Below are 48,474 nucleotides of genomic sequence, written 5' to 3'. Positions count from 1 at the left end.
GCCGACCAGTTCCTGAAGGTCGCGGGCATGTGTTCTCGTGATACGCGCATCGCTGCGCGACAATTCCAGTCGAACAACACCTGACGCCTGACGCCTCGCGCGGATCACCCGCAATTGCTGCGCCATCTGCTCGGCGTCATGCACGGGCGTCAGTATCTTCAGGAAGATTTCGCCCTGGTGATAGTCCAGTTCGTCCCGGATCAGGTTCACGGCGTCTTGCAGCGGCACACCGACCGTCGCCACATAAGCCTCGAACAGGTCGAGCAGGGCGTCGAACGATACGGCATTCGGCGAAGGCATCGAATGAGCAGCACTCATGCGTCCGCCCTCCGCATACCTGTCACCCTGGCGCGGGCGAAGACTTCACCCACAGCCTGAAATGCCGAAATCGCGCCGGCATCGCCCGAGGCTTCAACGAACCGTTCAAGGACCGCCATCGCCCGCAGAACGCCCTCGCGTTCGACGGGCAAATGAGGAATCACGAACAGATCGGCACCCTTGAAATGGGGGATATCAGCCTCGGCCAGTCGCAGCTGGATGGTCAGGTTTACAGTGGTCATGCCCGATCCTCCCGCGACAGCAGGTTCAGATCTTCCAGCGCCGCCATGATGAAGGCCGGCGCGGGGATATTGTCGCCAGACAGAAGACGCGCATGAGAGATTGCGCTATCCACATCACCCAGACCACCGCCACGGCGGGCAACGCGATAGAGCACCTCGGTTATCGGGGCGTCGGTAATTCCCCGATGAACGGCAAGCGCAGCCACATCTGCTTTGGAGACGGATTTGATCACGACGCGGCGGCGCATCCGACGCCACAATTGCGGCAGGCGCGAGGCTGTATCAAGAAGGGCAAGATCACCGCAGAACGCCAGCGAGAACCCGCCTTCTTCCGCCATCGCCCGCAGCCATTCGAGAGAGTCCCAGGTATCCTTGCCACGCGGGTTGCGCTGAACCAGATACTGCGCCTCGTCTACGAGCAGCAGACCACCCCGACCGACGCAGGCACCGATCATTTGGCGACTTTCCATCAGATTGCGGCTATTCGGCGCGCCAAGGTTCCACAGTTGCATGAGCTGGCAGGCCACACCCCATGGCGTTCCTTCACCCGCAACCGCCGTGTGCAAGATGACCTCTGAGCCTTGGCCGACTGCAAACTGCCGCAGCGCCTCGGTCTTGCCGGTCCCTGGGGCCGCGGCGATCAAGGTGATCGCATCGCCAGCGGTGCGGACCAGTTGCAGGGATCGCAGCATGTCCTGCGCGCTTTCCGTCATCACAAAGCCTTGCGTCACCGGGGCTGTCGCGCCCGGCTTGGCAAGTTGAACCACTTCTGCCATTCTTACCTCCGTTCAGGAATGCGGGCTTGGCCGGCATGAGCCCCTTCAAATTCCGGCCGGTCATCAATGTCTCGGGACAGCGTGGCAAAGGTGCGTTCGGCGATCTTGGCTTGCGCATTCTTCGGGACCGTAAAAATTGGTTCGATGCCAAGATGATAGCAGACGCCAAGCGGCTTGACGCCGGGCTGCCCCTTGCCCTTCCCGCGCCATTTGAACTTGGCCCCGCCCGCGACCAGGTGTCCAGCGAAAGCCGCACCGTTATCGGTATAGAGCCGGTCGAAAATCCCATGGATCTGGCAGACGTTGCGGATCAGCCGCGCCGTCGCGACAGCGTTTTCCGACCGCTCCAGCTCATAGCCAAGGACATAGTGCGAGGCGCTGTCGACCAACGCGATCATGACAGGCCGCACGGGCTTTCCGTCGCCGAAATCGACCCAGAAACCCAGTGTCCGACCGTCCAGCGATACCCATTCCAGGGGACGGATCGAGGTCAGATCACGCTTGACCGGCATGTTCAGGGAGCTCACCGCATTATCTCGACCAAAGCGGGCCGCGCGTTTCTGGGCCTCTGACAGCGCATCCCAACGCCGCAGGACGGTCTTATATGGTGGCCATGCCCAGCCTTGGCTTTCAGCCAGGTCGCGCACGTCTTTCCAGGCCGAACGCAATGGCCAAGTTGGCGCGGCTTTTTTGATTGCGGTCATGAAGAAGGACCAGGCTTCCGGCGAAATCTCAGCCTTCGGCCTGCCGCCACGGTCATATTCCGGCAGCAGCGCGGGCGCAAAATTGATCGGATCGACCCCAGCCACCGCCTTCAGGATGCGCTTGAGCGTCATCTTGTCCGTGCCCTTGCTGCCGAACTCGGACCGGACAGCCGCGACCAGTTCGCCAGTCAGCGGCACATCAGCCGAACCGCCGCGCAGAACCAGAAACCGGGCGATCTTCGCCTTGCGCAACGCCGCCGTCTGCATCGCTGGCGTCGCGGCCACGAGCCGATCATGCGCGGCATCGTCATACTCGCCAGCAGGCAGGCCAGATGCCTCGATTTGCCGAAGTTCATAGGCGCGGCGGACTGCAAGGGGAAGATCGGCAATTTCAAATGTAAAGCGGTTCCGGTCGAAGTCGACTGTGACCTGGTGTGCCTTGAGCCAATCCCGGACCCCTCGTTTGGTTGTCGGGACGCCGGGCAACCCGACGATATCAGCGACCCGCAGCGTCATAGACTGTCCAGTTCAACCGCCGCTTCAATGCGAGCCTTCAGCGCATCTGCTGCCGGGCCTCTCCATTTTTCGAAGTACGCGCTTCTCACGTTTTGAATGTGCACTCCATTAAGGCGGCACCACTCGTTCAATGTCGTGCCTCTAACGATGAAGCCCGCACGGACGCGCTGATAACGCTCTTTGCCCGCATCGTCCTGTATGTTAGATAATGACATTGTCACCCAAGCTGCCAGAGAATACTTACAATACGAGGCTAAGCATACAATGCGGTGTTGTCAATGATTGATGTAGCGCGTCCGAGCGAGCTTGTTCACCGACTGCATCGTCTACGTGTAGACAATGGGTTGACGATCCAAGAAATGGCGGAGAGATGCGGCATTCCCAAAAGCTCGCTGGAAAGCTACATGCGGACTGAAGGCGCGCGAAAACCAGGCTTGGACGCGCTCGTTGCCATCAGCGACGGGATGAGGGTTTCGCTTGATTGGTTGGTCGGCAGGGCTGCGGACAACTTCGATGCCGAAGCGACGAAGAAAGACTTTGCGCTGGCATGTTTCAACGTGGTGCAATCACTCATCGACTGGATGAGGGCGCAGCAATCCGAGCACGATACGTCGATCTTTGATGCCGGAACTGTCGCGGGCATCCCCGATCCAGAGATTGCAGCCAAGTCGATGTTAATCTTCGTAGCGATGACCGAGCGATTCAAGCGAAACAGCCGTGCGTATGGAGCGGATCGCGCGGCGCTATATGACGATCTGCAAGCCCACCTTGATCGGGAAAAGGGAACAAAGTAGTTCCCGAAAGGTGTGCGGTGTGCGGTTTATCCGCACACTTCGCGACATGCCACTATTGAAAACATTGACATTTTTTCTGCAAGAATTGCTGTCAAACGCGCCTTCACCCGCAAAGCACGCCGCAAAGCATCAAACCTTTTGGGATTTCCGCCCTCTAACCCCTTGAAATCAAAGCCGCAGATTTTCGCGGGGTCTCAAACCTTTTGGGAGCCGTCACCTGCCCCCCCGGACCCCCCGGGATATTTGCGCCAGGGCAAGGGGGCGGTCGGCTGGGTGGGCATCAGTGGCCCTCGCGCGTGCGGTGGCGGTCGTCATGGAAGATCAGCGGACGCTCGTCGTCGGTGAAGACATCGACGCTGCGGCTGTCGGGGTCGTCATGCAGGTCGCGGCCGCCCAGCACGAAATGGCGCAGCACGCCGCCGAAGGCGCGGCGCAGATTGGCCGGGGTGAAGGTGGTCTCGGTGGGGCCCGAGGCGAGGACCGTGCCCTTGACCATCACCACCCGGTCGCAATATTCGGGCACCGATCCGAGGTCATGGGTCGAGACCAGCATCACCCGGCCCTCGGCGCGCATCTCGCGCAGCAGCGCGATGATCGCCTCTTCGGTCTGCACGTCGACGCCGGTGAAGGGCTCGTCGAACAGGATCACCCGCGCGTCCTGGGCCAGCGCGCGGGCCAGGACCACGCGCTTTTTCTGGCCGCCCGCCAATTCGCCGATCTGGCGGGTGCGGACCCCTGTCATGTTCATCCTTGCGAGGGCGCGGGACACCGCCTCGCGGTCGGCCGGGCGCGGGCGGCGCAGGAAGCCCATATGGCCGTAGCGGCCCATCATCACCACATCCTCGACCAGCACCGGGAAGGTCCAGTCGACCTCTTCGGCCTGCGCGACATGGGCGACCAGATTGGCGGCCAGCGCCGCGTCGACCTCGTGGCCGAGGATGCGGACATGGCCCCGCGCACCGGGGATGCAGCCCATCAGCGCCTTGAAGAGCGTGGACTTGCCCGCGCCGTTGACGCCGACCAGCGCCGTGACCAAGCGTTGCGGCACCGTCAGGCTTGCGTCGCGCAGGGCGGTGCGGCCGCTGCGATAGGTGACGGTCAGGCCGCTGACGGCGATGCCGTCGGGCGGGGCGGGCGGCGACGTGGCGGCCTCGGTCACGGGCGAGTTCCTTCACGATGGTCTGGCAGATCACGCGCGGCAGGTCGAGACAGGTGGGCACCGGGCCGTCTGCCTCGGAGAGGCTGTCCACATGCAGCTGCCCGCCATAGCGGATGCCGGTTTCGGCGGCGATGCGCCGGGCCGGGCGGTCCGAGACCGTGCTTTCCGAGAACAGCACCGGCGCCCCGGTGGCGCGGATCATGTCGATGACGTGGCGGACCTGTTGCGGTGTCCCTGCGCGTCGGCGTTGATCGGCCACAGATGCGGTTCGTTCAGGCCGAAATCGCGCGCGAGGTAGGAAAAGGCGCCCTCCGAGGTGACCAGCCACCGGCGGTTGTCGGGGAGGGCGCGGCGGCGTCGGGCAGCGGGCCGATGGTGGCCGCGATGCGCGCCTTGTAGCCCCGGGCATTGGCGCGGTAGCCGGTCGCGTTCGCCGGATCCGCGGCGATGTTGTCCACATAGTCCAACGCCGAATCCAGCGCCATCCAGCCATGCGGGTTCGGCTTGCCGGCATAGTCGCCGCCGCGGATCGGCATCGGCGTCACGCCCGCGCTGACCACCGCGGTGGGGATGGCGTCGCCCAGCTTGTCCAGAAACGGCTGGAACCACAATTCAGGGTTCAGCCCGTTCGCGAGGATCAGCCCGGCGCCCGTGGCGCGCACAAGGTCGCCAGGCGTCGGCTGATAGCTGCGGATGTCGGCGCCGGGACGGGTGATCGAGACGATTTCGGCCATGCCGCCCGCGACCTGCCGCGCCTTGTCGGCGATGATCGTGACGGGCGTCGCCACGCGCCGCGGTGCGCCATCCGAGGCCCGCGCCCGACCGGCCAGCAGGGCCGGCGACAGGCACAGGCTTGCAAGGAGGGCGCGTCGGTTCATGGGCGGTGGATCGGCAAACCGTTCGCAACTGTCGACAGGTGGGAACCAGTTGCAACTGAGCACGTTCCTGGGCAGGCTCGGCCCATGTCGGAACGACAGGCACGGCAACTGGAGGCGGCGCTGCGGCCAGCGAGGATCATCCCGACGCCTCGGAGCTGCACGCCCGCGCGGAGGCCGCGGGGGCAGGGGTGTCGCTGGCCACCGTCTATCGCACGCTGATCACGCTGCAGACCCGGGGCGTGATCGCCAAGCTGGAATTCCGCGACCAGCCGGCCCGGTGGGAGGCTGCCGACCAGCGCCACCACGACCACATGATCGATGTCGAGGCCGGCGAGGTCACGGAGTTCACCCATGAGCGGATCGAGCGCCTGCAGGCCGAGATCGCCGCCGAGATGGGCAATGAGATCGCCCATCACCGGCTGGAGCTGTATGTGCGCCGCCGCACGCCGTGACGGCGGGTGGACAGACGGCTCCGAGCCGTGTTCGATGGGCGCTCACCATCAGGGAAAGCCCGATGCGCCGCATGATCGTGATCGCAGCCTTGCGGACCGGCCCCGCCGCCGCCTGCGAGCCGCTGGTCGCGGGTCAGGCGGTCACGCTGAACGGTCCGGCCGTCCGCGGCGGCGCAGCGATCCCCCGAACGCGTCTGGGATGTGCGCCCTGCCGCATCCCGAGCAAGGCCAGCCACGGCGCCCTCCTGATCCTGTATGTCGGCATCCGTACCACCCATGCGACGGGACGACCCGCGCCGAAGCACGCGGCGGCCGGCCATCGGGACGCGACCATGCGCCCGGCCCGCGCCGCAGCCGGCGTCGTCGCGCCTGAGGGCGGGCGCGGGCAGCTGGACGGGGTGATGAACATCGCCCGGGCGTGCAGGCGCATCCGTGCCGCCCTCGCGGCCGACGAGGCCGCGCGGCATGGGCCGGGGGCGACCGGCCCCCGACGCGAGGGGATCGGAATGGGATTGCAGGTCTTTGACAGGATCATCAGCGACCGCGGCTCGCGCTATGCGGTCTCGGGCGGGGCCGCGCGCAGCAGGGCCGAGGCCGCGGCGCTGCTGGCCGAATTGCGGCGCGGCAAGCGGTTTGCACGGGCCACCCACAACAGCTGGGCCGCGATTCTCGGGGACGAGCCGGTTCGTGACGATGACGGCGAGGCGGGGGCCGGGGCGCAGATCCTGCAGATGCTGGACCGCGCCGGGCTGCGCGATCACATGGTGATCGTTACCCGCTGGTATGGCGGCAGGCCGCTGGGCGGCGACCGCTTTCGCCATGTCGCGGCGGCGGTGCGCCACTACCTGCGCGAAACCGGGCTGGGGGATCGCGGCGCCGGCTGACGGCGCCGGGCGGTGCCTCAGCCCAGATAGGTCGCGATGGCGGCGCGCACGCCCTGGTCCTGGACCAGTTTCAGCTTGCGGGCAAAGGCCTCCTGGAAGCGCGGGTCGTCGGCCAGCCCGCCGAAGACCGTGCGGTTCTGCAGGAAGGCCAGCGGGTCCCCGCGCGAGGCCAGCGCATGCTCGCGCAGCGACTCGCTGTTGTCGTCATTCGGGGCGATGGCGTTGCCGGCCTCGTCGGTGCGTTCGCAATAGCGGCACCAGAAGGCCACCTCCTGCGCCAGACCGTCGATGTCGCGGCCCTCCTTCAGCGCATCGGCCAGCGTCGGCAGGATAAATTTCGGCTGCCGGTTCGAGCCGTCGAGGCAGAGCCGCTGGATGGTGTCGCCGATCTCGGGATTGGCGAAGCGGCTGACGATCAGTTCCAGGTAATCGGCATAGTCCACGCCCTCGATGGGCTTCAGGGTCGGGATCACCTCGCGCGTCTCCAGCGCCCGCAGCCAGGCCTCGATCTGCGGATCGGCCATCGCGTCATGGACGAAATGATGGCCCAGCAGCGCCGAGGGATAGGCGATCGCCGCGTGGCCGCCATTGAGGATGCGCAGCTTCATCAGTTCGTACTTGCCGACATCGGTCACGAATTGCGCGCCGACCTTTTCCAGCGGCGGGCGGCCCTGCGGGAAATTGTCCTCGAGCACCCATTGCCGGTAGGGCTCGCAGACGACAGGGGCGGCGTCCGTGATGCCGAAGCGGTCGGCCACCAGCGCGCGTTCGCGATCCGAGGTGGCGGGGGTGATGCAGTCCACCATCGAATTGGGGAAGGCCACGGTGGCGGCGATCCACTCGGCCAGGTCGGGATCGGCGATCCGGGCCAGCCCGATCACGGTGCGCGCGCAGACATGGCCGTTTTCGGGCAGGTTGTCGCAGGACATCACGGTAAAGGGCGCATGGCCGGCCGCGCGGCGCTGGCGCAGCGCGGCCAGGATCATGCCGAAGACGCCGTGCGGCGCGTCGGGATTCGCGGCGTCATGGGCCATGTCGGGATGCGCCGCGTCGAAGCCGTCGGTCTTGGCATCGACGTAATAGCCACCCTCGGTGATCGTCAGCGACACGATGCGGATCGCCGGATCGGCCATCGCCGCGATCACCGCCGCGGGATCGACGGGCACGAAATCGACCATTGCGCCGATGACCCGCGCCGACAGGCCCTCGGGGTCCAGTTCGACCACCGTGGTCAGCCAGTCCTGCGCGGCCAGCCGGTCGCGCATCGCGGCGTCGCCGGGGCGGACGCCCGCGCCGATCAGCGCCCAGTCATGGCCGGCGCCCTGTTCGAACAGCTGGTCCAGATACCAGCCCATATGGGCGCGGTGGAAATTGCCGATGCCGACATGCAGGATGCCGGGACGCAGCGCCGCCCGGTCATAGGTCGGCACGCCGACCTCGCCGGGCATCTGGTCGAGGGCGGATTGAGACAGGGTGATCGCCATGGCTTTGACCTTTCAGATTGTGCGCAGCATGCCGCCATCGACGTGATAGGCCGATCCGACGCTGTAGGAGGCGCGTTCCGAACACAGGAAGACGCAGAAATCCGCCAGCTCCTCGACCGTGCCAAAGCGGCGGATCGGGGCGTGTTCGTCGGCGACCTGTTGCAGATAGCCTTCCCACTCCGCGCCCGAGAGTTCGCGCGCGGTGTTTTCCCAGTCGGGGGTGCGGATCAGGCCGGGATTGACCGTGTTCACGCGGATGTTGCGCGCGATCATCTCGGTCGACAGGCACTTGCCCAGCATCAGCAGCGCCGCCTTGGTGGTGTTGTAGATCGGCTCGTACCACAGCGGCTGGACCGCGCAGATCGAGGCGTTCATCAGCATCGCGCCGCCGCCCTTGGCAGCCATCTGGTCGGCCAGCCCGCGCGACAGCCGCACGGCGGCCATCACATGCAGGTCCCAGAAGAACTGCCACTTCTCGTCCGGGGCCTCGGCCACGGTCTCGTTCGATCCGGTGCCGGCATTCGACACGAAGATGTCGGCGCCGCCCAGTTCCGCGGCGGCGTCGATGATCGCCCGGCAGCCCTCGGCGGTGGCCACGTCCGAGGCGACGGGCCGCGCGGTGACGCCGAACGCGGCGGCGACCGCTTCGGCGGCCTCGCGCAGCGCGTCGCCCCCGCGCGCGGTCATCACCACATGCGCCCCCTCGCGGGCGAAGGCGCGGGCGATGCCCAGGCCAATGCCCTTGCTGGCGCCGGTGATGACGGCGACCTTGTCGGTCAGACCCAGATCCATCAGCTCATCCAGTTCCCGCCATCGACATTGTAGGTCTGGGCGACGATGTAGTCGGCCTCGGAGGAGGCCAGGAAGATCGCCATGCCGGTCAGGTCGGCGGCGGTGCCCATGCGGCCGAAGGGCACGGCCTCGCCGACCTCGCGCTTTTTCTGGCCGGGCGCCTTGCCTTCGTATTTCGCAAAGAATGCATCGACGCCGTCCCAGTGCTCGCCATCGACCACGCCGGGCGCGATGGCGTTGACGTTGATGCCGTGCGGGATCAGGTTCAGCCCGGCCGACTGGGTCAGGCTGATCACGGCGGCCTTGCTGGCGCAGTAGACGGCGACCAGCGATTCGCCGCGACGGCCGGCCTGGCTGGCCATGTTGATGATCCGTCCGCCGGTGCCGCGCGCGATCATCCCGCGCGCGACGGCCTGCATCATGAACAGCGTGCCCGAGACATTGACCGCGAAGATGCGGTCGTAATCGGCGCGGGTGATCTCGACCAGCGGGGCCGCGGTGAACAGCGCCGCGTTGTTGATGAGGATGTCGATGCCGCCAAGGGCGGCCTCGACCTCGGCCACGCAGGCATCGATCGAGGCCTGGTCGGTGACATCCAGCCGCACCGCGATGGCACCCTGGCCAAGTCCTTCGGCGGCGGACCGGGCGGCATCGATGTTGATGTCGCCGATCGCCACCTGTGCGCCCTCGGCCAGATAGGCGCGGGCCAGTTCCAGCCCGATGCCCCGTGCCGAGCCGGTGATCAGGGCGCGCTTGCCGGAAAGCCGTGTCATTGGATGCGGTCCCCGTTTGCGTCGAACTTGTGGATCTTGTCCTCGGTGGGGGTCAGCCAGACGGTATCGCCGTGATGCATGTTCACCTCGCCGTCCGAGCGGACGGTGATGGTTTCGGCCAGCCCGGTATCCTCGACATAGAAGAAGCTGTCCGAGCCCAGATGCTCGCTGACGCCGACGCGACCCTGCCACTTGCCGGCGGTGGGCGAGATGGCGATGTGTTCGGGGCGCACGCCGATGGTGGTGGCGCCGTATTCGGCCGCCGCCGCGCCGGTGAACAGGTTCATCTTGGGGCTGCCGATGAAGGCGGCGACAAAGGCGTTCTTCGGGCGCAGATACAGTTCCAGCGGCGATCCGACCTGTTCGATCCGGCCGGCATGCAGCACCACGATCTTGTCGGCCATGGTCATCGCCTCGACCTGGTCATGGGTCACATAGATCATCGTGGTCTTCAGCCGGTTGTGCAGTTCGCTGATCTCCAGCCGCATCCCCACCCGCAGCGCCGCGTCCAGATTCGACAGCGGCTCGTCAAAAAGGAACGCCGACGGCTCGCGCACGATGGCCCGGCCGATGGCGACCCGCTGACGCTGGCCGCCCGACAACTGACCCGGCTTGCGGTCGAGGTAGTTGGTCAGGTTCAGCGCCTTGGCCGCCGCCTCGATGCGGCGATCCTGTTCGGCCTGGTCCATGCCCGCCATCTTCATCGGGAATGCGATGTTCTTCCTGACCGACATGTGCGGATACAGCGCGTAGGACTGGAACACCATCGCCAGCCCGCGCTTGGCCGGGGATTCGTCGGTGGCGTCCTTGCCGTCGATGAGGATGCGCCCGTCGCTGACATCCTCCAATCCCGCGATCAGCCGCAGCAGGGTGGATTTACCGCAGCCCGACGGGCCCACGAAGACGACGAACTCGCCGTCCTCGATATCCAGGTTCAGGGGCGGGATGACTTCGACATCGCCGAAACGCTTGGCCACGCCTTCAAGGGTAATGCGTCCCATCGTGGTTCTCCTTATTTCACCGCGCCGAAGGTCAGGCCGCGGACAAGTTGCTTCTGGCTGAACCAGCCAAGGATCAGGATCGGGGCGATGGCCATGGTCGAGGCCGCCGACAGCTTGGCCCAGAACAGGCCCTGCGGGCTGCTGAAGGACGCGATGAAGGCCGACAGCGGCGCCGCGTTGGTGGTGGTCAGCTGGATCGTCCAGAACGCCTCGTTCCAGGCCAGGATGATGTTCAGCAGCATCGTCGAGGCAATGCCGGGAACCGCCATCGGCGTCAGGATATACAGGATCTCGTCGCGCAGGGTGGCGCCGTCCATCCGCGCGGCTTCCAGGATCTCGCCCGGGATCTCGCGGAAATAGGTGTAGAGCATCCAGATCACGATCGGCAGGTTGATCAGCATCAGCAGGACGGTCAGCCCGATGCGCGTGTCCATCAGCCCGGTGCGCAGGAAGATCAGGTAGATCGGCACCAGCACCGCGACCGCGGGCATCATCTTGGTGCTGAGCATCCACATCAGGATGTCCTTGGTCCGCCTGGTCGGCGAGAAGGCCATCGCCCAGGCCGCCGGAATGGCCACGATCAGCGCCAGCAGGGTCGAGCCGACCGCCAGGATGACCGAGTTCATGAAGGGCCGGAAGTAGTTGTTCTGGCTCTGCACCGTCTCATAGCTTTGCAGCGTGAAGGACGGGATCAGGTTGAAGCCCGAGATCGCCTCCTGTTCGGATTTCAGGCTGGTGATGATGGTGTAGAGTATCGGGAAGAAGATGATCAGCGCCACGACCCATGCGGCGATGGTCCAGCCGATCCTGGTGTTGCGGGAAACTGCGCGTGCCATGTCGTTCCTCTCAATCCAGGTTCTTGCCGACGGCGCGCATCAGGAAGACGGCGACGATATTGGTGAGGATGACCGCGATGATGCCGCCTGCCGCTGCGCCGCCGATGTCGAAGTTCAGGCGCGCGGCGCGGTAGATCAGGAAGGTCAGGTTGGTCGATGCCGTGCCCGGACCGCCATTGGTCGTCACCAGGATCTCGGCATAGATGCCCAGAAGGAAGATCGTCTGGATCAGGATCACCACGGTGATCGCGCGGGCCATGTGCGGCAGCACCAGGTAGAGAAAGCGGCTGTAGGCGGGCGCGCCGTCCATTTCGGCAGCCTCCATCTGCTCGCCGTCCAGCGATTGCAGCGAGGTCAGCAGGATCAGTGTCGCGAAGGGCAGCCATTGCCAGGCCACGATCAGGATGATCGAGAACAGCGGATACTGCGCGAACCAGTCCACGGGCGCTGCGCCGAAGAACTTGGCAATGTCGGCGAACACCCCGTAGCTGGGATGCATGATCATGTTCTTCCAGATCAGCGCCGCAACCGGCGGCATCACGAAGAACGGGCTGATCACCAGGATCCGCACGATGCCCTGCCCGAAGATCGGCTTGTCGATCAGGATGGCGATGGCGATGCCGCCGACCACGGTGATGAACAGCACGCCCAGCACCAGGACCAGCGTGTTCCAGATCGAGGCGAAGAAGGCCGGATCGGTGTAGAAATACTGGTAGTTGAACCATCCGGCCCAGCTGGTGCCGGCGGGGTTCAGAAGGTTGTAGTTCAGGAAGGAATAGTAAAGCGTCATCGCCAGCGGCACGGCCATCCAGATCAGCAGCAGGATGATGGCGGGGGCGCGCATGAGGCGGGCGAGGCTTGCGGTCTGGCGTGTGGCCATGGCGGGACTCCTCGGTCGGCGCGGGGCCGGCATCGTGCCGGTCCTCGGGCGAGGCGCCGCCCGGACGAGGCCGGGCGGCACGGTGAGGTTCGAGGCTGTTACTTGATGTAGCCGGCGCGGGTCATCTCGCGGGTGACGTTGCTCTGTGCCGATGCCAGGGCGTCGTCAGCCGACATCTGACCGGCAAGCGCCGCCGAGAACTGCTGGCCGACCGAGGTGCCGATGCCCTGGAATTCCGGGATCGCGACGAACTGCCCGCCGGTGTAGGGAATGTCCTGTACCGAGGATTTCGCGGTGTTCGCGGCATTCATCGATGTCAGCGTCATCGCGGCGAAGGGCGCGGCTTCCTGGTATTCGGCGTTCTCGTAAAGCGAGGTCCGCGTGCCCGGAGGCGCCGCGCGCCAGCCCTGCTTCTCGGCGATCAGCGAGGTATAGCCCTTGCCGGTCGCCCAGGCGATGAAGGTCTTGGCCGCGTCGGGCGATTTCGACGAGGCCGGCACCGCAAGGCTCCATGCCCACAGCCAGTTGCCGTGGTTGTCGACCCCCTCGCGGTTCGGGAACTGTGCGAATCCGACACTGTCGGCCACAGTCGAGGTGTCGGGGTCGGTCACGAAGCCGGCAGCGACTGTCGCATCGATCCAGATCGCACACTTGCCTTGCTGAAACAGCGACAGGTTCTCGTTGAAGCCGTTCGACGACGCGCCCGGAGGACCGTATTCGGTCATCATCGTCAGGTAGTCGGTCATCGTCGCCTTCCATTCCTCGCTGTCGAACTGGGGCTTCCAGTCCATGTCGAACCAGCGCGCGCCATAGCTGTTCGCCATCGCGGTGATGAAGCCCATGTTCTCGCCCCAGCCCGGCTTGCCGCGCAGGCAGATGCCATAGACTTCATTGGCCTTGTCGGTCATCGCCTCTGCCGCGGCCTTGATGTCCGTCCAGGTCGGGCTTTCGGGGATGGTCACGCCGGCGGCCTCGGCCAGATCGGTGCGATACATGACCATCGCGGATTCGCCGTAGAAGGGCGCCGCATAGAGGGTGCCGTCGACCGACAGCGCCTCGCGCACGGCGGGCAGCAGGTCGTCGGCGTCGTAATCGGCGGGCATGTCGTCCAGCGGCACCAGCCAGTTCTGCTTGGCCCAGATCGGCACCTCGTAGGTGCCGATGGTCAGCACGTCATACTGGCCGCCCTGGGTGGCGATGTCGGTGGTGACGCGCTCGCGCAGGATGTTCTCCTCCAGCGTCACCCATTCGACCGAGATCGTCGGGTTCGCGGCGGTGAATTCGCCGGTCAGCTCCTGCATGCGGATCATGTCGCCATTGTTCACGGTGGCGACGGTCAGCGTCACATTGTCCTGCGCGGCCGCGATGCCGGCAATGGCGCACAGCGCCGTCGCGCCCGTCAGGGCGCGGATTGTCGTGTTCATGATGTCCTCCCTTGGCAGTGTGGGCAATTGCCACCCTGATGGGCAAATACTCACAAACTTGTGCCCTCCTGTCAATTCCCCTCTGCGACATCGCCCCGCAGGCGCGGGCGCATGATGCGCAAGGGACTGACGTTCAATCGAATTACCCCTCCCATGCGCTCAGTCGGACAGCAGCCTTTCGGCGGTCGCCTCAGAGGTCATCAGCCCGTTGACCAGCTTGCCGGTCAGCGCGGCGCGAATCGCCACCAGCTTGCTTTCGCCCGTCGCCACCGCGATCACCGGCCTTTCGCAGGCCCGCGGCAGCGGCGCCGAGGCGACGCGGGCGTTGAATGCGCAGTCGATCAGCCGGCCCTCCCGGTCATAGACCCAGCTGGTGATCTCGCCCACGGCGCCGGCGGCATCCAGCTCGTCCATCTCGCGGCTGGTGACGAAGCCGTCCACCTGCAGGGGCGCGCGGTGGCTGATCTGGCCGATGCCGACCAGCGACAGATCGGCCGACTGGCACAGCGCGATGGTGTTCTGCACCGCCTCCTGGCGCTGCAGTGCGGCCAGCTCGGCCGGATCGCGGGCGAGGACGGGCAGCGGATAGGGGTAATGCGGCGCGCCGATCCGTTCGGCCAGGTGGATGGTGGCGTTGTAGGGCGAGGCCGATCCGTCCTGCATCATGTTGCCCAGCCGCGAGACGACGACATGCTGTGGGCAGGCCATGCGCGGCAACTGCTCGACCGTGGCCTTCAGCGCCCGGCCGGTGCCGAGGCTGATGATCCGCCGCTCGGGCGATTTCAGCGTGCGCTCCAGCTCGGCCGCGGCGGCGATGGCGATGCCGGTCAGCAGGTCCGGGGCGTCGGGGTCCGAGGGCACGACCTCGCAGATCATCAGCCCGTATCGCCGCGACAGCGCGCCCGCCAGATCCATGCAGCGCGCGATGGGATGATCCACGCGCACCTTGATCAGCCGTTCGCTGACAGCCATCGCGACCAGCCGCTGTGCCGATTGCCGGCTGACGCCCAGCTTGCGCGCGATCTCGTCCTGGGTATTTCCCGCGACATAATACAGCCAGCCTGCGCGGGCCGCATCGTCGAGGCGCGTGGCCTCGGGGCTGAAACGTCCGGCGTTCACGGGGCGGCGGCTCCTTGCGGGGTTTCGGACAAGAATTGCGGGAATTCGGCCCAGTTGTCAAAGCCGCGCACCGGGCCGGGCGTGGCGGGCAGGCCGCGCAGATGCGCGCCGCCGCGATAATGCAGGACCTGCATCCCCGCCGCCAGCCCCGCCGCGATGCCCGGCGGGCTGTCCTCGACCACCAGGCAGCGGGCGGGGGCGATGCCCATCCGCCTGGCTGCCAGCAGGAACAGGTCCGGCGCGGGTTTGCCGTTGGCAACCTCGCTTGCGGTGAAGACATGCGGGCCGAACCGCGCCGTCAGACCCAGCACCGCCAGCGTGGTCGCAACCCGCGGCGGGCTGGACGAGGTCGCCACGCAGGCCGGATGGGTCAGACCGGCCAGCATTTCGGTGAGGCCGGGCGTTGGGCGCAGTTCGGTGGCAAAGCGGTCCAGCAGGCGGCGGCGGTAGCTGGCCTCGAAATCCCCGGGCAGGGGCTGGCCGAAGCGGTCGCGCAGCAGCCGGGCGACGGTCGGAAAGCTGCGGCCCAGAAAGTCGCGCCGCACCTCGTCCAGCGTGACCGGCAGGCCCAGTTCGGCCAACTGTGCGATCAGCACCGTGGCCGAGATGATCTCGCTGTCGGCAATCACGCCGTCGCAATCGAAGATGATCAGGTCCGGACCCACCGCGCCCCTCCGCCGCCGCCTCGTCCGCAGCATAGGCCCGCGCGGGCCGCGCGCAAATGCCCGGAGGACATGTGAACGGGATCGGATCGGGACCGGGGATCAGTCCCGGCTGTCGTCGCCGGGCAGGACCTGCGCGGCCGCAATGCCCAGCAGCCGCGCCGTGCCATAGAGATACAGCAGCACGCCGGCGATCCAGATGTCGAGGCGCAGCAGATGGTCCAGCACCTGCCGCACCGCACCCGGCGCATCGCCGCCGCGCAGATAGCGCGAATCGTCCGGCGGGCCAGCCTGCATCCCCAGCAGGCTGCCGATCTCGTGCGGATGGCCGGCCCGCGCCAGGTCGCCGTGGTTGTGGAAACTTTGCCAGAACACCATTGCAAGACCCAGGGTCACCCATCCGGTCGCGATGACCAGCCGCCCGGCCGGGCGCAGCATGTGCGGCGCGGCAGGGCGCGCCTCCGCCGGGGCGCCCGAAATCAGCCGCGGGATCAGGAACAGCATCAGCGCGATGTTGCCCGCCACCCAATAGGCGACCAGCGCCTGAACCCAGCCGAAATCGGCGATCAGGCTGATCGCCGCGGCGACGGTGCCGGACAGGATCGCCAGGATCAGCGCGGGAACGATCATGGGCGAATGGGTCCTGTGCCCGGCGGCCGGCAGGGCGATCTCTGGTCACGCACAGGCAGGCCCTGCGGACGCACGCGCGGTGCGGCAGGTCCGGCCAGCCAAAGCAGGCCGATGGCGTGATCGGGCTGAACGCGACTCATGTGTTCAAATTAGGCTAGAAGCGGCAGTCTGTATAGGGTCTTTTGATGCCTATGATTGAGGCAATTCAGACAAAATTCTACCCGTGGTTGCGATTTGCAATTCTAGCATATCAGATAGAGGCACCCGCTGCCTTGCGGCCGCGCCCCGCTTGACCGAAGCGCCCGGCAGGTCTAGGCAGATCGCGCGGCGCGGGCCTGTAGCTCAATTGGTCAGAGCAGGGCGCTCATAACGCCTTGGTTGGGGGTTCAAGTCCCTCCGGGCCTACCACGCCGCGCCGCCGGGGCGGCCGTCTTGGCCGTTGCCCCCATGGGCGGGTTCCGATATCGGGGGCGCGAATCCAGCCGGGGGCCGCCATGACGAAGAACGGGATCAGCTATCGCGATGCGGGCGTCGACATCGACGCGGGAAATGCGCTGGTCGAGCGGATCAAGCCCGCCGCCGCCGCGACCGCGCGGCCCGGCGTCATGGATGCGCTTGGCGGCTTTGGCGCCCTGTTCGATCCGCGCGCGGCGGGCTATGACGATCCGGTGCTGGTCGCCGCGACCGACGGGGTGGGCACCAAGCTGCGCATCGCCATCGACACCGGCCATCTGGACGGCATCGGCCAGGACCTGGTCGCCATGTGCGTCAACGACCTCGTGTGCCAGGGTGCCGAGCCGCTGTTCTTCCTGGATTATTTCGCCACCGGCAAGCTGTCGGTCGATGAGGGCGCGCGGGTTGTCGAAAGCATTGCGCGGGGCTGCAAATCGGCCGGATGCGCGCTGATCGGCGGCGAGACGGCCGAGATGCCGGGCATGTATCACGACGGCGATTTCGACCTGGCGGGCTTTGCAGTCGGGGCGATGCAGCGCGGCACGGCGCTGCCGCAGGGGGTGCAGAACGGCGATGTGCTGCTGGGCCTTGCCTCGGACGGGGTGCATTCCAACGGCTATTCGCTGGTGCGCAAGGTCGCCGAGCGTGCCGGCCTGGGCTGGGCCGACGCCGCGCCTTTCGCCGATGCGACGCTGGGGCAGGCGCTGCTGGTGCCGACGCGGCTTTATGTGCGCCCGGCGCTGGCGGCGATCCGGGCGGGCGGCGTTCATGCGCTGGCCCATATCACCGGCGGCGGGCTGACCGAGAACCTGCCGCGTGTCCTGCCCGGCGATCTGGGTGCCGAGATCGACCTGTCGTCCTGGCCGCTGCCGCCGGTCTTTGCCTGGCTGGCCGAGGCGGGCGGGATCGCCGCGGCCGAGATGCTGAAGACCTTCAACAGCGGCCTCGGCATGATCCTCGTGGTCGCGCCCGACCGGGCCGAGGCGTTGGCCGGGCTGCTGGCGGAGGCGGGCGAGACGGTGCACCGCATCGGCCATGTCGGCGCCGGCGCGGGCATCCGCTATTCCGGGACCCTTGGGTGAAGCGCGTCGCCCTGCTGATCTCCGGCGGCGGCTCGAACATGCTGCGGCTGGTTCAGGACATGACCGGCGATCACCCCGCCCGACCGGTGCTGGTGGCCTCGAACGATCCCGGGGCCGCGGGGCTTGCGCGGGCCGCGGCGCTGGGCATTCCGACCGCCGCGGTCGATCATCGCGCCTTTCCCCGCGACCGCGCAGGCTTCGAGGCCGCGCTGATCGAGCCGCTGCTGGCGGCAGAGCCAGACATCATCTGCCTTGCCGGCTTCATGCGCATCCTGACGCCGGCTTTCGTGACCCGGTTTGCCGGGCGAATGCTGAACATCCACCCCTCGCTGCTGCCGAAATATCCGGGGCTGGACACCCATGCCCGCGCCCTCGCGGCGGGCGACGCCGAGGCCGGGGCGACGGTGCATCTGGTCACGCCCGAACTGGATGCCGGTCCGATCCTTGGCCAGGCGCGGGTGCCGGTGCTGCCCGGCGACACGCCGGCCATGCTGGCGGCGCGGGTGCTGGTGCAGGAACACCGCCTGTATCCGGCGGTGCTGCGCCGCTTTGCGGCGGGCGACCGGACGCCGGTGACGCTGTGCTAGGGCGCTGACCGGCGACTGCCGTCATCGCCGGGTGCCGGACTGCGGTCGGCGGGATCGGCCAGCAATTCCTCCATGAAGACGCTGAACAGCTGCGCCCGCCCGTCGATGCCGGCCTTGGCGTAGATGCGGGCCGTCTGTGCGCGCACGGTGCCCACGGCCACGCCGCGCAGCCCCGCGATCGCCTCGTTGTCAAAGCCCTTCAGCACCAGCGTTGCCACCTCGCGTTCCGACGGGGTCAGCGCCCAGGCGGCGAAGAACGCCTCGATCAGGTCGCTCATGTCGCCGCGGGCGGCGCGGATGCCGCGATCCATGCTGTCGATGCGCGCCAGCATGTCGCGCAACTCGTAAAGCAGGATCACCACGCCGGCGCACAGGCCCAGCACGGCCAGCACCTCAAGCTCGACATGCAGCCGGCCGTCATCGGGCTCGAGGAAATCCTCGATCACGTCGATCAAAAAGAAGGTCGCGCAGATCGCCTGCAGGACGATGACCACGCTGAGCATCGCGGCGCGCTGCCGGCGCAGGTGACCGATCAGCGGGGTCAGCCTCATTCGATCGGCGCGTCGGCCGGGATGCGCTTGCGCCCGTCGATCATCGCGCGGACCAGCGGCACGCCCGAGCGGCGGCTGTCGAAGATCACGCCGCCGACATGCAGCACCACCGACAGCAGCAGCCAGTCGAACATCGCCTCATGCACCTCTTCGACCCAGTCCACGCCGAAGAACCGGCGCGTCCCCATCATGATTCCCGTGGCGATGATGATGCCGAGGCTGCCCCAGATGTTCCAGACCATCAGCGCTCCCAGCGGGTTGTGCGTCAGATGCACCGTCCGGTCGCCCGTCAGCACCGCGCGCAGGTGGTGCAGCGCGCGCAGCGGATAGGGCGGAAAGCTGGCCAGCCGCGCCGGGCGCGGCCCGATCAGGCCCCAGCCGAGGCGCAGCACCAGCAGCCCCAGCGCCACATAGCCCAGGGTCTCGTGCAGGTCCGATTCCGGGTCGCTCAGCAGCCCGTTCACGAGGATGGTCGCGGCCAGCAGCCAGTGGACCGCCCGCACGAGGGGGTCCCAGACCGGCACGATGCGGACGCTGTCGCGTCCGCAGGCGGCCTTCGGCGACGCGGGGTCGCTGTGGCGGGTCATCGGATCACGCGCCTTCGCAGCTCATCTTGGTGATCGCGCCGGTCTCGGGCGAGACATAGACCTCGCCCATCTCGGCGCCCTTGACGAAATAGATCTCGATCTTGCCGTCCTCGGTCTCGGCCTTGCGGATCTCGTAGCCCATCGCCTTCAGGCTTTCGGTCGCCTCGGCCTGGGTCTTGCCCAGCACGGTGTCCGTGGCCAGCCCCTCGCATCCGGCGGCCTGCGCGGCGCCGAGGGACAGAATGGTGCCGCCTAGGGCGGTCAGGATCAGAAGTCGCATGTGGATGTCCTTTGCTCGATGGGGCGCGATGCCCCGCCCGTCGGGAATGTCCGACCGGGATCGAGCTACAGCCGTCGGCGACGGGCCGGCCATTGGGCAGGCGCTTAAAGCGCGCGCCGTAAGCCCGCGCTTATGCGCAGGATCAGCCCCACAGCGCGCCCAGGGCAAGGCCGGGATCGTCGGCGCCCCAGATCTCGGGGCCGATGGCAATGAAATCGGTGATGGGCGAGAGCCGGGCGATCAGGTCGCGGGTGATCGCGCCCTCGGCCACCACCGGCACCTCGATCATCTCGGACCACCATTCGAACAGCTCCAGCGGGGCCGGCGCGCCCCGGCCCAGCACGCTGTCGCCAACCGGGCCGAAGCTGACGTAATCAGCGCCCGCCTCGCCCGCGGTCATGCCCTCGTGTCGCGAGGCGCCGCAGAAGGCGCCCACGATCGCATCGGCGCCCAGTTCCTTGCGGGCATAGCGCACCGTGCGCGCGCCATCGGTCAGATGCACCCCGTCAAGCCCGTGCCGCTGCGCCAGCTTCACATGGTCGTCGATCACCACGGCCACGTCGCGGGCATGGGCGATCTCGCGCGCGAGGTCGGCGATGCGGGCCAGTTCCTCTTCCTCGGCGCCGCCGCGAATGCGCAGGCAGGCCGGGGGATGGCGGTCCATCACCTCTGCCAGCAGCGGGCCAAGCGCCGAGGCCTGCGCGCCCGCGGGTGTCATCAGATACAGCTGCGGCGCGTCGCTCATCGGCACTCTCCCTGTTTCCCGTGGCAATAGCGCAGCTTGCCGCCCGCTGCCAGACGGACTATGCGGACGGCCATGCAGGACAGCCCCAGACCCGTCATCATCCTTGTCCGCCCGCAGATGGGCGAGAACATCGGCGCCGCCGCCCGGGCGATGCTGAATTTCGGCCTGACCGAGATGCGCCTGGTCAGCCCGCGCGACGGCTGGCCGAACCCGAAGGCGGTGGCGATGGCCTCGGGGGCGGCGGGGCAGGTGCTGGACCGGGCGCGGGTCTATCCGGGCCTGGCCCATGCCATGGAGGGGATCGAGCTGGCCTTCGCCACCACCGCGCGGGGGCGCGAACTCAGCAAGCCCGTGCACACCCCCGAGACCGCGATGCAGGCCGCCCGCGCCCATCAGGGTCGCACGGCGATCATCTTCGGGCCGGAACGCACCGGGCTGGAAAACGACGACGTGGCCCGCGCCAACGCGATCGTGACGGTGCCGGTCAACCCGGATTTCCCCTCGCTGAACCTGGCACAGGCGGTGCTGCTGATGGGCTATGAATGGGGCCGCGAGGTGCTGCCCGCGCAGCCCGCCCCGCAGCCCCGCCGCCCCGATGCCGAGACCCCGGCCGACCGCGTCGAGATCGAGAGGCTGGGCGACCACTACGAGGACCGGCTGGCCGAGGCCGGGTTCTTCTTTCCCGAGACCAAGGCCGCCTCGATGCGGCTGAACCTGCGCAACATGTGGGCGCGGCTGCCGCTGACCCGCGGCGATGTGCGCATCCTGCACGGGCTATTGCGACAATTGACCCGCCGCTGAGCCCGACCTAACCTCCGCCCAATCCAGAGGAGCCCTTGATGGCCAAGCGTCCCGTTTTCGAGGAGGTCTCGGACCCGTCCGCAAGCCGCGCGCCCGTCCGCACCGGCATGATCGATGCGGCGCCGAAGGGGGCGCGGCGGGCGATCCGGCTGTGGCTGATGCTGCTGTTTGCGATGCTGGTCGCGATGATCGCGCTGGGCGGCGCCACGCGGCTGACGGGATCGGGCCTGTCGATCACCGAATGGGCCCCGGTGACGGGCACGCTGCCGCCGATGACCGAGGCGGAATGGCAATCCGAATTCGGGGCTTACAAGCAGATTCCCCAATTTGTCGAGGTCAATCCCGACATGCAGCTGGCGGGCTTCAAGACGATCTACTGGTGGGAATGGTCGCATCGCCTGCTGGGCCGGCTGATCGGTCTCGTCTGGGCGGTGGGCTTTCTGGCCTTGCTTGCCACCCGCCGCATTCCGGCCGGCTGGACGCCGCGGCTGCTGACGCTGGGGGCGCTTGGCGGGCTGCAGGGCGCGATCGGCTGGTGGATGGTCTCCTCGGGGCTGGTCGAGGGGGTGACGCGGGTGGCCTCGTACCGGCTTGCGACGCATCTGGGCCTTGCCTTCGTGATCCTCGGGCTGATTGCCTGGTATGTGCTGCAACTGGGCCGCAGCGAGGCGGTGCTGCTGCGCGCCCGCCGCGCGGGCGAGGCCAGGCTGTTCTCGATGAGCACCGGGCTGATGCATCTGGCCTTTCTGCAGATCGTCATCGGCGCGCTGGTGGCGGGGATCGACGCCGGCCGGCAATATACCGGCTGGCCGCGCATGGGCGGCGAATGGGTGCCCGCGGCGATCTGGTCGGCCGAGCTGGGCTGGCGCAACCTGTTCGAGAACCCGGCCCTGGTGCAGTTCGTGCATCGCATGGCCGGCTATCTGCTGGGCATCTTCGCGGTGGTGGTCTGGCTGCGCGCCCGCCGCTCGCCCCATCCGGTGACGCGCGGCGCCTTCACGGCGATGATCGTGATGGTGGCGGTGCAGATGGGCCTTGGCATCCTGAACGTGATCCATGCTGCGCCGCTGGCCCTTGCGCTGGCTCACCAGATCGGCGCGGTGGCGCTGTTCGTGCTGATCCTGCGCGCCCGGCACCATGCCCGCTTTCCGCATGAAACCTCGGTCAGGGGGACCAGCCGATGAGTGCCTTCGACGATCTCCTCGCCTTCCAGCGGCAGACCGAGGCGCTGTCCTCGGTGGCCGAACGGCTTGGCTGGGACCAGGAAACCGTGATGCCGCGCGGCGCCACCGAACAGCGCGCCGAGGAGATGGCCGCGATGGAGGCCGTGCTGCACGAGCGCCGCACCGATCCCCGCATCGGCGAATGGCTGGCCGCGGCCCGGCCCGAGGGCGAGGCCGAGACGCGGGTGGTCGCGCTGATCGCGCGCAGCCATGCCCGCAGCAGCCGGGTGCCGGCGCGACTGGCGGCGGAACTGGCCCGGACCACCTCGCTGGCACAGGGCATCTGGGCCGAGGCCCGCGCCAATGACGCGCCCGAGGATTTCCTGCCGACGCTGGACCAGGTGCTGATGCTCAAGCGCGAGGAGGCGGCGGCGCTGGCCGATGGCGGCGATCCCTATGACGCGCTGCTCGAGGATTACGAGCCCGACACCACCGCCGCCGAGATCGCCCGGCTGTTCGAGGTGATGCGCCCGCGGCTGGTCAGCCTGCGCGAGGCGGTGCTGGGCGCGGAACGCCAGCCGCCGCAGCTGCAGGGCCATTTTCCTCAGGAAACCCAGCTGCGTCTGTCGCGCGCCTGCGCCAGCGCCTTCGGCTATGACTGGTCGCGCGGCCGCATCGACCTGGCCGTGCACCCCTTCAGCAGCGGCCGCTGGCAGGATAGCCGGATCACCACCCGCGTCGTGGAATCCGAGCCGTTCAACTGCATCTATTCGACCATCCACGAGGTCGGCCATTCCAGCTACGAACTGGGCATCGACCCCGATTACGCCTTCACGCCGCTGGGCCGGGGCGTGTCGATGGGCGCCCATGAAAGCCAGAGCCGCATCTACGAGAACCAGCTGGGCCGCAGCCGGGCCTTCACCGACTGGCTGTTCCACCGGATGGGCGACGCCTTCGACGGGCTGAACATCCGCAGCGCCGATGATTTCTACGCGACTGTCAACCGGGTGACGCCGGGCTTCATCCGCACCGAGGCCGACGAAGTGCAGTACAACCTGCATGTGATGCTGCGCTTCGATCTGGAACGCGACCTGATCGCCGGCCGGCTGGATGTCCGCGATCTGGTCAAGGCGTGGAATGCGCGCTTCCTGCGCGATTTCGGCGTCGCGGTGGACCGGCCGGCGAACGGCATCCTTCAGGACGTGCACTGGCCGGTCGGCATGTTCGGCTATTTCCCCACCTATGCGCTGGGCAATGTCTTCGCGGGTTGCCTCGACCGGGCGATGCGGCAGGACGTGCCCGACCTCGACGAGGCGCTGCGCCGGGGCGATGCCACACCGGGCGTCGAATGGCTGCGCGAGAACGTCCAGCGCCATGGCGGGCTGAAGCCTGCCGGCCGGCTGATCGCGGATGCGACCGGGGCGCCAGTCTCGCCCGACGCGCTGCTGGAATATCTCGACGCGAAGTTCGCCGAGATCTATCGGCTCTGACCGCGCCGTGTCACGCGCCGGCGCAGCAGCCGTCGCGGCGGCAGGCGGGTCGGGCGCCACGCCCCGGGGCAGGGGGTCCGGGGGGCGCCAGAACCCCCGGCCACCGCGGGACGCAAGTCTGGCGGGCGGCTACTCGGCCGCGCGCGCCATCGGGTTGTTGGGATGCGTCGTCCAGTTGGCATAGGCACCGCGCTGCTGGCCGGTGCGCGGATCGGTCTCGCCCGGTTCCAGTTCGCGCATGGTGATGCAGTCCTCGACCGGGCAGACATCGACGCACAGGTTGCAGGCCACGCATTCGGCCTCGATCACCTCGAAAACGCGCCCCGGCCGCATCGCGATCGCCTGGTGGCTGGTGTCCTCGCAGGCGGCATAGCAGCGCCCGCACTTGATGCAGGCGTCCTGGTCGATCACCGCCTTGGTGACATAGTTCAGGTTCAGCTGGTTCCAGTCCGTGACATTCGGCACCGCCCGCCCGATCAGCTCTGTCAGCGCCATCTCGCGGGTATCGAGATAGTCGCGCAGACCCGAGATCATCTCCTGCACGACCTTGAAGCCATAGGTCATCGCCGCCGTGCAGACCTGCACATTCCCGGCGCCAAGCGCCATGAACTCGGCCGCGTCGCGCCAGGTGGTGATGCCGCCGATGCCGCTGATCGGCAGGCCGCGGGTCTCGGGGCTGCGCGCGATCTCGGCGACCATGTTCAGCGCGATGGGCTTGACCGCCGGGCCGCAATAGCCGCCATGCGCGCCCTTGCCGTCGATGGTCGGCTGCGGGGCGAACAGGTCCAGGTCGACCGAGGTGATCGAGTTGATCGTGTTGATCAGGCTGACCGCATCGGCACCGCCGCGCCTGGCGGCCTCGGCGGGTTTGCGGACATCGGTGACGTTCGGGGTCAGCTTGACGATGCAGGGCATCCGCGAATGCTGCTTCACCCAGCGGGTGACCATCTCGATATATTCGGGCACCTGGCCCACGGCGCTGCCCATACCGCGTTCCGACATGCCGTGCGGGCAGCCGAAATTCAGCTCGACCCCGTCCGCGCCGGTATCCTCGACCGCCGCAAGGATCGCCTTCCAGCTTTCCTCGTCGCAGGGCACCATCAGGCTGATGACCAGCGCCCGGTCGGGATAATCGCGCTTGACCGACTTGATCTCGCGCAGGTTCACCTCCAGCGGCCGGTCGGTGATCAGCTCGATGTTGTTCAGACCCAGCACGCGGCGGTCCGGGCCGTGGATGACCCCGTAGCGGGGCCCGTTCACATTGACGACCGGCGGGCCTTCGGCCCCCAGCGTCTTCCAGACGACGCCGCCCCAGCCGGCCCGAAAGGCGCGGCGGACATTGTATTCCTTGTCGGTGGGCGGCGCCGAGGCCAGCCAGAACGGGTTGGGGGATCTGATGCCGATGAAGTCGCTGCGCAGGTCAGCCATGTCCGTCATCCTTCGGGCCAAGGGTGAATATCATCTCGACAGGCGCCAGCGTTCCGGCACGCAAGGCGTCCTCGATATTGGCGGCGCGGTCCGGCGGCAGGCCCCGGCCGGGGCCGGCGGCCCGCACGGCGTCCAGGAAGGCCAGACCTTCGGCCAGACGCGAGGCGCGGGCCGTTTCGCGCATCCCGACAGCTTCCGCATGGCCGGCATAGTCATCGGGCCGTTCAGGGAAGGAAATCCCGGCGCTGCCGGCCCATGGCATCGGATAGGCCGGCTCGCCCGGTCCGACGATCATCACGTCATAGACGCCGAAGCGGCCCCCGGGCCGCAGGACACGGGCGACTTCGGCGAACAGTGCAGGCTTCCGAGCGATGTTCATGCCGACATGCAGCATCATTGCGGCATCGAAGCTGCCGTCGGGAAACGGCAAGTCGAGCGCGCTGCCCTGGCGAAAGGACGCACCGGCGACGCCGCTGCGACGGGTCAGTTCCCGCGCGACCTCGACGAATTCCGGCGTCAGATCGATGCCTTGAACCGATGCACCATCCTGCGCTGCCGCCATCCGCGAGGCGGCCCCGATCCCGCAGCCGATGTCCAGCACCGCCTCTCCCGGCCGGATCGCAAGCCCGTCCAGCAGCATCCGCGTCGCGCGCCAGCCGCCCAGATGCATCGAATCGACCTGTTGCAGCGCCTCGAGTGTCGGATGCCCGGCATCGCCGCCGCCCGCAGCGACAAGACCCAGGATCCGCTCCAGCGTCCTGCCGCTGCCGTAATTCGCGCTGACCCGGGATTCGAGTGTCATGGTCCGCCTGTCAGGGCCGCATGGATATCCTCGGCGGCATCGCGGCCCTCGGCCACCGCCGTCACCGTCAGGTCGTCGCCGCCAAGGGCGCAGTCGCCGCCCGCCCAGACCCCGTTCAGAGAGGTGCGGCCGGCCCCGGTGACCGCGATCTTTCCCCCCTCCAGCGCCAGCCCCTCGGGCGCGCAGTCAAGCCGCTGGCCAATGGCGCGGAACAGCTGGTCGGCTCGCAGGCGGAAATGCGGGCCGGTCATCGCCAGCCCGTCCGGCCCGTCCTCGGTATGGCAGAACTCCACCTCGGCGAGGCTGCCGTTTCCGTGAACGGCGACCGGCGCGGCGTTGCAGATGATCCGCACGCCCGAGGCGGTGGCGTGATCCTGTTCATGCCGGCTGGCGCCCATCCGCGAGCGGTCGCGGCGATAGACGATGGTGACCGTCTCGGCTCCCAGAAGCCGCGCCTGCACGGCCGCGTCCACCGCCGTCATGCCGCCGCCGATCACCACCACGTCGCGGCCGACCGGCAGGTTGGCCAGATCGTCCGCCTGCCGCAGGTCGCGGATGAAGGCGACCGCGTCCAGCACGTTGTCGCGGTCCTCGCCCTCGGCGCGCAGCGCGTTCACGCCGCCCAGCCCCATGCCCAGGAAGACCGCGTCGAAATCGGCGCGCAGCCCGTCCAGCGTGACCTGCTGGCCAAGGCGCTGGCCATGGCGCAGGGTGATGCCGCCGATGCCGATCAGCCACTCCACCTCGGCCTGCGCGAAGCCGTCCACGGCCTTGTAGCTTGCGATGCCGTATTCGTTCAGCCCGCCGGGCTTGGGCCGCGCCTCGAAGATCGCCACCTCGTGGCCCTTGGCGGCCAGCCGATGCGCGCAGGCCAGCCCCGCCGGCCCCGCCCCGACCACGGCCACCCGCCTGCCGGTCGGCGCGGCGCGGCGGAAGGGATGGCCCGGCTGGGCCATCAGCCCGTCGGTGGCAAAGCGTTGCAGCGCCCCGATCTCGACCGGCTTTCCCTCGGCCTCCATGCGCACGCAGGCGCCCTCGCACAGCGTCTCGGTCGGGCAGACCCGGGCGCACATGCCGCCAAGGATGTTGGCGTGCAGGATCGTCATCGCCGCGGCGTCCGGGGTGCCGGTCGCGATCTGGCGGATGAACAGGGGAATGTCGATCGAGGTCGGGCAGGCGGTGACGCAGGGCGCATCATGGCAGAAATAGCAGCGGTCGGCCGCCACCCGCGCCTCGTGCGCATCCAGCGGCGGCGCGACATCGGCAAAGTTCCGGGCCAACTGGTCGGGCGTCAACCGGCCGGGCCGCACGCCCGGCGACAGTCTGGCTTGGGACATCCTCGTCTCCTGGCTCACCTGTTGCTGCGAATCAGGCTGACACAGGGCGGTTATTTTATCAAACGGTAAAATCGCGGCGGCGCCGGCCCTGCGGAGATTCACACCGGAAGGTCGACAATCGCGGCAAGCCCGCCCAGATCCGCCCGTTCCAGCCGCAATTCGCCCCCATGCAGCGCCGCCAGATCGGCGACGATGGCCAGCCCCAGCCCCGAGCCCGAGGCGCCATGCTCGTCCAGCCTGCCGCCGCGGATCAGCGCCTTCGGCGCGTCGGTCCGGGCCATGCCGGGGCCGTCATCCTCGATGCGGATGACCAGCCGGCCAGCATCGCAGGCCACGCTGATCGCGACCTGCGCACGGGCCCATTTCACCGCGTTCTCGGCGAGATTGCCGATCATCTCCTCGAGATCCTGCCGCTCGCCCGCAAAGCCCGCCTGCTCGGGGCAGTCGACGCGCACCGCCAGGCCCCGGTCGCGCAACGGCCAGCGCAGGACCAGCAGGATGTCGTCGATCACCGGGCGCAGCGGCGTCCATTGCCCCAGCACGCGCGGCCCCGCCGACCGCGCCCGCCGCAGGTGCCAGCCGATCAGGCGATCCATGCGCGCGATCAGCGCCTGGCCGCGATGCTCGGGCGGCAATTCGTTGGCCAGCGCCGCCAGCGGCGTCTTCAGCGAATGGGCGAGGTTGCCCAGATGCTGGCGCGAGCGACCCAGCAGGCCGGCGTTCTGGTCGAGGGCCGCGTTGATCTCGACCGTCAGGGGGCGCAGTTCGCGCACATCGGGCAGGGGCAGACGCTCGGCCGCGCCGGCGCGGACGCGGCGCAGATCGGCGCCGAGGCGGTCGAGGCTGCGCAACCCGGCGGTCACCTGCACCACACTGGCCGCCGCCAGCCCCAGCCCCAGCACCGCCAGCGAGATCGCCAGCGGCCGGCGGATCTGGGCCAGGCTGGCGCGGATCTGGGCCAGCGGCGCGGTCACGGTGATGGCAACGCGGCCCTCGACATCGGGCGCCGTCACCTCGCGGCGCAGCACGCGCAGCGGGGCGCCATCGGCCCCGATGCCGCGACCGCCGGTGATCTCGCCGCCCGGCCCGTCAAGCCGGCCATCCAGCAGAGAGGGCGACCGCGCGACGACCCGGCCATCCACCGCCAGCTGCCAGTACCAGCCGCTGAGCGGCAGCCCGAAGCGCGGGTCGGGCGGCGGCGCGGCCAGCCGAAGGCCGCCCTGGGCATCGGCCTCGATCTGGGCGGTCAGCGCATCGGCGGCGGCGGCGGCCTCGGCGTCGAAACGGTCGGTCACGAAGCCGTCCAGCAGGCGCGACAGAACCAGGAACGCGCCGATCAGCGCCACGCCGAGCCAAACGGCCGCCAGCACCAGAAGCCGCCCCCGGATCGAGCGCATCATCCCGCGGTCCGCAGCACATAGCCCTCGCCGCGCCGGGTTTCGATCAGCCCGTCGCCGACCTTGCGCCGCAGCCGGCCGATGACGACCTCGATCGACTTGAAGTCGCGGTCTGTGTCGGCCTCATAGAGGTGTTCGGACAACTCGCTGCGGCTGATGACGCGGTTCTGGTGATGGATCAGATAGGCAAGGATGCGCGTCTCGAACCCGGTCAGCTTCAGCGCCACGCCCTCGCGGGTAATGACGCCAAGCTGGCTGTCCAGCCGCAGCGGCCCGGCCGCGATCACGGCGCTGGCATGGCCGGCGGCCCGGCGGATCAGGGTCTGGGCGCGCAGCACCACCTCGTCCAGGCGGAAGGGCTTCACGGCGTAGTCGTCGGCCCCGGCGCGGAACCCGGCCACCTTGTCCGTCCAGTCACCCCGCGCCGTCAGGACCAGCACCGGCATGGCGATGCCCTGCTGGCGCCAGCGGGTCAGCACGTCGATGCCGGGCAGGCCGGGCAGGCCCAGGTCCAGGATGGCCACGTCATAGGCCTCGGTGGCGCCAAGAAACTCGCCCTCGATGCCGTCGGCGGCGCGGTCGGTGACGAAGCCCGCCTCCAGCAGGGCCTGCGCCAGCTGGTCCGACAGCATCGGATCATCCTCGACGATCAAAGCGCGCATCCCGTCCCGTCCCTTTCCGTCCTAGCGGCGCAGCGCCTGCAACTGCCCGCGCCCCGCCACTTCGAGAAAGCGTCCGTCGCGCGCGTCGATGCGCAGTTTCAGCAGGTTGCCCTGCGGCGTGACAAGGCGGAACTCGTAGACAAGTTCCGCCCCCAGATCGCGCTCGGCGGGCCGGGGCGGCAGCGTCTCGGCCGCGACCATCCTGCCGGCGTAGCGATCCGCGACCCTCTCGGCAATCTCGTGGAAGGGCAGCGGCCGGAACTGCGCGATCGGCGGGGGTGCCGGGGGGCCGGCGGGTGCGGGCGCCTGCGCCGCCACGGGCGCGGCGGCGAGAAGGGCGGCGATCAGGGTGCAGGGCAGGGCGCGCATGTCGCCACCATAATGGCCGAAACCCAAACGGCAGCCAAACGGGATGTTGGCCTTTGGTTGGGGAGGCGTGCGGTAGAACCTGATTCGTCCGGGTGCGGCAAGGGCCGGCACCCGATGGAATGAAAGGAAAGACGCGATGACTGTCAGACTGACCACCTCCGCCGCCATCCTTGCGCTGATCGCCGGGCTTGGCGGCACCGCGCTGGCCCAGGCTCCGGCCGACGCCCCCGCCACGCAGGCAGCCCCCGCGGCGCAGGCATCCCCCGACGCGCTGCCCGAGGCGCTGGCCGCCCTGGACCTTCAGGGCCTCGAGATCGAGACCCGGCGCGGCGGCTTCCGCGAGGTCGAGGGCCGCACCGCCGACGATGTCAAGATCGAGGCCACGGTCGGTCCGCGCGGGGAGCTTTTCGAGGCCGAGGCCGAGGATGGCGCGCTGCCGCAATCGCTGATCGAGGCGATGCTGCCCGAGGCCGCCCGCCAGCACGAGGCGATGGCGCTGTTCACCCGGATCGACGAGGTGAAGCGGCGGCCCGAACAGGTCGAGGTCAAGGGTGACGCGCAGGGCGGCGACGAGATCAAGGCCCGCTTCGACGGCCGGAACGCGCTTGTCGGCTTCGAGGCCGATGACGGTGCCATTCCCGACACGGTGATCGCGGCGCTGCTGCCGCCCGCCGTCCGCGATTCGCAGATCCTGTCGCAGTTCGACCGCCTCGACGAGATCCAGCTGCGCCGCGGCGTCTTCATGGTCGAGGGCGAGGACAGCGCCGGCGAGGACATGCGCGCGGCCGTCGATGCCGAGGGCCGGGTGATGCGTTTCGGCCGTGCCGATGACGACCGCCGCGGCCCGCGCGGCGACGACATGCGCGGCGGCCCGCGTGGGCACGAAATGCGCGGCGGCGAGCATCGGCGTGACGGTCACGGCCCGCGCGGCGAGTGGCGCGAGGGCAAGGGGCCCGGCGGCGATGGTCCGAGGGGGGACGGTCCGGGTCGCGGAATGCCCGATCGGGCGGCCGCCCCCGCCTTCGATCCCGTCGCGGTCCAGCAGCGGCTGGCCGATGCGGGCTATGGCCAGTTCGGCTTCCTGCGCGCCGACGGCCCGCGCAGCCTGATCGAGGCGACCAATCCGCAGGGCGAGGCGGTCACGCTGGAGCTTGACCCGACCGGCGAACTGGTCCGCGAGACCGCCCGCTGAGGCGTCGCCCATGACGGCACCGGGGCGCGCGCCGGATCGGCACGCGCCCCGGACACCTGGACCAGATCGCGGTCGCGGCGATGGTTGACGGCGATGGTCAGCGTCAGGATCGGCGCGCCCGGAACGCTCCGGCCGAGGCTGACCGGGTCGCGCGGAAGCGCACGCGCCGCCGGAAACAGCGCCGCATCGACGATCAACCGGACCCGGCCCGCGCGAAAGCCCGTGGCGTCCTGCACAGGCAGCCCGACGGTGCCAGTGCCGATGCCGATGCCGCGACGCGCGGTGGCGACACCGCGCCAGCAGCGCCGCCCCGGTCATGCAGCCGACCAGCATCGCCCCGGCGCCGGGATGGATCAGGCCCGGCTGCAGCCGCGCCGGCAGCCTCCACGGCAGCGCCACCCCGACAACGCGCTTGAGGACGAAGGCCGGGGCCAGGCGGCGCCAGCCCGGCAGGCGGGGGGCCGGGCTGACCACGACGAACACCGGCCCGAAGCCCCGGCCCCCCGCGCAGGAGTCAGCACGGCCAGCCCCGGATGGGCCAGCGGGATCACCGGGGCGGCGGCCATGACGCTGCCAAAGGCGACGCCCTGGGCAACCTCGATCAGGCTGTGACGTCGCGGGGGGCGGGGTCGTCGTCATGCAGTGCCGCCGGACCCCATCCCCCGCGCGCCGGCAAAGACGAAGACCGCGCCGCGCGAGCGGCGGCGCGGCATCGTGCCGGGATGGCTCAGTCGAAGGCGCGCTCGGTGATGACGTGGCTGAAGGCGCCCTCGGGCGCGGCAGAGATCACCGGGTCCGAGCCGCCTGCCATCAGGATGTCCACCGTGCGCTGATAGTCGGCCTCGTCCAGCGTCCCGTCGGATCCCGCCGTCAGCTTGGCAATTTCCGACATCATGCGGGTCTGATGCTCGATGGTCTGGGCGCCGGTCTCGTCATTGTCGATGACGATCTGGGCGGCTTCCTCGGGGTTCTCCTCGGCGTATTTCCAGCCCTTTATGCTGGCCCGCACAAAGCGCACCAGCGCGTCCACCTTCGCGGAATCCTCCAGCGTGGATTCAAGGGTGTAAAGCCCGTCCTCCAGCGTGGCGACGCCCTGATCCTCGTATTTGAAGGTCACGAGGTCGTCCTCGGACAGCCCCGCATCGATCACCTGCCAGTACTCGTTGTAGGTCATGGTGCTGATGCAGGCCGCCTGCTTCTGCAGCAGCGGATCGACGTTGAAGCCCTGTTTCAGCACCGTCACGCCGCCCTCGCCGCCCTCGGTCGAGAGGCCAAGCGTGCTCATCCAGCTCAGGAAAGGATATTCGTTGCCCGAGAACCAGACGCCCAGCGTCTTGCCCGCGAAATCGGTCCCGGGATCCGCGATGCCCGATTCCTTCAGGCAGGTCAGCATCATCCCCGAGGATTTGAAGGGCTGCGCGATGTTCACCAGCGGCAGGCCCTTTTCGCGCGCGGCCAGTGCGGCGGGCATCCATTCGACGATCACATCGGCGCCGCCCCCGGCCAGCACCTGCGTCGGCGCGATGTCGGGACCGCCGGCCTTGATGGTGACGTTCAGGTCCTCTTCGTCGTAGAAGCCCTTGTCCTTGGCAACGTAATAGCCCGCGAACTGTGCCTGCGTGACCCATTTCAGTTGCAGCGTCAGGTCGTCCGCGGCCTGCGCGCCGCCCGCCATCAGCGCAAGGCCCGCCGCCGTCAGCATCAGATGTTTCATGTCACTCTCCTGTTGGGGGCCTCAGCCCTGGTGGTTGCGCTGCGACGGGTGCCAGAAGGTCACCTTCTTCTCGATCAGCGCGACAATGCCATAGAACAGCGATCCGGCCATCGCCGCCACAAGGATTTCAGCCCAGACCAGCGGCAGGTCCAGCCGGCCCACGGCGGTCGAGATGCGGAACCCCATGCCGCGGGTCGGGCTGCCGAAGAATTCCGCAACGATCGCGCCGATCAGCGCCAGCGTGGTGGTGATCTTCAGCCCGTTGAACAGGAAGGGCATGGCGGCGGGCAGGCGCATCTTCCACAGGCTGGCGCCATAGGGCGCGGCCCATGTGGCCATCAGGTCGCGCTGCATGGGATCGGTGGCGGCCAGCCCCGCGACCATGTTCACGAGGATCGGGAAGAACACCATCACCACGACGACGGCGGCCTTGGAGTGCCAGTCGAAGCCGAACCACATCACCAGGATCGGCGCGATGCCGACGATCGGCAGGGCGGCCACGAAATTGCCGATCGGCAGCAGGCCGCGTTGCAGGAACGGGCTGCGGTCGATGGCGATCGCGGTCAGCACCGCGGCGGCCGCTCCGATCAGCCAGCCGCCCAGGGCGCCGCGCAGGATCGTCTGAACGAAGTCGGTCCACAGGATCGGCAGGTTGGCGGCAAAGCTGGCGCCGATCTGGCTGGGTGCGGGCAGGATCACGCTGGGCACCGCGTACAGCCTGACGATCATCTCCCACAGGATCAGCAGCGTGGCGCCGAAGATCAGCGGCACGAGGATGCGGCTGGCGCGGCTGTCGCGGCGCGACAGCCACAGGTTCAGCGCCCATCCGCCAAGCCAGACCACAAGGATCGCCGCAAGGGTCATCGCGCAAGGCCCATGCGCCGCAGGGTCAGCCTCTCGATCAGGCCGATCAGCATGACCAGCCCGGCGGCCAGCGCCGCGGCCGCGAACAGCGCCGCCCAGATCTGCACGGTCTGGCCGTAATAGCTGCCCGACAGCAGCCGCGCGCCCAGGCCCGCGCTGGCCCCGGCGGGCAGTTCGCCGACGATGGTGCCGACCAGCGCGGCGGCCACCGCGACCTTCAGGCTGGCGAACAGGTAGGGCATCGAACTGGGCAGCCTCAGCCGCCAGAAAAGCTGCCCCGCCGAGGCGTTCCAGCTGCGCATCAGATCCATCTGCATCGCATCCGGGGTCCGCAGCCCCTTGACCATGCCGACCAGCACCGGAAAGAAGGACAGCCAGGCCGCGATGATCGCCTTGGGGATCAGCCCGGTGATCCCGGCGCTGGCAAAGACCACGATGACCATCGGCGCGATGGCCAGGATCGGCACCGTCTGGCTGGCCACCGCCCAGGGCATGACCGAGCGGTCCATCGCCCGGTCATGCACGATCCCGACCGCCAGCAGGATGCCCGCAAGGCTGCCGATCGCAAATCCCGCCAGCGTCGCCGACAGGGTGATCCAGCCATGCCAGACCAGGCTGCGCTTCGAGGTGATCCTCTGCCCGGCGATCCCCTCCCACAAGCCCGCCGCCACCTGATGCGGAGCGGGCAGCACCGGGCGGTCCAGCGTCAGGGTCTGGCGGACCAGTTCGCCCGTGCTCAGCACCGTGTCGGCCCGCGCCGCCTGGTCGCGGACCCAGGCCGCGTTCATTCCCACCGCCGCGACATACCAGATCGCAAGGATCGCCGTCAGCACCGCCAGCACCGGCAGGCTGCGCCCCGCGGTCAGCCCGTTCCGGGCGCTGCGGGCGGGCCCGGCCGCCGGCTCAGTCATCGCCATGCCCCTCGCGCAGGGCCTCGCGCACCTCATGCGCCAGCGCGATGAAATCGGGGCTGTCGCGGATCTCCAGCGGTCGGTCGCGGGGCAGGGGGCTGTCGACCACCCGGGTGATCCGGCCCGGACGCGGCGACATCACCACGATCCGGGTGGACAGATAGACCGCCTCGGGAATCGAATGGGTTACAAAGCCGATGGTCTTGCCGGTCTTGGCCCACAGCGCCAGCAACGCCTCGTTCAGCCGGTCGCGCACGATCTCGTCCAGCGCGCCGAAGGGCTCGTCCATCAGCAGGATGTCGGCATCGAAGGCCAGGGCGCGGGCGATGCTGGCGCGCTGCTGCATGCCGCCCGACAATTGCCACGGGAAGCGGCCGCCGAACCCGGACAGATCGACGAGTTCCAGGACCTCGGCAATGCGCCGCTGCCGCTCGGGGCGGGGAAAGCCCATGATCTCCAGCGGCAGGCTGACATTGCCGGCGATGGTCCGCCAGGGATAGAGGCCCGGCGCCTGGAACACATAGCCATAGGCCCGCGCCCGCCGCGCCGCATCCGGCGTCATGCCGTTCACGCTCAGCACCCCGGCGGTCGGCGTCTCCAGAGCAGCGATGGTGCGCAGGAAGGTCGTCTTGCCGCAGCCCGAAGGCCCGATGAAGCTGACGAACTCGCCCCGCCCGATCCTCAGATCGACATCCTTCAGCGCATGGACCGGACCATCGGCGGTCTGGAAGGTCAGGCCGACCTTCCGGGCCTCGATCACCGCCTCGCCCAAGCCTCAGACCCCCGTCGCCGGGATGCCCGACCGCTCCACCGGCCGCGGCGCGGTCAGTTCCTTCCATTGCGACAGCGCCCGGTTGACCGTGCCGCGCGGCTCGCGGGGGACGAACTCGCCGTGGCCCTCGCGACTGTCCAGACGGCCCTCGGCCACCGCCACCACCCCGCGCGTCAGCACGTATCGCGGCAGGCCGCGGACCTTCTGCCCCTCGAACACGTTGTAGTCGATCGCCGATTGCTGGCTGCCGGCGCTGATCGTCTTTTCGGCCTCGGGGTCCCAGACCACCAGATCGGCATCGCTGCCCACCAGCACCGCACCCTTCCGCGGATACATCCCAAGGATCTTGGCGACATTGGTCGAGGTGACGGCGACGAACTCGTTCGGCGTCAGCCGGCCGGTGCCGACCCCGTGCGTCCACAGCATCGGCATCCGGTCCTCCAGACCGCCGGTGCCGTTCGGGATCTTGGTGAAATCGCCCATTCCGGTGCGCTTCTGATCGGTGGTGAAGGCGCAGTGATCGGTCGCCACCACCGACAGGCTGCCCGATTGCAGCCCCGCCCACAGGCTGTCCTGATGCAACCTGTTGCGAAACGGCGGAGACATCACCCTGCGGGCGGCATGATCCCAGTCGGGGTGCGCATACTCGCTGTCGTCCAGCGTCAGGTGCTGGATCAGCGGCTCGCCCCAGACGCGCTTGCCCTGCGACCGCGCCCGGCGGATCGCCTCGTGGCTGTCCTCGCAGCTGACATGCACCACATACAGCGGCACACCGGCCATGTCGGCCACCATGATCGCGCGGTTGGTGGCCTCGCCCTCGACCTGCGGGGGGCGGGAATAGGCATGGGCCTCGGGGCCGGTATTGCCCTCGGCCAGCAGCCGCGCCGACAGCTCCGCCACCACATCGCCATTCTCGGCATGCACCATCGCGATGCCACCCAGATCGCCCACCCGGCGGAACGACGCGAACAGCTCGTCATCATTGACCATCAGCGCGCCCTTGTAGGCCATGAAGTGCTTGAAGCTGGTGATGCCCCGGTCCACCACCGCCTGCATCTCGTCGAACACCTGCTGGTCCCACCAGGTGATGGCCATGTGAAAACTGTAGTCGCAATGCGCGCGGCCCGACTTGTTGTCCCACATCCGAAGCGCGTCCAGCAGCCCCTGGCCCGGGGAGGGCAGGGCGAAATCGACCACCATCGTGGTCCCCCCGGCCAGCGCCGCCCGGGTGCCGCTGTCGAAATCATCGGCGGAATAGGTGCCCATGAAGGGCATTTCCAGATGGGTATGCGGGTCGATCCCGCCCGGCATGACCAGGCAGCCGCTCGCGTCCAGCACCGTATCACCCGTCAGCCCCTGCCCGATGGCCGCGATCCTGCCGCCCTCGACCAGCAGATCGGCCCTGTAGCTCAGATCCGCGGTGACGATGGTTCCGTTCCTGATCACCGTGCTCATGGCAGCCCTCATCTCCTGTGTCGAAATATCCCGGGGGTCCGGGGGCAGCGCCCCCGGCCACCGTCCGCCTCAGCGGACAATCTCCGCCGCCTCCAGCACCGCATGCAGCAGCACGTCGGCCCCCGCCTGCGCCCAGTCCGGGCTGATCTCCTCGGCCTCGTTGTGGCTCAGCCCGTCCACGCAGGGGCACATGATCATCACGGTCGGCGCGACGCGGTTGATCCAGCAGGCGTCGTGGCCCGCGCCCGACACGATGTCCATATGGCTGTAACCCAGCCTGCCGGCGGCCTCGCGGACCATGCCCACGAGGGTCGGGTCGAAGGTCACCGGATCGAAATGCCCGACCGGCTCGATCGCGATGCCAAGGCCGAGATCGTGCGCGATATCAGCGGCCTCCGCCTCGATCCTCGACCGCATCGAGGTCAGCTTGTCGCGGTCGGGACTGCGGAAGTCGATGGTGAACACGGCCTTTCCGGGGATCACGTTGCGGCTGTTCGGCCAGACATTCGCCTGGCCCACCGCGCCCACCGCGTCGGGCTGGTGATCCATGGCGATGCGATGCACGGCCTCGATGATCCGCGCCATGCCCAGCCCGGCGTTCACCCGCATCGCCATCGGCGTGCTGCCGGTATGCGCGTCCTTGCCGGTCAGCGTCACCTGCAGCCACCACAGCCCCTGGCCATGCGTGACGACGCCGATCTGCCTGCCCTCGGCCTCGAGGATCGGGCCCTGCTCGATGTGATATTCGAACATCGCATGGATCGGACGGCCGCCCACACCCTCGTCGCCGCGCCAGCCGATGCGGTCCAGTTCATCGCCGAAGCGGCGGCCATCGGCATCCTCGCGGCTGTTGGCGTAATCCTCGGAGTGGACCCCGGCAAACACGCCCGAGGCCAGCATGGCGGGCGCAAACCGCGTGCCTTCCTCGTTCGTCCAGTTCACCACGACAATGGGCCTGCGGGTGGTGATCCCCATGTCGCGGATCGAGCGCACGACCTCGAGGCCCGACAGCACGCCCAGCACGCCATCATACTTGCCGCCGGTCGGCTGGGTATCCAGATGGCTGCCGATATAGACCGGGTCCAGATCGGGCTCGGCGCCCTCGTGGCGCATGAACATGTTGCCCATCCGGTCCAGCCCCATGCGCATCCCGGCCTCGAGGCACCAGTCGCGGAACAGCGCCCGGCCCTCGGCATCGGCATCGGTCAGGGTCTGCCGGTTGTTGCCGCCCGCCACCCCCGGCCCGATCCGCGCCATCCGCATCAGGCTGTCCCACAGCCGCGCGCCATCGACCTTCATGTTGGCGGCCAGCGCCGCCGGGGCTTCGGTCATCGTCGGTCCTTCCTGTCTGGCCGCCCGGCCTTCTGCGCTGCGGGGTCGGCGGGATGGGTGGTGGCGCCGGGTCAGTCCAGTGCGGTCAGCACCTCGGCAAGCGTGCCGATCAGCTCGTCGATCTGCGCGGTCGAGATGATCAGCGGCGGCGACATGGCGATGATGTCACCGGTCACGCGGATCAGGATCCCGGCCTCGTAGGCGCGCAGGAACGCCTCGAAGGCGCGCTTGCCGGGCTGGCCCTCCATGGGGGCCAGTTCGACCGCGCCGATCAGCCCCATGTTGCGCACATCAAGCACATGCGGCAGGCCGCGCAGCCCGTGCAGCGCCTCTTGCCAATGCGCCTCGAGATCGCCGGCGCGGGTCAGCAGCCCCTCTTCGGCGTAGGTATCAAGCGTCGCGAGGCCGGCGGCGCAGGCGACCGGATTTCCGGAATAGGTATAGCCGTGGAACAGCTCGATCACGTGTTCGGGGCCCTGCATGAAGGCGTCATGGATCGCCGCGGTGGTCAGCACCGCGCCCATCGGGATCACCCCGTTGGTCAGGCCCTTGGCGCAGGTGATCATGTCGGGCATCACGTCGAAATGCTGCGCCGCGAAGGGGCTTCCCAGCCGGCCGAAGCCGGTGATGACCTCGTCAAAGATCAGCAGGATGCCGTGCTTGCGGGTGATCTCGCGCAGGCGCTGCAGATAGCCCTTGGGCGGCAGCAGAACGCCGGTCGATCCGGCCATCGGCTCGACGATGACGGCGGCGATGGTCTCGGCGCCGTGCAGGGCCACGATCCGCTCCAGCTCGTCGGCGAGGTCGGCGCCATGGTCCGGCTGGCCTTTCGTGAAGGCATTCTGCGGCAGATGCGTGTGCGGCAGGTGATCGACCCCGGCCAGCAGGCTGCCGAAGAAGCGGCGGTTGTTCACGATGCCGCCGACCGAGATGCCGCCGAAGCCCACGCCGTGATAGCCGCGCTCGCGTCCGATCAGGCGGGTGCGCGCGCCCTCGCCACGGGCGCGGTGCCAGGCCAGCGCGATCTTCAGCGCGGTGTCCACGGCCTCGCTGCCCGAGTTGCAGTAGAACACGTGCTCGATGCCGTCGGGGGCGATGTCGACAATGCGGTTGGCCAGTTCGAAAGCCAGCGGGTGGCCCATCTGGAAGGCCGGGGCATAGTCCATCTCGGCCACCTGGGCCTGCACCGCCGCGGTGATCCGGGGCCGGCCGTGCCCGGCATTGCAGCACCACAGCCCGGCCGTGCCGTCAAGGATATGCCGGCCGTCGGCAGTGGTATAGTGCATGTCCTTCGCCGCGACCAGCATCCGCGGGGCGGACTTGAACTGCCGGTTGGACGTGAAGGGCATCCAGAAGGCGCGCAGGTCGTTGGGGGCGGATTTTCGGTCAAGCGGCATGGCGGTATAACCTCAGGAAATATTGACCAAAAGGTCAGGATCAAGGCTAGCACGCGCCGGTGTTCAGTCAAGCGCCCAAAACCAGCGCGTGACAAATCCGGCCCGTCTGCCCAGAAAAGGATCATGCCAGAGCAGGATGAGCGATGACAGACGAGAATCAGCCGCAGATGACGCGGATCCAGCAGAAGAACCGCGAACTGATCCTGGAAGGCGCGCTGGGGGCGTTTTCGGCCAATGGCTTCCGGGGCGCGACCATCGACCAGATTGCCGAGGCGGCCGGGCTGTCCAAGCCGAACGTACTGTATTATTTCGGCTCGAAAGACGAGATCCACAAGACGCTGCTGACCACGCTGCTGGACCTGTGGCTGGCGCCGATGCTGGGCATCGACCCCGAGGGCGAGCCGCTGGACGAGGTGCTGCGATATGTCTCGACGAAGCTGCAGATGTCGCGCGACTATCCCCGCGAAAGCCGGCTGTTCGCCTATGAGGTGCTGCAGGGCGCCCCGCATCTCAGCGAGATCCTGGGCGGGCGGCTGCGCGAGCTGGTCGACCAGACGGTGGCGATCCTGGCCCGCTGGATCGACGAGGGGCGGCTGGCGCCGGTCGATCCGCGCCACCTCATCTTCTCGATCTGGGCCCTGACCCAGCATTATGCCGATTTCGAGGTTCAGGTCCGCGCCGTGCTGGGGCCGGGCCACGACCCCTATGCCGAGGCCGAGATCTACCTCGAGAACCTGTTTCGCCGGATGCTGGAGGTCGAGGCGGGCCGCTGAGCCGGCCTAGCCGGACGGCTCGGCAGACAGCAGCCCGGCGGCGGGCAGGATCAGCGCCAGATGTTCATGGGCGATGGCAACGAAATCGTCGCGGCCGCTGCTGATCCATTCGGTGGTCGCGGCATTGGTCGCACCGACGATGGCAGCGGCCAGGATCTCGATCAGGCGGCGGTCGGTCGCGGGCATCCGCCGGCCCAGCAATTCGCGCATCTGCGCGCGCCGGGCCAGGACCGAACTGCTGTAGAGCGCCGAGACCTTGGGATCGGTGGCGGCGAGGCGGTGGATATGGCCGACCATCTCGCGATCGGACAGGTAGCGCGACAGATGCGCGGCGATCAGCCGTTCCAGATCGCGGATCAGCGGCCCGGTGCCCGTCACGAAGCGCTCGGAGGCCTCGACGGGATAATCCGGCGGCGGACCCATCAGCGCGGCTTCCTTGTAGGGGTAGTAGTTGAAGAAGGTGCGCGTGCTTATGCCGGCATCGCGCGCGATCTCGTCGATGGTGACATTGGCAAGGCCATGGCGCGCGGCCAGATCGACGGCGGTGGCCTGGATCTTGCGGGCCGTCCGGATGCGGCGGGTGGTATTGGGGCTCATCTGGCGGGCGTCCGATCTGCATGCGTTCCGTGCTGCCCGGCAGGGTTCAGGAATGCGCGGCCAGCGTCAAGCCGCCGCGTCGCGTCGCCGGTCCGGAACGGGACCGCGGGTGCGGCAGACCGATGGCCGCGACATGCGCAGTGACACCATCCGCGCAGGACAGGGCGGATGGTGTCACTGTGCATGAGCGCCGGGCTGGTCGGGATCAGGCGCCCCAGGTGCGCAGCGGCCCGCAATCCATATGCACGAAGTTCGACCGCGAATAGCGCCCGACGCCGCCGGCCTTGCAGGCCACCGCCGCCTGGTACATCTGTCCGACCGAGCGCGACTTCAGCCGCAGGTCCGCCGCCTTGCCGACCATGTGCAGCGAGTTGCGCGCCACCCCGGCCGAGCTGCGACGCAGCATCGCGTTGGTCTGCGGCGAGCGATAGCCCGACAGCATCATGTAGGGTTCGTTCGTCTGCAGCAAACGGTGCGAGGCCGCCGCCACGTCGATGGCCCGCGGGTCGATGCCGATCGCGGTCCCGGTCCGCCAGTCGCGCATGAAGATGTTGATCTCGTTCAGCGCCTCGCGAACATACTTGCCGTCGACCCAGTAGACGGTGTCGAGGCTTTCGCCGGTCCGCCCGGAATACATCCGGATCCGGCGCATGTCCCCTGCGCCCCGAAGAAAGCCGAATGCGTTCGCCATCACCGGGGCCGCAGCCACGGAGGTCGCCGCAAACACGCCGAGCACGCCGCGACGCGAGAAAAGGTCCAATGTCATGTCAGATCGCCTGTCCTGCTTCGTTCTGTAAGCCGCGTTCTTCTGCGGTATCGTCGAGGTTTATCCCCAACTTGCTAACAATATGTCAAAACTTCGCGTGCGCAGAAACAGATTCCTTGCCGTTGCGCCGATTTTTACCACCATAGGCAGAATCTTGCCGAGACAGGAGGTTGTGTCAAAATGGTCTCGCGGATGTTGCGCGACCGCCACGGAGGGCCTCGGGAATGGCTCGAATTTTCGGGGTCTTCTGGCGCGGTGCGCGCGATCATGGCATCATTCGCTTGGTTTTATGAGGTTCCGATGCGCCGCATCTCTTTGTTCGCCCTGTTCGCCCTGGGTCTTGCCAGCGTGATCCCGCTGTCTGCGACGGGCCAGACATTCGGTCCCGCAGGACGTGCTGCGGGTGCGGCACTCGCGCCACAGTTGCATTTCAGTGCCGCCGAAATGCTGCTGGCCGAGGCGGTCGCGGACAGCCCCGACCTCGCCGCCTTCTATGGCGGCAACGGGCTGCGACCGGTTTTCCAGGGTCCGCAGGCGGAGCCGCTGCGCGCCGCGCTGCGGGGAATCGGTGCCGAGGCGCCGCGCCACGCTATTCCCGCAGCTCGCTATCAGCCCGACGAACTGGCCCGCGCGGGGCAGGGGCTTGAGGCCGAACTGCTGCATGCGCGGGTCCTTCTGCGCTACCTGCGCGACATGACCGGCGGGATGATCCGGCCGCAGGACGTGGCCCCGCAGATCCACCGGCAGGTGCAGCGCCCTCCGGCGGCCGATCTGATCCGCGGCTTTCTGGACGCCGCCGATCCCGCCGCCTATCTGGCCGGCATGGCGCCGCGTCACCCGGCCTACCTTGCCCTGCAGAAAGCCCTGTCGGGGGATGCCGGCCTGACCGTGCCCGCCCATCTGCCCCGCGCGCCCGAGGCCCTCTGGCGCGTCGGCATGGCGGGCGCGGGCGTCGTGCCCCTGCGCCAGCGGCTTGCCGCGATCGGCTTCGATGCGCCCGCCGCCGACCCGGGCGATTATGATGCCGCGCTGTCAGAGGCGGTGGCCCGCTACCAGGCCGCCGCCGGGCTGCCCGCCGATGGCGTCGCCGGCCCGCAGACCATCCGTCGGCTGAACGGCGACGAGGCCGGGCGGGACGACCGTCGCAGCCGGATGATCGCGGTGGCGCTGGAACGGATGCGCTGGATGGGCGGCGAGGATCTTCAGGCCCGCCACATCTGGGTCAACATCCCCGAATTCCGCGCCCGCATCTTCGACGGCGGACAGCAGGTCTTCGACACGCGGGTGGTCGTGGGCAAGACCGCGGGCGACCTGCAGACGCCCGAATTCTCGGACCAGATGGAGCATCTGGTGGTCAACCCGCGCTGGAACGTGCCGCGCTCGATCACCGTCAAGGAATATCTGCCGCTCCTGAAGGCCAACCGCAACGCGGTCTCGCATCTCGACATCATCGACAGCAGGGGGCGCGTGGTGCCGCGCGCCAGCATCGACTTCTCGCGCTATACGGCAGCCAGCTTTCCCTACCGGATGCAGCAGAAGCCAAGCGACGACAACGCCTTGGGCCTGGTGAAGTTCATCTTCCCCAACCCGTGGAACATCTACCTGCACGACACGCCGACCAAGCATCTGTTCGGCAACCGTGTGCGCGCCTATTCGCATGGCTGCGTGCGGGTCGGCGATCCTTTCGACCTTGCCGCCGAGATCCTGTCGCAGCAAAGCGACGATCCGCGCGCGATGTTCCAGCGCGCCCTGTCCGGCGGGCGCGAGACCTGGCTGGCCCTCACCCCGAAGCTGCCGGTGCATCTGGTCTACTTCACGGCCTTCCCGGACGAGACCGGCCAGATCCGCTTCCATGACGACATCTATGGTCGCGATGCGGCGTTGTGGCGGCAGCTGGCGGCGGTTGGGCTGGAACTGGGCGGCGGAAAGGATTAAATCGCCTCTCGAAAGAGGGTGCGATGAAATCTGTCACGATCGGCGAATTGGCGCGGGCGCTTGATGCGCGGCTTTGGGGCGATGCCTCGCTGTGCGTCACCGGCGCGGCCGAGCCCGCCGCAGCCGGCCCCGCATCGGACGGGGGCGGGATCATCGCCATGGCGATGGCGCCGCGCTATGCCGAGGCGCTGCAACCCGGCAGCATGGCGATCCTTGCGGAAGGAATGGACCCCGAGGCCTACGGGCTGAAGGCCGCGATCTTCGCGCCGCGCCCCCGGCTGATGATGGCCGGGCTGACACGGGCTTTCGATGCCGGCCCCGACATCGCGCCGGGTATCCACCCGACCGCGATCATCGATCCCTCGGCCGTGATCGGCGAGGGCGCCGCGATCGGACCGTTCGTCGTCATCGGTGCGCGGGTGCGCATCGGGGCGGGCGCCCGGATCGGCCCGCATGTGTCGATCGGCCGCGACAGCGCCTTGGGCCGCGAGGCGCTGATCCATGCCGGCGCGCGCATTGCCCATGGCGTCAGCGCGGGCGACCGGCTGATCCTGCAGCCGGGGGCCTCCGTCGGCGGCGACGGCTTTTCCTTCGTCACGCCCGAAGAGTCCGGCATCGAGGAGATCCGCCGCACCCTGGGCGCACGCGAGGCGATCCGCCAGCAGCACTGGACCCGCATCCATTCGCTTGGCGGTGTCGAGATCGGCGATGATGTCGAGATCGGCGCCAATGCGACCGTCGATCGCGGCACCATCCGCGCGACGCGCATCGGGGCGGGCACCAAGATAGACAACCTCGTTCAGGTCGGACACAATGTCACGGTCGGCCGCGACTGCCTGCTGTGCGGGCTGGTCGGCATCGCGGGATCGTCGCGGATCGGCGACCGGGTCGTGCTGGCCGGGCAGGTCGGCGTTTCGGACAATATCGAGATCGGCGACGACGTGATCGCCGGCGGTGCCACGAAGATTTTCAGCCGGGTCCCGTCGGGCCGGGTGATCCTTGGCAACCCAGCCGTCAGGATGGAGACGCAGATGGAGATCCAGAAGGCGATGCGGCGGCTGCCACGTTTCGCGCAACAGCTGTCCAAGCTTCAGGAAACTGTTACACGCCTGTTGGAAAAGGGCTGAGCAGGAGGCCACATGACCGACACCATCAGATCACGCATCCGGGCGATCATCGCCGAACAGGCGATGCTGGAACCCGACCAGATCGACGACCATGCAACCCCCGCGGACCTGGGCATCGACAGCCTCGGCCTGGTCGAATCGATCTTCGCGCTGGAAGAGGAATTCGACATCGCCATCCCCTTCAACGCGAACGAGCCCGAGAAATCGGACTTCGACATCACCAACATGGGCACGATCATCGCGGCGGTCGAACGCCTGGTGTCCCTGAAGGCGGCATGAGTCCCAAGAAATCCGGCAAGAAGGCCGCCCGCGCACTGTCCGATGCGACCATGGCGGCCGCCTCCGTCACGCCCCCGCGGCATGGTCCGCGCCGCGTGGCGATCACCGGCGCCGGCACGATCAACGCACTTGGCCATGACGTCGCCTCGACGATGGCGGCCTTTCGCGAGGGGCGCTGCGGGATCACCCAGCTGGATTTCCGCGACGTGGACCGGTTGTCGATCCAGATCGGCGCGCAGGTCCATGACTGGCGCGCCGAGGATCATTTCAACCGCCAGCAGATCCTGCTTTACGACAAGTTCACCCAGTTCACCCTGCTGGCCGCCAAGCAGGCGGTGGCGCAGTCCGGCCTGTGCTTCGAGGGCGTGCTGGGCCTGTCGGCGGGCGTCGTGCTGGGCACCGCCGGGGGCGGGCTGAACACCTGGGACGAGAATTACCGCGCCGTCTACGAAGAGGGAAAGAACCGGGTTCACCCCTTCGTCGTGCCCAAGCTGATGAACAACGCCGCCGCCAGCCATGTCAGCATGGAATTCGGGCTGCGCGGCCCCGCCTTCACCGTGGCCACCGCCTGCGCCAGTTCCAACCACGCGATGGGGCTGGCCTTCCAGATGGTGCGGTCGGGCGCGGCGCAGGTGATGCTGACCGGCGGCTCCGAGGCGATGCTGTGCTTTGGCGGCGTCAAGGCCTGGGAAGGGCTGCGCGTCATGTCGAAGGATGCCTGCCGCCCCTTCAGCGGCAACCGCAACGGCATGGTGCAGGGCGAGGGCGCCGGCGTGTTCGTCTTCGAGGATTTCGACCATGCCCGCGCGCGCGGCGCCGAGATCCTGGCCGAGGTGGTGGGCTTCGCCATGTCTTCGGACGCGCAGGACATCGTGATGCCCTCGGCGCAGGGCGCCGAGCGGGCGATCACCGGCGCGCTGCGCGATGGCGGGCTGAACCCCGAGGCGGTGGGCTATATCAACGCCCACGGCACCGGCACGGCCGCGAATGACAAGACCGAATGTGCCGCCGTCGCCCATGCCTTCGGCCATCACGCCGACCGGCTGATGATCTCGTCCACCAAATCGATGCATGGCCATCTGATCGGCGGCACGGGGGCAGTGGAACTGCTGGCCTGCATCATGGCGCTGCGCGATGGCGTCATTGCGCCCACGATCGGCTATCAGGAACCCGATCCCGAATGTGCGCTGGACGTGGTGCCGAACGAGGCCCGCGAGGCGCAGGTCGATGTGGTGCTGTCGAACGCCTTCGCCTTTGGCGGGCTGAACGCCGTGATCGCGCTGCGCCGCGTTTGATGCGGCCGATGTAACGGACGCCGCGCCCTCCGGGTCGGGGGCGCGGCATCGTGCTGCCGGATCAGTCCGGGCTGCGGATCATTCGCTGGCCGGTTCCGCGGCGTCCGGCTGGGCGGCCGCATAGCTGGCGAGTTCGTCGAAGGCGGCGGTGAAGCCCGACAGCGACAGATCGAGGCTGACGGGATTCTTCGGGTCGCCGCCGAAGGGCCGCAGCGACACGGTGGCCTTGTTGCCGCGCTTCAGCGCGGCCAGCTCGGCCGAGGTGAAGCCCATCCGCGACACGCAGCCGACCGGCGCGCAGAAGCTGAAGGGATAGGCCTGCACCTTTCCGCTGTCGACCTTGAAGGCCAGCCCCTCGATCAGGTCGGTCTCAAGCGGCGCAACCAGCGTCGCACCGGCGGCGACATTGCCGTTCTGCAGCGGGATCAGGGTCAGTTCGGCGACCGAATTGCCCTCGCCATCCTTCATCAGCTGATACAGCTCGCACGGATCCTTCGGCTGGTCGGACTTGATGCAGCGCACCGTCCAGTCCTGCTGGGTCGACTTGACGTAATAGCTGCCGACCGCGGGCTCCTGCGGCGCCGCGGCCTCGGCGGCCGGTTCCTGCGGGGCTGCCGCATCTTCGGCGGGGGCGGCTGGCGTCGCCTCGGCCGCGGGGGCGGCCTCGGCGGCCGGTGCCGGGGCGGCCGGGGCGGCTGCGGGCGCCTCGGCAGGCGTCGCGGCGCCGCTGTCGGAGGGCGTTCCGGCGGCGGGCGCGGTGTCCTGCGCGAAGGCCGGCGCGGCCATCAGCGCCAGCGCGGCCAGCATGGCCTGCGAAGGTTTGATCGGCATGTAAGTCTTCCCTTTGCTCGATGCTTTCTGGCCGCCTAGCATGTCTTGCGGGCTTTGTCAGTCCGCAACCACCTCGCGCCGCTTCACCAAGCCTTGACCGTCCGGAGGGCCCGCCGCCGCAACAGCATCGCGGTGCCCGGCAGGTAGGGAGTTCCACACTTGCCAGGGTGGCGCGGTGGGGTAGGATAATGCGAAACGAGGGCCCGTCGGATGTCGTGCGGGCCGGACATGCAAATGGGCCGCGGTTTGATCCACGGCCCATAACGCCAAGGGCGTTTACTCCCTGCCGGACTGGCCGGTCATCATTGGCTGCACGCTAGTCGCGCCGCCGTGATCCGTCAACAGTCCAATCAGACAGGTTTCATCACAAAAAAAGGCCGCGCCCGAAGGCGCGGCAGTCCAACAGGGAGGAAGGTCCGGGTCCACGGCAATGACCCCGGACGATTCCCATACTGGCACAAATTCCTTAACTTTGTATTGTCCAAGCGTGCGGGCCCGGGGCCTGCGGTCAAATTCGGCAGGCGGAGGCGGTGGAATGGCGGAAGTGCTGGATCAGCAGGCGGGAACCATCTTCGTGGGCGGCGGCGGGCCGGATCATGCGGCCGCCCAGACCCTGCTGCTGAAATACGCCAATCGGCACGGGATGATCGCCGGGGCGACCGGCACCGGCAAGACCGTCACCCTGCAGACGCTGGCCGAGGGGCTGTCGATGGCCGGAGTGCCGGTGTTCCTTTCGGATGTGAAGGGGGATCTGGCAGGGCTGTCGCGACCCGGCTCTGCCGAGGCAAAGCCGCACGAGGCGTTTCTGACCCGCGCGCGGCAGATCGGCATCGACCTGGACTATCAGGGGTTCCCTGTCACATTCTGGGATGTCTGGGGCGAACAGGGCCACCCGGTCAGAACAACTCCCGCCGAGATGGGGCCGCTGCTGCTGTCGCGGCTGCTGGGGCTGACCGATGTGCAGGAAGGCGTGATGAACATCGCCTTCCGGGTAGCCGACGAACAGGGCCTTGCGCTGCTGGACCTGAAGGATCTTCAGGCGATGCTGGTCTGGGTCGGCCAGAGCGCCACCCAGCTGTCGCTGGAATACGGCAATGTCAGCACCGCCAGCGTCGGGGCGATCCAGCGCGCCCTGCTGGTGCTGGAAAACCAGGGCGGCCAGAACCTCTTCGGTGA

General features: G+C 68.2%; 50 protein-coding genes, 1 tRNA gene and 2 pseudogenes (1 of these 53 only partly in view). 17 read left to right on the top strand and 36 right to left on the bottom strand.

Annotation, left to right across the window (positions count from 1 at the left end):
• The 4 genes from Q5Y72_RS13795 to Q5Y72_RS13780 all read right to left on the bottom strand — a co-directional run.
• Positions 1-318, bottom strand: a 318-nt coding sequence (locus Q5Y72_RS13795; RefSeq protein ID WP_305964003.1) for a hypothetical protein, incomplete at its 3' end; no start/stop codon positions are given.
• Positions 315-560, bottom strand: a complete 246-nt coding sequence (locus tag Q5Y72_RS13790; RefSeq protein WP_305964002.1) for a hypothetical protein — start codon at positions 558-560, stop codon at positions 315-317. The genes Q5Y72_RS13790 and Q5Y72_RS13795, both read right to left, overlap by 4 nt.
• On the bottom strand, positions 557-1,336 hold the full coding sequence (locus tag Q5Y72_RS13785; RefSeq protein WP_305964001.1) for an AAA family ATPase: 780 nt from the start codon (positions 1,334-1,336) through the stop codon (positions 557-559). Before Q5Y72_RS13785 ends, Q5Y72_RS13790 begins: the two co-directional genes overlap by 4 nt.
• A gap of 2 nt (positions 1,337-1,338) precedes the next feature.
• Positions 1,339-2,556 carry a transposase domain-containing protein gene (locus tag Q5Y72_RS13780; protein WP_305964000.1) on the bottom strand — a complete coding sequence of 406 codons (1,218 nt, stop codon included), beginning with the start codon at positions 2,554-2,556 and terminating at the stop codon, positions 1,339-1,341.
• A gap of 278 nt (positions 2,557-2,834) precedes the next feature.
• Here Q5Y72_RS13780 and Q5Y72_RS13775 point away from each other — a divergent pair, with 278 nt between their 5' ends.
• Entirely contained in the window at positions 2,835-3,350 is a 516-nt protein-coding gene (locus Q5Y72_RS13775; RefSeq protein WP_305963999.1) for a helix-turn-helix domain-containing protein, read from the top strand.
• 280 nt (positions 3,351-3,630) lie between these two features.
• Here Q5Y72_RS13775 and Q5Y72_RS13770 read toward each other — a convergent pair whose 3' ends face one another.
• Positions 3,631-4,509, bottom strand: coding sequence for a manganese/iron ABC transporter ATP-binding protein (locus Q5Y72_RS13770; RefSeq protein WP_305963998.1), 879 nt, complete (start codon positions 4,507-4,509; stop codon positions 3,631-3,633).
• Positions 4,505-5,387: pseudogene (locus Q5Y72_RS13765) on the bottom strand (metal ABC transporter solute-binding protein, Zn/Mn family); the annotation flags it as partial. The gene Q5Y72_RS13770 and the pseudogene Q5Y72_RS13765, both read right to left, overlap by 5 nt.
• A gap of 140 nt (positions 5,388-5,527) precedes the next feature.
• Between Q5Y72_RS13765 and Q5Y72_RS13760 the strand changes: the two are divergent.
• Both Q5Y72_RS13760 and Q5Y72_RS19915 read left to right on the top strand, forming a co-directional pair.
• A pseudogene (locus Q5Y72_RS13760) lies at positions 5,528-5,839 on the top strand (Fur family transcriptional regulator); the annotation flags it as partial.
• Positions 5,840-5,901: 62 nt separating this feature from the next.
• A complete protein-coding gene (locus Q5Y72_RS19915; protein ID WP_371930830.1) occupies positions 5,902-6,723 on the top strand; it encodes a YigZ family protein in 822 nt (273 codons plus the stop codon).
• A gap of 17 nt (positions 6,724-6,740) precedes the next feature.
• Here Q5Y72_RS19915 and Q5Y72_RS13750 read toward each other — a convergent pair whose 3' ends face one another.
• The 10 genes from Q5Y72_RS13750 to Q5Y72_RS13705 form a co-directional block, all read right to left on the bottom strand.
• Positions 6,741-8,207 carry a mannitol dehydrogenase family protein gene (locus tag Q5Y72_RS13750; RefSeq protein ID WP_305963997.1) on the bottom strand — a complete coding sequence of 489 codons (1,467 nt, stop codon included), beginning with the start codon at positions 8,205-8,207 and terminating at the stop codon, positions 6,741-6,743.
• Positions 8,208-8,219: 12 nt separating this feature from the next.
• Positions 8,220-8,999, bottom strand: a complete 780-nt coding sequence (locus tag Q5Y72_RS13745) for an SDR family NAD(P)-dependent oxidoreductase (RefSeq protein WP_305963996.1) — start codon at positions 8,997-8,999, stop codon at positions 8,220-8,222.
• Positions 8,999-9,772 (bottom strand): L-iditol 2-dehydrogenase, encoded by a 774-nt coding sequence (locus Q5Y72_RS13740; protein WP_305963995.1) that lies wholly within the window; start codon positions 9,770-9,772, stop codon positions 8,999-9,001. The genes Q5Y72_RS13745 and Q5Y72_RS13740 overlap by 1 nt, the downstream gene beginning before the upstream one ends.
• Positions 9,769-10,773, bottom strand: a complete 1,005-nt coding sequence (locus Q5Y72_RS13735; protein ID WP_305963994.1) for an ABC transporter ATP-binding protein — start codon at positions 10,771-10,773, stop codon at positions 9,769-9,771. Before Q5Y72_RS13735 ends, Q5Y72_RS13740 begins: the two co-directional genes overlap by 4 nt.
• A gap of 11 nt (positions 10,774-10,784) precedes the next feature.
• The gene (locus tag Q5Y72_RS13730; RefSeq protein ID WP_305963993.1) at positions 10,785-11,609 is read right to left on the bottom strand and encodes a carbohydrate ABC transporter permease; all 825 of its coding nucleotides are present in this window, start codon (positions 11,607-11,609) and stop codon (positions 10,785-10,787) included.
• A gap of 10 nt (positions 11,610-11,619) precedes the next feature.
• Complete coding sequence (locus Q5Y72_RS13725; protein ID WP_305963992.1) at positions 11,620-12,489, bottom strand: carbohydrate ABC transporter permease; 870 nt, start codon at positions 12,487-12,489, stop codon at positions 11,620-11,622.
• A gap of 98 nt (positions 12,490-12,587) precedes the next feature.
• Positions 12,588-13,913, bottom strand: coding sequence for an ABC transporter substrate-binding protein (locus tag Q5Y72_RS13720; protein WP_305963991.1), 1,326 nt, complete (start codon positions 13,911-13,913; stop codon positions 12,588-12,590).
• Between the two features lie 159 nt (positions 13,914-14,072).
• Positions 14,073-15,032: a sugar-binding transcriptional regulator gene (locus Q5Y72_RS13715; protein WP_305963990.1), complete on the bottom strand. Its 960-nt coding sequence runs from the start codon at positions 15,030-15,032 to the stop codon at positions 14,073-14,075.
• On the bottom strand, positions 15,029-15,697 hold the full coding sequence (locus Q5Y72_RS13710; RefSeq protein WP_305963989.1) for an HAD family hydrolase: 669 nt from the start codon (positions 15,695-15,697) through the stop codon (positions 15,029-15,031). Before Q5Y72_RS13710 ends, Q5Y72_RS13715 begins: the two co-directional genes overlap by 4 nt.
• A 99-nt stretch (positions 15,698-15,796) precedes the next feature.
• Complete coding sequence (locus tag Q5Y72_RS13705; protein ID WP_305963988.1) at positions 15,797-16,324, bottom strand: hypothetical protein; 528 nt, start codon at positions 16,322-16,324, stop codon at positions 15,797-15,799.
• A 331-nt stretch (positions 16,325-16,655) separates the two neighbouring features.
• Here Q5Y72_RS13705 and Q5Y72_RS13700 point away from each other — a divergent pair.
• The 3 genes from Q5Y72_RS13700 (at position 16,656) to purN (ending at position 18,446) form a co-directional block, all read left to right on the top strand.
• Positions 16,656-16,732: transfer RNA gene (locus tag Q5Y72_RS13700), tRNA-Ile, on the top strand.
• Positions 16,733-16,818: 86 nt separating this feature from the next.
• Positions 16,819-17,859, top strand: coding sequence for a phosphoribosylformylglycinamidine cyclo-ligase (purM, locus tag Q5Y72_RS13695; protein ID WP_305963987.1), 1,041 nt, complete (start codon positions 16,819-16,821; stop codon positions 17,857-17,859).
• Positions 17,856-18,446: a phosphoribosylglycinamide formyltransferase gene (gene purN, locus Q5Y72_RS13690; RefSeq protein ID WP_305963986.1), complete on the top strand. Its 591-nt coding sequence runs from the start codon at positions 17,856-17,858 to the stop codon at positions 18,444-18,446. Before purM ends, purN begins: the two co-directional genes overlap by 4 nt.
• On the opposite strand, the gene Q5Y72_RS13685 is transcribed toward purN, so the two are convergent.
• From Q5Y72_RS13685 to Q5Y72_RS13670, 4 genes are all read right to left on the bottom strand, one after another.
• Positions 18,443-18,997, bottom strand: coding sequence for a helix-turn-helix transcriptional regulator (locus Q5Y72_RS13685; RefSeq protein WP_305963985.1), 555 nt, complete (start codon positions 18,995-18,997; stop codon positions 18,443-18,445). The two genes, purN and Q5Y72_RS13685, sit on opposite strands and share 4 nt — an antisense overlap.
• Positions 18,994-19,584: a cytochrome b/b6 domain-containing protein gene (locus Q5Y72_RS13680; RefSeq protein WP_305963984.1), complete on the bottom strand. Its 591-nt coding sequence runs from the start codon at positions 19,582-19,584 to the stop codon at positions 18,994-18,996. The genes Q5Y72_RS13685 and Q5Y72_RS13680 overlap by 4 nt, the downstream gene beginning before the upstream one ends.
• Before the next feature lie 4 nt (positions 19,585-19,588).
• Entirely contained in the window at positions 19,589-19,864 is a 276-nt protein-coding gene (locus Q5Y72_RS13675; protein WP_305963983.1) for a PepSY domain-containing protein, read from the bottom strand.
• Positions 19,865-20,006: 142 nt separating this feature from the next.
• Entirely contained in the window at positions 20,007-20,609 is a 603-nt protein-coding gene (locus Q5Y72_RS13670) for a thiamine phosphate synthase (protein WP_305963982.1), read from the bottom strand.
• A gap of 72 nt (positions 20,610-20,681) precedes the next feature.
• On the opposite strand from Q5Y72_RS13670, the gene Q5Y72_RS13665 reads away from it, so the two are divergent.
• From Q5Y72_RS13665 to Q5Y72_RS13655, 3 genes are read left to right on the top strand one after another with little or no spacing between them, the layout of a single operon-like run.
• Positions 20,682-21,410, top strand: coding sequence for an RNA methyltransferase (locus tag Q5Y72_RS13665; protein ID WP_305963981.1), 729 nt, complete (start codon positions 20,682-20,684; stop codon positions 21,408-21,410).
• A gap of 38 nt (positions 21,411-21,448) precedes the next feature.
• Positions 21,449-22,594 (top strand): heme A synthase, encoded by a 1,146-nt coding sequence (gene ctaA / locus Q5Y72_RS13660; RefSeq protein WP_305963980.1) that lies wholly within the window; start codon positions 21,449-21,451, stop codon positions 22,592-22,594.
• A complete protein-coding gene (locus Q5Y72_RS13655) occupies positions 22,591-24,063 on the top strand; it encodes a carboxypeptidase M32 (protein WP_305963979.1) in 1,473 nt (490 codons plus the stop codon). The genes ctaA and Q5Y72_RS13655 overlap by 4 nt, the downstream gene beginning before the upstream one ends.
• Before the next feature lie 129 nt (positions 24,064-24,192).
• Here Q5Y72_RS13655 and preA read toward each other — a convergent pair whose 3' ends face one another.
• From preA to Q5Y72_RS13625, 6 genes are all read right to left on the bottom strand, one after another.
• The gene (gene preA, locus Q5Y72_RS13650; RefSeq protein WP_305963978.1) at positions 24,193-25,491 is read right to left on the bottom strand and encodes an NAD-dependent dihydropyrimidine dehydrogenase subunit PreA; all 1,299 of its coding nucleotides are present in this window, start codon (positions 25,489-25,491) and stop codon (positions 24,193-24,195) included.
• On the bottom strand, positions 25,484-26,293 hold the full coding sequence (locus tag Q5Y72_RS13645) for a class I SAM-dependent methyltransferase (protein WP_305963977.1): 810 nt from the start codon (positions 26,291-26,293) through the stop codon (positions 25,484-25,486). Before Q5Y72_RS13645 ends, preA begins: the two co-directional genes overlap by 8 nt.
• A complete protein-coding gene (locus tag Q5Y72_RS13640; protein WP_305963976.1) occupies positions 26,290-27,630 on the bottom strand; it encodes an NAD(P)-dependent oxidoreductase in 1,341 nt (446 codons plus the stop codon). The genes Q5Y72_RS13645 and Q5Y72_RS13640 overlap by 4 nt, the downstream gene beginning before the upstream one ends.
• Before the next feature lie 98 nt (positions 27,631-27,728).
• On the bottom strand, positions 27,729-29,030 hold the full coding sequence (locus tag Q5Y72_RS13635) for a sensor histidine kinase (protein ID WP_305963975.1): 1,302 nt from the start codon (positions 29,028-29,030) through the stop codon (positions 27,729-27,731).
• Complete coding sequence (locus tag Q5Y72_RS13630) at positions 29,027-29,689, bottom strand: response regulator transcription factor (RefSeq protein WP_305963974.1); 663 nt, start codon at positions 29,687-29,689, stop codon at positions 29,027-29,029. The genes Q5Y72_RS13635 and Q5Y72_RS13630 overlap by 4 nt, the downstream gene beginning before the upstream one ends.
• A 21-nt stretch (positions 29,690-29,710) precedes the next feature.
• Positions 29,711-30,058, bottom strand: coding sequence for a PepSY domain-containing protein (locus tag Q5Y72_RS13625; RefSeq protein ID WP_305963973.1), 348 nt, complete (start codon positions 30,056-30,058; stop codon positions 29,711-29,713).
• Positions 30,059-30,194: 136 nt separating this feature from the next.
• On the opposite strand from Q5Y72_RS13625, the gene Q5Y72_RS13620 reads away from it, so the two are divergent.
• Both Q5Y72_RS13620 and Q5Y72_RS13615 read left to right on the top strand, forming a co-directional pair.
• Positions 30,195-31,250, top strand: coding sequence for a hypothetical protein (locus Q5Y72_RS13620; protein WP_305963972.1), 1,056 nt, complete (start codon positions 30,195-30,197; stop codon positions 31,248-31,250).
• A 222-nt stretch (positions 31,251-31,472) separates the two neighbouring features.
• A complete protein-coding gene (locus Q5Y72_RS13615; RefSeq protein WP_305963971.1) occupies positions 31,473-31,862 on the top strand; it encodes a hypothetical protein in 390 nt (129 codons plus the stop codon).
• A gap of 115 nt (positions 31,863-31,977) precedes the next feature.
• Here the strand turns inward: Q5Y72_RS13615 and Q5Y72_RS13610 are convergent, their stop codons facing one another.
• The 7 genes from Q5Y72_RS13610 to aptA all read right to left on the bottom strand — a co-directional run bounded on the left by Q5Y72_RS13610 (position 31,978) and on the right by aptA (position 39,695).
• Positions 31,978-32,964, bottom strand: a complete 987-nt coding sequence (locus Q5Y72_RS13610; protein WP_305963970.1) for an ABC transporter substrate-binding protein — start codon at positions 32,962-32,964, stop codon at positions 31,978-31,980.
• Between the two features lie 21 nt (positions 32,965-32,985).
• Positions 32,986-33,828 carry an ABC transporter permease gene (locus Q5Y72_RS13605; protein ID WP_305963969.1) on the bottom strand — a complete coding sequence of 281 codons (843 nt, stop codon included), beginning with the start codon at positions 33,826-33,828 and terminating at the stop codon, positions 32,986-32,988.
• Entirely contained in the window at positions 33,825-34,739 is a 915-nt protein-coding gene (locus Q5Y72_RS13600; protein WP_305963968.1) for an ABC transporter permease, read from the bottom strand. Before Q5Y72_RS13600 ends, Q5Y72_RS13605 begins: the two co-directional genes overlap by 4 nt.
• Positions 34,732-35,511: an ABC transporter ATP-binding protein gene (locus tag Q5Y72_RS13595; RefSeq protein WP_305963967.1), complete on the bottom strand. Its 780-nt coding sequence runs from the start codon at positions 35,509-35,511 to the stop codon at positions 34,732-34,734. Before Q5Y72_RS13595 ends, Q5Y72_RS13600 begins: the two co-directional genes overlap by 8 nt.
• Before the next feature lie 3 nt (positions 35,512-35,514).
• A complete protein-coding gene (gene hydA / locus Q5Y72_RS13590) occupies positions 35,515-36,966 on the bottom strand; it encodes a dihydropyrimidinase (RefSeq protein ID WP_305963966.1) in 1,452 nt (483 codons plus the stop codon).
• A 69-nt stretch (positions 36,967-37,035) separates the two neighbouring features.
• Positions 37,036-38,298: a Zn-dependent hydrolase gene (locus Q5Y72_RS13585; RefSeq protein ID WP_305963965.1), complete on the bottom strand. Its 1,263-nt coding sequence runs from the start codon at positions 38,296-38,298 to the stop codon at positions 37,036-37,038.
• A gap of 71 nt (positions 38,299-38,369) precedes the next feature.
• Entirely contained in the window at positions 38,370-39,695 is a 1,326-nt protein-coding gene (aptA, locus tag Q5Y72_RS13580; RefSeq protein ID WP_305963964.1) for an omega-aminotransferase AptA, read from the bottom strand.
• 143 nt (positions 39,696-39,838) lie between these two features.
• On the opposite strand from aptA, the gene Q5Y72_RS13575 reads away from it, so the two are divergent.
• The gene (locus Q5Y72_RS13575; protein WP_305963963.1) at positions 39,839-40,468 is read left to right on the top strand and encodes a TetR family transcriptional regulator C-terminal domain-containing protein; all 630 of its coding nucleotides are present in this window, start codon (positions 39,839-39,841) and stop codon (positions 40,466-40,468) included.
• 6 nt (positions 40,469-40,474) lie between these two features.
• On the opposite strand, the gene Q5Y72_RS13570 is transcribed toward Q5Y72_RS13575, so the two are convergent.
• Both Q5Y72_RS13570 and mepK read right to left on the bottom strand, forming a co-directional pair.
• Positions 40,475-41,065: a TetR/AcrR family transcriptional regulator gene (locus tag Q5Y72_RS13570; protein ID WP_305963962.1), complete on the bottom strand. Its 591-nt coding sequence runs from the start codon at positions 41,063-41,065 to the stop codon at positions 40,475-40,477.
• 205 nt (positions 41,066-41,270) lie between these two features.
• Complete coding sequence (mepK, locus tag Q5Y72_RS13565; RefSeq protein ID WP_305963961.1) at positions 41,271-41,831, bottom strand: peptidoglycan L,D-endopeptidase MepK; 561 nt, start codon at positions 41,829-41,831, stop codon at positions 41,271-41,273.
• 300 nt (positions 41,832-42,131) lie between these two features.
• Here mepK and Q5Y72_RS13560 point away from each other — a divergent pair, with 300 nt between their 5' ends.
• From Q5Y72_RS13560 to Q5Y72_RS13545, 4 genes are read left to right on the top strand one after another with little or no spacing between them, the layout of a single operon-like run.
• Positions 42,132-43,766, top strand: a complete 1,635-nt coding sequence (locus tag Q5Y72_RS13560; RefSeq protein ID WP_305963960.1) for a L,D-transpeptidase family protein — start codon at positions 42,132-42,134, stop codon at positions 43,764-43,766.
• A 23-nt stretch (positions 43,767-43,789) separates the two neighbouring features.
• On the top strand, positions 43,790-44,893 hold the full coding sequence (locus Q5Y72_RS13555) for a UDP-3-O-(3-hydroxymyristoyl)glucosamine N-acyltransferase (protein ID WP_305963959.1): 1,104 nt from the start codon (positions 43,790-43,792) through the stop codon (positions 44,891-44,893).
• 12 nt (positions 44,894-44,905) lie between these two features.
• On the top strand, positions 44,906-45,172 hold the full coding sequence (locus Q5Y72_RS13550) for an acyl carrier protein (protein WP_305963958.1): 267 nt from the start codon (positions 44,906-44,908) through the stop codon (positions 45,170-45,172).
• Between the two features lie 50 nt (positions 45,173-45,222).
• The gene (locus Q5Y72_RS13545; protein ID WP_305964006.1) at positions 45,223-46,467 is read left to right on the top strand and encodes a beta-ketoacyl-[acyl-carrier-protein] synthase family protein; all 1,245 of its coding nucleotides are present in this window, start codon (positions 45,223-45,225) and stop codon (positions 46,465-46,467) included.
• Positions 46,468-46,545: 78 nt separating this feature from the next.
• Here the strand turns inward: Q5Y72_RS13545 and Q5Y72_RS13540 are convergent, their stop codons facing one another.
• On the bottom strand, positions 46,546-47,298 hold the full coding sequence (locus Q5Y72_RS13540) for an invasion associated locus B family protein (RefSeq protein ID WP_305963957.1): 753 nt from the start codon (positions 47,296-47,298) through the stop codon (positions 46,546-46,548).
• A gap of 535 nt (positions 47,299-47,833) precedes the next feature.
• On the opposite strand from Q5Y72_RS13540, the gene Q5Y72_RS13535 reads away from it, so the two are divergent.
• A protein-coding gene (locus Q5Y72_RS13535; RefSeq protein WP_305963956.1) for a helicase HerA-like domain-containing protein crosses the window boundary here: on the top strand, positions 47,834-48,474 show its start. Its footprint extends 940 nt past the window's final position; 641 of the gene's 1,581 nt are visible here — the first part of the coding sequence; the start codon lies at positions 47,834-47,836; its stop codon lies beyond the right edge, outside the window.

The organism is Paracoccus spongiarum, assembly GCF_030732095.1.
Taxonomy (GTDB): Bacteria; Pseudomonadota; Alphaproteobacteria; order Rhodobacterales; family Rhodobacteraceae; genus Paracoccus; species Paracoccus spongiarum.
The sequence above is the reverse complement of the archived record's forward strand: the minus strand, read 5'-3'. Positions and strand labels throughout refer to the sequence as shown.

What these genes read in the sequence shown, in the direction of transcription:
- Q5Y72_RS13785 (WP_305964001.1), bottom strand. Translation starts at nt 1,336, where the DNA reads ATGGCAGAAGTGGTTCAACTTGCCAAGCCGGGCGCGACAGCCCCGGTG.
- aptA (WP_305963964.1), bottom strand. Translation starts at nt 39,695, where the DNA reads ATGCCGCTTGACCGAAAATCCGCCCCCAACGACCTGCGCGCCTTCTGG.
- Q5Y72_RS13780 (WP_305964000.1), bottom strand. Translation starts at nt 2,556, where the DNA reads ATGACGCTGCGGGTCGCTGATATCGTCGGGTTGCCCGGCGTCCCGACA.
- Q5Y72_RS13640 (WP_305963976.1), bottom strand. Translation starts at nt 27,630, where the DNA reads ATGTCCCAAGCCAGACTGTCGCCGGGCGTGCGGCCCGGCCGGTTGACG.
- Q5Y72_RS13685 (WP_305963985.1), bottom strand. Translation starts at nt 18,997, where the DNA reads ATGAGGCTGACCCCGCTGATCGGTCACCTGCGCCGGCAGCGCGCCGCG.
- Q5Y72_RS13680 (WP_305963984.1), bottom strand. Translation starts at nt 19,584, where the DNA reads ATGACCCGCCACAGCGACCCCGCGTCGCCGAAGGCCGCCTGCGGACGC.
- Q5Y72_RS19915 (WP_371930830.1), top strand. Translation starts at nt 5,902, where the DNA reads ATGCGCCGCATGATCGTGATCGCAGCCTTGCGGACCGGCCCCGCCGCC.
- Q5Y72_RS13555 (WP_305963959.1), top strand. Translation starts at nt 43,790, where the DNA reads ATGAAATCTGTCACGATCGGCGAATTGGCGCGGGCGCTTGATGCGCGG.
- purM (WP_305963987.1), top strand. Translation starts at nt 16,819, where the DNA reads ATGACGAAGAACGGGATCAGCTATCGCGATGCGGGCGTCGACATCGAC.
- Q5Y72_RS13725 (WP_305963992.1), bottom strand. Translation starts at nt 12,489, where the DNA reads ATGGCCACACGCCAGACCGCAAGCCTCGCCCGCCTCATGCGCGCCCCC.
- Q5Y72_RS13570 (WP_305963962.1), bottom strand. Translation starts at nt 41,065, where the DNA reads ATGAGCCCCAATACCACCCGCCGCATCCGGACGGCCCGCAAGATCCAG.
- Q5Y72_RS13550 (WP_305963958.1), top strand. Translation starts at nt 44,906, where the DNA reads ATGACCGACACCATCAGATCACGCATCCGGGCGATCATCGCCGAACAG.
- Q5Y72_RS13705 (WP_305963988.1), bottom strand. Translation starts at nt 16,324, where the DNA reads ATGATCGTTCCCGCGCTGATCCTGGCGATCCTGTCCGGCACCGTCGCC.
- Q5Y72_RS13670 (WP_305963982.1), bottom strand. Translation starts at nt 20,609, where the DNA reads ATGAGCGACGCGCCGCAGCTGTATCTGATGACACCCGCGGGCGCGCAG.
- Q5Y72_RS13740 (WP_305963995.1), bottom strand. Translation starts at nt 9,772, where the DNA reads ATGACACGGCTTTCCGGCAAGCGCGCCCTGATCACCGGCTCGGCACGG.
- Q5Y72_RS13655 (WP_305963979.1), top strand. Translation starts at nt 22,591, where the DNA reads ATGAGTGCCTTCGACGATCTCCTCGCCTTCCAGCGGCAGACCGAGGCG.
- Q5Y72_RS13540 (WP_305963957.1), bottom strand. Translation starts at nt 47,298, where the DNA reads ATGCCGATCAAACCTTCGCAGGCCATGCTGGCCGCGCTGGCGCTGATG.
- Q5Y72_RS13730 (WP_305963993.1), bottom strand. Translation starts at nt 11,609, where the DNA reads ATGGCACGCGCAGTTTCCCGCAACACCAGGATCGGCTGGACCATCGCC.
- ctaA (WP_305963980.1), top strand. Translation starts at nt 21,449, where the DNA reads ATGGCCAAGCGTCCCGTTTTCGAGGAGGTCTCGGACCCGTCCGCAAGC.
- Q5Y72_RS13720 (WP_305963991.1), bottom strand. Translation starts at nt 13,913, where the DNA reads ATGAACACGACAATCCGCGCCCTGACGGGCGCGACGGCGCTGTGCGCC.
- Q5Y72_RS13620 (WP_305963972.1), top strand. Translation starts at nt 30,195, where the DNA reads ATGACTGTCAGACTGACCACCTCCGCCGCCATCCTTGCGCTGATCGCC.
- mepK (WP_305963961.1), bottom strand. Translation starts at nt 41,831, where the DNA reads ATGACATTGGACCTTTTCTCGCGTCGCGGCGTGCTCGGCGTGTTTGCG.
- Q5Y72_RS13675 (WP_305963983.1), bottom strand. Translation starts at nt 19,864, where the DNA reads ATGCGACTTCTGATCCTGACCGCCCTAGGCGGCACCATTCTGTCCCTC.
- Q5Y72_RS13635 (WP_305963975.1), bottom strand. Translation starts at nt 29,030, where the DNA reads ATGATGCGCTCGATCCGGGGGCGGCTTCTGGTGCTGGCGGCCGTTTGG.
- Q5Y72_RS13735 (WP_305963994.1), bottom strand. Translation starts at nt 10,773, where the DNA reads ATGGGACGCATTACCCTTGAAGGCGTGGCCAAGCGTTTCGGCGATGTC.
- Q5Y72_RS13645 (WP_305963977.1), bottom strand. Translation starts at nt 26,293, where the DNA reads ATGACACTCGAATCCCGGGTCAGCGCGAATTACGGCAGCGGCAGGACG.
- hydA (WP_305963966.1), bottom strand. Translation starts at nt 36,966, where the DNA reads ATGAGCACGGTGATCAGGAACGGAACCATCGTCACCGCGGATCTGAGC.
- Q5Y72_RS13745 (WP_305963996.1), bottom strand. Translation starts at nt 8,999, where the DNA reads ATGGATCTGGGTCTGACCGACAAGGTCGCCGTCATCACCGGCGCCAGC.
- Q5Y72_RS13575 (WP_305963963.1), top strand. Translation starts at nt 39,839, where the DNA reads ATGACAGACGAGAATCAGCCGCAGATGACGCGGATCCAGCAGAAGAAC.
- Q5Y72_RS13750 (WP_305963997.1), bottom strand. Translation starts at nt 8,207, where the DNA reads ATGGCGATCACCCTGTCTCAATCCGCCCTCGACCAGATGCCCGGCGAG.
- Q5Y72_RS13775 (WP_305963999.1), top strand. Translation starts at nt 2,835, where the DNA reads ATGATTGATGTAGCGCGTCCGAGCGAGCTTGTTCACCGACTGCATCGT.
- Q5Y72_RS13630 (WP_305963974.1), bottom strand. Translation starts at nt 29,689, where the DNA reads ATGCGCGCTTTGATCGTCGAGGATGATCCGATGCTGTCGGACCAGCTG.
- Q5Y72_RS13585 (WP_305963965.1), bottom strand. Translation starts at nt 38,298, where the DNA reads ATGACCGAAGCCCCGGCGGCGCTGGCCGCCAACATGAAGGTCGATGGC.
- Q5Y72_RS13665 (WP_305963981.1), top strand. Translation starts at nt 20,682, where the DNA reads ATGCAGGACAGCCCCAGACCCGTCATCATCCTTGTCCGCCCGCAGATG.
- Q5Y72_RS13625 (WP_305963973.1), bottom strand. Translation starts at nt 30,058, where the DNA reads ATGCGCGCCCTGCCCTGCACCCTGATCGCCGCCCTTCTCGCCGCCGCG.
- Q5Y72_RS13605 (WP_305963969.1), bottom strand. Translation starts at nt 33,828, where the DNA reads ATGACCCTTGCGGCGATCCTTGTGGTCTGGCTTGGCGGATGGGCGCTG.
- Q5Y72_RS13600 (WP_305963968.1), bottom strand. Translation starts at nt 34,739, where the DNA reads ATGACTGAGCCGGCGGCCGGGCCCGCCCGCAGCGCCCGGAACGGGCTG.
- Q5Y72_RS13610 (WP_305963970.1), bottom strand. Translation starts at nt 32,964, where the DNA reads ATGAAACATCTGATGCTGACGGCGGCGGGCCTTGCGCTGATGGCGGGC.
- preA (WP_305963978.1), bottom strand. Translation starts at nt 25,491, where the DNA reads ATGGCTGACCTGCGCAGCGACTTCATCGGCATCAGATCCCCCAACCCG.
- Q5Y72_RS13545 (WP_305964006.1), top strand. Translation starts at nt 45,223, where the DNA reads ATGGCGGCCGCCTCCGTCACGCCCCCGCGGCATGGTCCGCGCCGCGTG.
- Q5Y72_RS13790 (WP_305964002.1), bottom strand. Translation starts at nt 560, where the DNA reads ATGACCACTGTAAACCTGACCATCCAGCTGCGACTGGCCGAGGCTGAT.
- Q5Y72_RS13560 (WP_305963960.1), top strand. Translation starts at nt 42,132, where the DNA reads ATGCGCCGCATCTCTTTGTTCGCCCTGTTCGCCCTGGGTCTTGCCAGC.